We start from the raw sequence: 50,656 nt of genomic DNA, 5'->3' as shown, positions 1-50,656 counted from the left end.
TCATTTTCTTCTTTCCTTTTTCTTGGCATTGCTATTCTTCCACTAAAAATCGTTCTTTTCTTTTTCACTTTCTTTTTATTTTTCTCTACCTTTTTTTATTTTTACACAGTTTATATTATACTACCTATTTGAAATTATTAAGTTTAGAATTAAATATATTGAACTTATAGAGAATGATTTTATAAAAAATATATTTTAAAATCAAAAAATCAAAATGGCACTTGACAACATTTAAAAAATTTGATATAATATATTCGAAATTTAAAATCTTACTTTAAAAATTTTAAAAAACTAAAAGTATGAATAAAAATTTTTCGGGGGTGATCATATGAAATTTAAAAAAACAAAATCGTATTATGAAGGATTTAATGAAATGGTGAATTTAGAAAAAGTTTTACTTGAAATGAAAAGATATCAATTTTAGGAGGTGAAGTTATGTTTGAAAAGAGAGAATTGAAGAATAGAAAAAGAAGAATTAAATCGTATTATGAAGGATTTGAAGAAATGGAAAATCTAAAGGATATTTTAATTGAAATGAAAAGATATCAAATTTAGGGATGTGATTATTTATGAATAAAATACAAAAAAGAAATTTTTTACTTTATGTTATTGGAAGAATGGTATCCTTAGTTGGTAGTGGTATTCAAATGGTAGCAATGCCTTTATTTATATTGGATTTAACAGGTTCTGGAACTAAAATGGGATTATTTGCAATGATAAGCATGATACCAGCTTTAATAATTGCCCCATTTGCCGGAGTACTTGGCGATAGATATAACAGAAAAAATATTATGGTTTCAATGGATTATGTCAGGGGAATAATTATATTATTTCTTGCATATATGACATATATTGGAAAAATAAATTTAATTGTATTATTTATCACGCAGGTTTTAATATCTATTCTTGATAGTTTTTTTGGAGCGGCTACAAGCGCAATGCTTCCTGACCTTGTTTCTAAATCAGATTTAATGAAAGCTAATTCTGTAACAGAAAGTATTAGTAGTGCTTCAATGATAATGGGTCCTGTTTTAGGCGGGGTTATTTATGGTCTTTTTGGAATGCAATGGGTTTTTATTTTAAATGGGATTTCTTTTATATTATCAGCATTTAGTGAAATGTTTATAAAATATAGGAAAACAAGCACTTTAACTGCAGAAATAAATGCAAAAATAATATTTAATGATCTTAAAGAATCAATGAGCTATATTTTCAATAATTATGTTTTAAAAAATTTAATTCTTATGGCAATTTTTTTGAATTTATTGTTTAATCCAATGTTTGCAGTATTGTTCCCTTATACATTTAGAGAAGTGATAGGATTCTCACCCCAACAATATGGGCTTCTTGAAATGATGTGGACTCTGGGGATTTTAGTAGGTAATATATTACTGGCAGTATTTTTTTCAAAAAGAGAAAGCAAAAAATTATTTAGAAATGGAATTTATGGTATGGTATTTTTAAATTTACTAATAGCCGTTGTTTTGATTCCGCGTTTTTTAAGTAAATTTAATAGTATATGGAGTATATTTCTTGTGGTTGGTGCGTTGCTAATGTTAATGGGGATAACAAATGCTTTTATAAATACACCCATAAGCGTATATTTTCAACGAATTATACCTAATGAAAACAGATCAAAAATATTTTCAGCATTAGGGGTAATATTTCAAGCTGCAACGCCACTTGGAATGCTTGTAATTGGAATGATTGTAGATAGAGTTGAAGTGCATTGGATATTTTTAGCTATAAGTTTATTGATAATACTGGATGTTATAGTTTTTTCTAAAAAAATAGAGCAAATGGATTTTACTCCTTCCCTTGAAACAAAATAATTAATAAATTTTTTGTATTACCTTTAAATAATTTGTGTAATTTTATGCACGAACTAAAAAACTGCCAGATTCCTGGCAGTTTTAATTCTAGAATTACATTTGAGCTAATGCTTGTTCAGCAGCAACTGCAAGAGGATAAACAGTAGGAGCAGCTGTCAATAATGGGTGTGTCCCAATTTGCATTGTAAGAAGGTCTTTTACGTTTACTTCTTTTTGTATTGCTAAACTAATAATATTTATTATTTCTCCAACACTTTTTCCGCCAACAATTTGAGCACCTAATAGCAAACCGCATTCTTTTGAGAATATCAATTTCATTATAATTTTGGAAGCATCAGCAAACTTACCTGGGTGCCTATCAACAACCTCTGCTCTTCCTATAATGACATCAAAACCTTCTGCTTTAGCAACAGCTTCTGTTATGCCTGCGGCAGCAAAGGCTTTACTTCCAATCATTGTAGAATATGCATTTAATGATCCTTTATTTGTTCTTAATAATTTCAATTTATATAAATTAGAAGCAGCTATTCTTGCATCAAACACCGCTGCGGAAGCCAACATTAATCTTGAAGGTTTACCTGTAAAATAGTCCTTATGTTGAACACAATCACCAGCAGCATATACATCTTTTATAGAAGTTCTCATATAATCATCTGTCTCTATATAGCCCCATTCTGAAATTTTTATTCCTAATTTTTTTGCCAATTCAGTATTAGGTTTATAACCTGTTGCTAATATTACAACATCAGCAGGAATTTCTTCCCCGTTTTCTAAAATAGCTTTTTCAACCTTATTATCTCCAACAATTTCTTTAACTTTAGCACTTAGAAGCACTTTTACATTATCGCCTTCAATTTCTTGTTTAGCAATTTCTCCAAAGTCACTATCAAAGGAAGCTGGTAATAAGTAGTCCCTTGCTTCAATTAAGGTTACATTCTTTCCTGATTTTTTTATTTCATCAGCTACTTCAACACCTATAAAACCTCCACCAATAATAATTACATTTTTTGCATTTTTGATCTTTTCATGAACATTATCTAAATACTTATAATTTTTCGGAATAGTCATTACATTTTCCAGATTGTGTCCAGGAATTGGAATAATAAAAGGCGTTGAACCTGTTGCAATAATTAATTTATCATACTCAAATTCTTTTCCGCCCTTTGTTTTTATTATTTTTTCATCAGTATTACCATCAATAACTTCGTCGATTAATAAATCAATGTTGTTAGTTTTGAATTTTTCTTCTATTCCCATATAATCCTTTTCAACACTACCTAAAGTGTGAAAAATATAAGGAATACCACATGGAACTAATTCCTTTTCTAATTTTTTTATAACTAAAATACTTTTATCTTTGTATAGCTTCCTTGATGTCATAGCAGCAATTAAACCTGCGGCACTTCCACCAATTACAATAATATCATACTTCATATAATCACCTCCAAAAAAGTTATAATATTCACATATAATTAAAAATTTCTTCTTCTTTATTATATCATATAAACATTTATCTGTCAATTGAATATATATGTGATAAAAAAAGTCAAAAATTAATACCCTTTTATAACTTTTATAAAAGGGTATTATTATATTTCTAAGTATGCAATTCAATTTTAACCAAGAAATATAAGCTAATTATTATCATCGCGCTTACAAAAGGCATTACCAAATTAAAACCTAAATATTTAATTATTGTACCTATAATTAAAGGCAAGATAGCTGTGACTATATTTAACGCTCCAGAAATACCAACATATAAAGCTCTGTTTTCATGAGTACTAATTTCAATTAAAACGCCTTCAAAACTCATCTGTCTTGCACTCAATGTAAACCCTGATATCAAAAAAATCATAGAATATATATAAGGTGTTGTTTTACTTAAAAACAATGATAATATAGGAAGAACTATCCCCATAACCGAACAAAAAAACAATACGTGTTTATACCCTTTCTTATGCAGGATTTTTCCCCAGACAATACTTGCAAGAACTATTCCTATCATTTGCAATAATAAAAAATTTCCTATCATATTTTTTGCATCTGGAAATGAATTTTTTGCAAGCAAAATATAAAAAGGTATAATAATAAGGCCAAATCCAGTTAAATTACTAAAAATCACATAATTCAATAAATTTCTGTCCTTAGATAAAATTTCTGGTATATTTTTTACCACTTCTATAAAAGAAGGAAATTTCTTATTTGTATCAATTTCCTTTTCTTTTATCAACCAAAAACCTAAAGAAGCTATAAAAAGTGAAAATGATGCAATTAAAAACATATTCGAATAATTCTTAGGATAATTTAACGTGTTTAATATATATTTTGCCAGAAATGCACTTATTAAAGCAAAAAAGCTGCGGGATATCTGTCTATAACTCATAAATTTTCTTTGAATTTCTTTTGTTGGAATTGATTTTCCCAATAGATCAGTGTAACTCACTCCAGCAAAAACGCCACTAAATGAAAATATAGAAATAATTATAATTATTAATGCCAATAACATTTTATCAGGTATACTTGAAATTAAAATCAAACCTATTGCTAATAACGAAAATATCCTGAGATAAATACCTGTTAACAAATATGGCTTTTTTCTTTTTTTTGAAACTAAAAAACTAGCAAAAAACAGTTGTGCCAATAAAGGTACTCCAACTGTTATAGCAGTAACTATTCCAAGCAATATTTCACCGCCGCCAGCCTTTAATATTAAAGAAGGTATAACTGTATTTATTTCTATAAATGAGCTAGCAATAGCTAAAAAGATTGCATGCCAGATGAAAGCATAGAAATTTCTTTTCATACTTTCCATCTTTCCACCTCCGTTAGTTTGTTTTGCTAATTTTAAAATAATTATATCATAAAAGTGGACAAATAATTTTAAATGAGATATAATGATAATAGATAGTGGCAAAGGAGGGGGTAATTTATGTGGCTGGTGATTTCTGATACACATGATAATATGTATAAAATGAAAGAAATAGAAAAAATTATCGAAAGAGAGAACATTACAGCTGTTTTTCATTGTGGTGACTTTGTAGCTCCATTTGTTTTACCTTACATTTTAAAAGAAGGTATAGATTTTTATGGTGTTTTTGGTAATAATGATGGTGAAAAATTATTGCTAAGTGAAAGATCAAATGGAAAAATTTTAATTGGTCCAAGAAGTATTGAAATAGGAAATTATAAAGTTTTTATGATGCATGAGCCATATGCATTAAATGCCGCTGAAAAAAGTGGATTATATGATTTTATATTTTTTGGACATACACATGAAATTATTCATAGAAAAAACAGTAATGATACAGTTGTTGTTAATCCCGGTGAAGCTTCTGGATGGTTAACAAATAGAGCAACTATAGCTTTAATAGACCCGCATGATAAAGAAGTTAATATTATGGAGATATAAAAGATAATAAAATATGTTTCTTAAAAAAAGAAAAAAGGCTCCGTAATGGAGCCTTTGAGTGTTTTGGAGCGGAAAACGGGATTCGAACCCGCGACCCCCTGCTTGGCAAGCAGGTGCTCTACCACTGAGCTATTTCCGCAATAAACAACGTGTTGGTGCGCGAGGTGGGACTTGAACCCACACGGGTAAATCCCACTGGATTCTAAGTCCAGCGCGTCTGCCAATTCCGCCACTCGCGCCATGGCAGAGTATAAAAAACTGGTGACCCGCCTGGGACTCGAACCCAGGGCCCCTTGATTAAAAGTCAAGTGCTCTACCGCCTGAGCTAGCGGGTCACGCTCAATCCGAGTATTATTATATATTATTTTTTTTCATTTGTCAAGTTAAGAAAAGACTTTTTTATTTAAGAGAATAAAAACTTTCTTTTTCGATATATTTAATCTACATGTTTGAAAGTTTTTTTGTAATTAATTAGAGAGAATTATATCGGACAATATTTATTTATAAAAAAATATTTATGATTATAACTTTATAATAACTTAAATCTCTATATGTTAAATCAGATATTATTTGTTATAATTTACTTATCAATTAAAGGAGGTTGTTAAAATGAGGAAATCTTTTCTATTTATATCTTTTTTAATACTGTTTGGAATAACATATGCAAATTCTTTTAACTGGGAAGATCAAGTTATTTATTTTGTAATGATCGATAGATTTGCCAACGGAGATTTTAGTAACGATGTTTTAACTAAAAATGGAATAGAAGCTGGTTTTGAAAATTCTAAATATAATGGTGGGGATTTGAAAGGTATTATATCAAAACTGGACTATATAAAAAATCTTGGTGCTACTGCTATATGGATTACCCCACCAGTAGCAAATCAATGGTGGGATGGTTATGTAAATTATGGTGGATACCATGGATACTGGGCACGAGATTTTAAAAAAGTGGATGAACATTTCGGGGATATTGAAATATATAAAAAATTGGTAGATGAAGCCCATAAAAGAGGATTATACGTTATTCAGGATATCGTAACAAATCATGTGGGAAATTTTTTTATATATAAAGATGGAAAATATTTTTTAAATGATAAAAGCATTCCAACAAAAAAACCGATTCAATATCCATTTGATATGAATGATTATAATGATCCAGAACAAAGGAGAATGAACATATATCATTTTCCAACAGAAATTAAAAATCCTGATAAGCAAAATACTGAATTTGCTAATTTAGATGATTTAAATACAGAAAACCCGATAGTCATAGATGCATTAAAAGATTCGTATAATTTCTGGATAAAGAAAGTTGGAATAGATGGTTTCAGAATAGATACTGCTATATATGTCCCTCATGAATTCTGGAAAAAATTTTTAAATGATAAAGATGGAATATATTCTACAGCTAAAAAAGAAGGAAAAGATAATTTTATCGTGTTTGGAGAAGCCTGGATAACTCCTCCACCATTTGATAACACAGGAGAAAAAACGTTAAAAGAATATTTTGATGATGGTTATAATTCTATGTTAGATTTCCCCTTGCTAACTGGTATAAAACGTGTTTTTAAAGAAGGAAAACCTACTTCATATCTTGCTTTTAGATTAAAAGAAAGACAACAATATTATGATTCGAAAAGGTTGGTAACTTTTGTTGATAATCACGATATGGATAGATTTTTAAAAGGTGCGACTAAAAACGATTTAAAACAAGCTTTAACCTTAATTTTTACTATTCCAGGTATTCCAACAATTTATTATGGAACAGAACAAGGTTTTGAAGAAACTAGAGCAACTATGTTTAAAGGAGGATTTGCATCAAAAGGTGTAGATCATTTTGATATAGAGAATGATTTATATAAATTTATACAAACATTAACTAAATTAAGAAAAGAAAATACAGTTTTTAGATATGGAAAAGTTGATGTTGTATTTGCTGATGAAATAGGTCCTGGAGTATTAGCATATACAATAAGTAATAATAATGAAAAATATTTAGTTATGATAAATACAAATGCTAAAAGAAAATATGCAACTGGTATAGATCTTGGATTAAAAAAAGGTATTGTTTTAAAAAACATATTTGCTTTAAATATGTTAGGAAAAGATATTGTGTATAAAGGTACATTGAATACTCTGATGAATGGAAAAGCTGTTGCAATTTATAGAATAACAAATGAAATAAAATCAGTAAAAAAGAAAGATACCTATGTGAAAATAATAAATATAGAATCTGGATCAAGTTATAAAACAGATTTTGTTATTAAAGGTATAGCAAATAATGCTAAGAGTATAAAGTTAATAATTGATGGCGAAGAAAAGGAATATGTAACATTAAATTTAAATAAAAGAGAAAATGAAAAATGGCAAATTCCTGTAAAAATATCGGAATTTACACCTGGAAAACATAAAATCTTTGTAAAAGCCTATGGAAAAATACCTATTATTAATGCTTATTCTAAAACATATGAAATAAATATAGATATTCCTTCGAAAGATTTAGCATATGTAGAAGATAGACTGGAAGATGATTTCGGACCATTTGGAACATATAAGTATCCATTAGATACCACATTCAAAAATCAGGCTGATATTAAAGCTGTTAAAATACAACAAATAGGTACACAATTGAAAGTAGACTTGATAATGAAAGAAGTTACTGATAGTTGGTCTCCTGCAAATGGTTTTGATCATGTGACATTTCAAATTTTCTTTGATAATCCCGATAAAGAAGGTATTAAAGTTTTACCTCAGCAAAATGCTAAAATGCCTGATAATTTGGATTGGGATTATGAATTATATTTAACTGGTTGGATTGTCTCTGTTCATAGTTCTGAGGGTGCAAATAAAGATACTATGGGAAAACCAATTACGCCTGTTCCAACAATAAAGGTTAATAAACAATTAGCAACAATCAGTTTTACTATTCCTTTATCAGTTTTAGAAACAGATAATTTAAGTGGGTGGAAGATTTATATCACTACATATGATTATGATGGTATAGAATCAGTTTTAAGACCTTTAACTCCAGAAGGTGGTCAATGGGCATTTGGTGGAGGACAACCAACAGATCCGAAAATCATGGATGATATATTAATAAAAATAAACTAAACTATTATTACATAGATAGAACACAATATATAAAAGAGTTAGAATTATTAGATGAAACAATGAAAATCTTTATAATTATCTTTAATTAATAATTATTTTTTATAAAAAACAAAAACCAGGCATTGGCCTGGTTTTTGTTTTTTTTATATTTTTCAGCATAATATCAAAGTACATTCAAAGATTAAAAATGAAAAATCTTAACGTATTTGTAATACAAAAGGGTTATTATATGACTATAAGGTCATATGACTTTTAGGTCATAAGGAGGAGATTAAATGCCTAAAAAAACATTTTTTAATTTACCTGAAAAAAAACGTAAGAAAATTATAGATGTAGCGATAAAAGAATTTAGTATTTACTCTTTTTCAAAATCAAGTGTAAATAGAATAGTAAAAAATTCTAAAATTTCTAAAGGGAGCTTTTATCAATATTTTGAAAATAAAAAAGATTTATATAAATATATTATCGATTTAATTGCAGAGACAAAATTAAAATACTTAAATGATATTGTCAATAAAAATATTGACAAAATGGATATTTTTTCTTTAATGAAAAATATGGCTGATGTTTCGTTAAAATTTATAAAAGATTTTCCAGAATTTGCCCAAATTGGCTATTTATTTTTAAATGAAGATGAGCAATTTATAGAGGAAATCACTGGAAACTTAAATAATAAAGGAGAAAAAATGATTTTTTCTTTATTAAAACAAGCACAAGAAAGAGGAGAAATTTATGAAAATATTGATCTTAAGTTTACATCATTTCTTATATTAAATTTAAATAATTCTATATTAGAGTATGTAAAAAAACATAAAACAGATCTATCCTGGGATGAAATGGCTGATTTATCCAATCAAATAATATTTATTTTTGAAAACGGAATTAAAAAAAAGGAGGGGAATTATGATAAAAATAAGTAATTTGAAAAAATATTATGGCAAACACAAAGGTATCGAAAATGTTTCTTTTGAAATCAAAGAAGGGGAAATATTTGGATTGATTGGTCCAAACGGAGCTGGAAAAACAACAACAATTAGAGTTTTAACAGGATTTTTAAAGCCAGATGAGGGAGAAGCTTTAATTGAAGACAAAAGAATGCCATATGAAATTGATTTTATAAAAGAAGATATAGGATATATTCCTGGAGAGGTTAATTTCTATGGTGATATGAAAATTAAAGAATTTTTAGCTTTTAATCGCTCATTTTATAAAAATATTGATTTAGAATATGAGAAAGAAATTATTGAATTATTGGATATAGAGATTAATAAAAAGTTTAAAGCCTTATCACTTGGAAATAAGAAAAAAATAGCAATTTTACAGGCTTTAGTACACAAACCAAAGTACTTAATTTTAGATGAACCTACAAACGGGTTAGACCCATTGGTTCAACAAAAATTTTATAAATTAATAAAAAAACATAAAGAAAATGGGGCTGTTATTTTATTTTCTTCACATGTTTTATCTGAAGTTGAAAAATTATGTGATAGTTTTGCAATGATAAAAGATGGAAATATTGTAAAATCTGGAACAATAGAAGGACTGAAAGATATTTCAAAGAAAATTGCTGTAATATACGATTTGAAATTAACAGATGAATTGAAAAAATATAAGTATAAAAATAATGAAAATGGAATATATACTTTTGAAGTAAAATCCTTTGAACTTAAAAACTTTTTGAATGATTTAGTAAAGACTAATTTTAGGGATATAGAAATTAAAAATCCGGCATTAGAAGATATTTTCTTAGAATTATATAAATAGGAAGTGAGATTATGACATTAATAAAGAAAGAATTCAAGTTTAATTTTAAAAATTTATTTATATGGATTATAGTTATTACATTGTTTAATATGTTATATGCAGGTTTAACAGATTTTATGATAAAAGAATTGGAGTTTTTTGTAAAATTCCTTGAGAGAATGCCAAAACAATTTTTAAGTGCATTTAATATGGATGTTCAAATATTATCAAAACCTGAAGGGCTTATTGGCTCGGAAGGTATGACTTTTATGTTTATATTTTTCGGATTGTATGCATCTATGTTATCAAGTAAAATATTTGCAGGAGAATTTGATAATAAAACTATTGAGTATTTATTAATAAAACCATATTCCAGGTCAAAAATTTATATTAATAAGATATTTGTTATTTTTATAGATATTGTATTATTGGCATTAGTTTTTTTTGGTTCAATTGCCATGTTTTTTTTAATCTATGTTGATCAGGATTATAGTAATTTAGTATTGTTTGGTTTCTTCCTATACTTATTAACAACAGAGATTTTTTTTGCATCTATTAGTGTGTTGATTTCGTTATTTTTTCAAAAAAGAAAATTAACAAATTCAATAACACTTGGACTGCTATTTTTTATGTATTTTGGGGTTACTGTAACTGAGGGCGTAAAAAATACAGAATTTTTAAGAAGGATAAGCATATTTTATTATATGCCGATTAGGGATATAGTTCTTAATCAAAAAATATATTATTTTAATATTTTTATGATAATTATTTTGTCATTATTAATTGTCTCTATTGCTCGAAAGATCTTTGAGAAAAAAGATATTATTATTTAGGGAGATGAAAAAATGTTATTAAAAAAGGAGCTAAAATTTAATTATAAAAGCTTTTTAATATGGTCAATGATTTTATTGATGTTTTCCTGGTTAGTAGCGCCATTTATTGATAGTATTATGAAAGATGCGGATATGTTAACAGATTTTATTAATTCAATGCCAAAGTTTATTCTTAAAGTTTTTAATATAGATGAGTCATTTATTACACCAGAAGGTTTTTTTAGTGCAAAGGTTATGATTATGGCTGAAATATTTGCAGCAATATTTGCAATTTTATTGGCATCAAATATTTTTGTAAATGAATATGAGACTAAAACAATAGAATATATTTTAACTAAACCAATAACAAGGAATCAAATTTTTCTGAAAAAAGCTTTTGCTGTGTTTATTTATTATACAATATTTGCAGTAATTTTTGGTGTAAGTATTTTATTGCTTTTTAATATTTATGTTAATTATGAATATAATGCAACGATTTTAGCCGGATTTGCGCTTTATTTATTTGTAATTGAAATATTTTTTGGAGCATTAACCATTTTATTATCTGTTATTTTTCAAAACTCTTTTAATACAATTTCTATCTCAATGGGTGTATTTTTAATTATGTACGTAGGTGATATGTTTGGTACAGTAGTTGAAAAGTGGGAATGGATTAGATATATTACTATATTTAAATATATTCCGCTTGGAGATACAGTAAAATATTCTAAAGTTTATGTAATGAATTCTATAATAATTATTTTACTAGGATTTTTAATAACTTATATCGCAAGTCAGATATTTAAAAATGAGGATGTTTTGATTTAAAATATTGGATTTTTTATGGTATAATAATAACGTATTAAAATTATTTTAAAACCAGAAGGAGGGGGAATATGAAAAAAATAATAATAGGTATAATAGTTATAATGAGTATAATTTCCTTTGCAATAAAATCCGACATTGTTCCGCAACACGATAAAGGCTTATTTGTTAATTTTGAAAGTATTGGATATTCAGTTTCAAATTTAGAAATATCCACAGCACCATTACTCGATATACTTGGTGTATATAACCTCGGATTAAGATATTATTTAACAGATCTCATGGTTTTAAATATCAATGGCGGTATTATAGATCCTTTTGTGTTTCCTTCTTATTTTGGACAACCACGACCTGATAATGGATATCTCTATATATATTATTTAAATGGATATAACCATAATAATTTTAATTTTGGCAAATTTTCTTTAAAAACACACGCACAGGCATCTATGTATGGTATAACAATGAAGTTTGAAGATCCAGATTTACAATTTAACCTTGGACTTAATTCAATAATTGCAAAGGGATTTTCACAGCTTGGATATTATATAACAGATTCTTTAGAAATTTTTGGAGGAATTGAAGGCGGATATTTATTAGCAGTAAATGTTAACCCTGATCCAAATGATCCAGATTTTGACGCTTTTATAAAAAAAGCAAAAGAAGATTCTTTATATTCTATTTCAAGAGCAGGAGTTCGATTTTATTCTGGAGATGTCTTCGGCCTGGAACTTGGTTATAGACTAACTCTTATACAGGGTGCTTTGCAATTTTTGCAAGGATATAACCCTACAGATTATCTTTATAATTCCGTCAGCATGGTTTCAATATATACACAAATTCTTGATCAAGAAGACCCTCTAAAAGATATTAATATTCCTTTTATTACCACTGATTATTATTTATCTTTTACTGTACGATTTTAAATATTATAAATTGAAAACAAAAAATCGCAGATTGACAATCTGCGATTTTTTTATAGTTTAAGTTTAATCCAAAGCTCTCATGGCTTCATTTGGAGAAAGCTTTGACGCTGATTTTGATGGTAAATATATAAATAAAACTGAAATTATATAAAAGGATATCGACGTTATAAATAATTTTAAATAAGGAATTTGAAAAGTTATACCTACATCTTCAAATAACTTTTGAAAAATCAAATAACTTGTAAAAATACCTGCTGAATTTCCAATAATAAGCCCAAGGATTATAATAATAGATGATTCTATAAAAAAAGATAAAAATACCATATTTTTTGTAAAGCCTATTGCCTTTAACATTCCTATAACTCTCCTTCTTTCATTGACAGCTTTCATCATTGTAATTGCAATTCCAATAATTCCTATCATAAGTCCAAAATATAAAAATGAATTGAATATACTGACCATTCCTTGAGATGCTTTTAATCCTAAATTAAGTAAATCGTCTACAAAAATGTAAAACTGATTTTTCTTTTTAAGATATTCCTCTACCTGCAATTTATATTCAGGATAAATTGAAAAAAAGAAACCATGAACTGCATTTTTTTTATACTTTTCCAACTCGGGGTTTTTTAAACTTATTACAGGTCCCATTGCAAGTGTTTCACTTATTTTTGAAGTTATTGCTACTATTTTATAGGTTATAGTGCTTTCTGATGAATTTGATGTTTCACTTTTATTAGGACCAAATGTTTGAGCTGGTATATATGCGGTATAAGTCTTACCAAGTTCAAAATTGTAACCATATTTTGGATCAGTTAATCTCTCAGGCATTATAGCATAACCTGGATTATTATAAATTTCCAGCCATATTTCATCTTCTGAAAGTCCTTCAAATATACTTTTTTTTATTTTTATCTTATTTTTTGTAAAAAATTCTTTTGAACCAAATACTATTCCATAATCATTATTGTTTTCATGTGCTACTATAAAGTAAAATTCTCCAACATCTTTAATACCTTTTACACTTTTTAAATCTTTTTTTGATATTTTAATAGGCAAAAGTGTTGTAGGCATTTCAACAACCACTCCATCAAATCCTGCAAACAAAGAATCTCTGGATCTTTTTAAATGTTTTTGTTGGATGTATGGAAGTATCGTTAAAACCACTATTATAAATATAACCATACTATATAAAGTAATAATTGCTCCTGTTCTTTTTCTATTCCTCATAGGATATGAAAAAGCTATTTTCAATATGGGCACAAATTTTCCTTTCAATTTTATCAATTTCAATAAAAATATTTCTATAAATTTTAAGTTAAATGTGACAATCATAATCGCAGAAAGAAGTATTAAAAAACTTTTTATTCCCAACATAATAAAGCTATCTATTTTTAATATTAAGGAAATTAAAAATATTAAAATAGATAATATATTTTCAATAACTATCTTATATTTCCCAAATTTACCTTTTTTCTTTTCTTCCTCTAAATCTTTAATAGCATTTACAATATTCAATTTACCTATCGAATATGAATACCAGAATGTTATTGTCAAAGGAAGAAATACTCCCACTACAACTCCAATTAATATAGAGTTTAAAGATATATAGTATGCATCAATTAAAGGAATTTCTCCTATTATATTTTCAAAAGATGATAATTCCTTAAATAACGAGGTTACTTTTGAAAAAGTTAATCTGGAAATCAACAATCCAGTCGCTATACCTAATGGTATAGAAAATAATGTATAAAATATACTTTCATAGAATATTACATTTCGTATATCTCTTCTTTTAAATCCTATCGCTCTTAATACTCCTAACTCTCTTTTTCTTTCACTTATAAGCATTGAATACATATTTGTTATCAATACTCCACCAGAAATTATTGAAAATAGACTTAAAGCCAGAAAGATATAAGATACCCCTCCACGATCAACAGCTTTTATTTGATTTGACTTTACCGGTATAAATTCAGCTTTTATATTCATTTGTTCATATATTTTTTTTACTTTATCTGTTAATTTATTTCCTTCAATAAAGTCGCCTTTATTTGAAATTAAAATCTGAAAATAATGATTTTCCGGAACCCTTGAAATTTTTCTCCCTGCATTTAACGTAACAAATACCGTACCTATACCATTATTCGCATCCAACCCCCTATAATTTAATATACTCTTTAAATCTATAATTTTTACAACTTTAAAACTCCTGGGAAATAATAGATTTATCGGTGATGCTCCTGTAATTATTTCTATATATTCTCCTTCTGAAACTTTAAGTCTTTCAGCTAACCTTCTGGTTATAATGGCTTCATTATCTCGTAATTTTAAAAATTCTGATGGTATTTTTATTTCTTTTTCACCAAAATTTTCAATTAAGGTATAATCCATCCCAACTATACTTGCCTGAGATAATTCAGAAATTTTTAACCCTCTAATATTTCCTTTTTTTGTTACAGGAAACAACTTAAAATAAATAGGAATAACACCATCTATCAAATCTTCTTTTTCTAATTTTTCTATAAAGGGTTTAATATCTTCATAATTTATACTAACCTTTGAATTTATAACTTCATCAATTTCACCAAAATACAAATCAACGCTTTTATATATATAATTTTTAAAGGAATCATTCATACCTAATGATCCTATAATGAATGCAGCACCTATCATTGACCCTAAAATCATTAAAAATGATTCTCTTTTTATTCTAAATATATTTCTAAAGGATATTTTCAAAATATGTGGACTGAAAGATGCTTTTACAAAAAAGAATACTAAAATTACTACTATTATTAATAACAATATAATAACCATGAGATCACCTCATTTCATTCAGATAACCATCCACTATCCATTTTCAGAATTCTTTGAGTATATTCTGTAATTCTGGGATCATGGGTAACAATAACAAATGTTTGTTTATTTTTTTCATTTAATTCTTTTATTAAATTCATAATTGTTATTCCTGTTTTTGTATCAAGAGCTCCTGTTGGCTCATCAGCCCATATAATCTTTGGTTCCGCAACAAGAGCCCGGGCAATTGCTACCCTTTGTGCTTCTCCACCACTTAACATATTGGGAAAATTTTTCATCCTATCTTTTAATCCAACTTCTATTAACATTTGTTCTGATCTCTCTCTGGCCTCTTTTTCATTATAACCAAGTATTAATAAAGGTAATTCCACATTTTCAACAGCATTTAATACTGGGATTAAATTGAAAAATTGAAAAATAAATCCCATATTTTTTGCCCTAAAAGTTGTTAATTCATCATCCTTCAAAGAGGTTATATTAACATCGTTTATAATAACCTTTCCTTCTGTTGGCTTATCTATTCCAGATAAACAATTTAAAAGTGTAGATTTACCAGAACCAGATGGCCCTAAGATAGAAACCATCTCACCATCTTTAATTTCCAGATTTATTCCTTTCAAAGCATGAACTTCAACACCTTCATTTTTATAAATTTTTTTTAAATTAATTGTTTTTATCATAATTTTTACCTCCTGCTATAAGTGCACATCTGCGGTGTTACACGCTACCACGGATATTTGATGATATGTAATCAAACTGCCTGAGTGAATTTGACTTTTTAGATATTCTAATCACATATATGGTGTCCAATTAGTAAAGCAAGCGAAAACTCGCAGATTGTCCATACACGCTACCGCGGGTATTGGTTTAAATATTTTTGATTTTATAAAAAACTTTTGAGCTATCGCTCACCTTTTCCCTTAGATTTTTTATAAAAAATCTAAGGGTAAAATTGAGTGAAGCCGAACATGGATGTGAGTCTGATACGACCGGCGATAATGAGCTATTTTTGAGGATTAACAATCAAGGTTTGAGCGACTTTATTTTTTGGACATCGTAATCACATATTCTCTAATATAATTATAACACTTTTATAATAAAAATATAATAAAAAATTTGACATAACAAAAAACGAGAAGACAAAAGCCTTCTCGTTTTTTTATATTATATTTTTAATTCATCCAATCCTTTTTCGATTATTTCCTTTGTATCTCTGGCTATCATTAATTCCTCATTTGTCGGCACTACCATAACTGTTACCTTTGAATCTTTTGTGGAAATAATCTTTTCTTCACCTCTTACTTTATTTGCTTCTTTATCAACTTCTATTCCTAAATATCCAAGATAGTTTTCAATTATTTCTTCTCTCATTATAGGTGAATTTTCACCAACACCAGCAGTAAATACTATTGCATCAACACCGTTCATTGCAGCAACATATGCTCCAATATACTTTGCAATTCTATATTCATATATATCAAATGCCAATCTACATACTGGATCACCTTCAATTGCATTATCTTCAATATCTCTCATATCACTACTAAATCCTTTAGTTAATCCCAAAACCCCACTCTTTTTATTTAAAATATTAACAACTTCTTTTGCGGATAACCCTTCTTCTTTTTCCAAAAATTCAACAATTGCAGGATCAATATCACCACTTCTTGTACCCATTACCAATCCTTCAAGTGGAGTGAACCCCATTGATGTATCTACAGAAACTCCATTTTTAACAGCAGCAACAGAAGCTCCATTACCAACATGTACAGTTATAATTTTCAATTCATCATATGGTTTTCCTAAAATATCTGAAGCTCTCTTAGCTACATATCTATGACTTGTTCCGTGAAAACCATATCTTCTAATTTTGTATTTTTCATAATATTCATAAGGTATTGCATATAAATATGCTTTTGATGGCATTTTTTGATGAAATGCTGTATCGAAAACTCCAACCTGTGGTACGCCTGGTAATAATTTCATTGCAGATTTAATTCCCATTATATTTGCAGGATTATGCAAAGGAGCAAGGAAAGATAGTGCTTCTATGGTTTTTAATACTTCATCAGTAATTTTAACTGAAGATGCAAATCGTTCCCCTCCATGAACAACCCTATGACCTACTGCATCTATTTCTTTTAAATCTTTCAATACACCATATTTTTCATCTGTTAATAAGTCTAAAACAAGTTTCAAACCAACTTCATGATTTGGAATTTCATGTTCTAAAATATGTTTTTCGCCATTTACTTTATGAACAATTCTTGATCCATTTATACCTATTCTTTCAACTAAACCTTTCGATAAAGCTTTTTCTGTTGTCATGTCTAATAATTGATATTTTATAGAAGAGCTACCAGAGTTGATAACGAGTACTTTCATTTTTCTTCCTCCTTTTGGAATTTTTATCACATTCATTATATCAAATAAATTTTTAAAATACAAAACAAGTTATTTTTGTTTAGATTAACTCATAAGTAAATGAAAAGCATTAGAGTAAAAAATTAAATATTAAGTTAATAAAAACACCAATTATCAATAAGAAATTTTTTTCGTGAAAAATTTTTCATATTATATAATCTAAAGAGATTTTTATACCTAATCTAAAATAAATACGCATATATGGCTGGAAATCACTCATATACGGCTTGTTTTATTTGGTAAAAAATTTTAAAATTAAAATGAAGTTATTTTATCTGAGGAGGGTGCTGGCATGAGCTTATTTGAAAATGCATTGAAACAGTTTGATAAAGCATGTAAAGTAATGGATTTAGACCCAAATTTACAAGCAGTACTTTCAAAACCAAAAAGAGAACTAACAGTTAATTTCCCTGTAAAAATGGATGATGGTTCAATAAGGGTATTCACCGGACACAGAGTTCAACACAATATTGCTAGAGGACCTGCTAAAGGTGGAATTAGATATCATCAGGATGTAACTTTAGACGAAGTTAGAGCTTTAGCTTTCTGGATGACCTGGAAATCTGCAGTTGTAGATATCCCATATGGTGGAGGTAAAGGTGGAGTTACAGTAAATCCAAAAGAATTATCTGACGGAGAATTGGAAAGACTATCAAGAAGATTTTTCTCAGAAATACAGGTAATTATAGGTGAAGATAGGGATATTCCTGCACCAGATGTAAATACCAACCCACAGGTAATGGCATGGTATATGGATACTTATTCAATGAATGTTGGACATTCTGTACTCGGTATTGTTACAGGTAAACCTTTAGATATAGGTGGTTCTAAAGGAAGAACTGAAGCTACAGGTAGAGGCGTTAGAGTATGTGTTGAAGAAGCGACTAATTACTTAAGAGACAAAGGTGTATTTACAAAATCAAATGAGCAATTAACAGTTGCTGTCCATGGTTTCGGTAACGTTGGTACTTATGCTGCATTATTGACAGCAGAAGAATTAGGTATGAAGGTTGTAGCATTCAGTGATAGTTCAACAGGCGTTTATAAAGAAGATGGATTCACACCAGACGAAATAAGAGATATTATGGATTATATCTCTGCAAGAAAAACCAGATTAAACGATTATGATGGAGAAGTTAATTTCAAAAAAATTACAAATGATGAATTATTAACTTTAGATGTTGATATTTTAATTCCAGCTGCTATTGAAAACGTCATAACAGAAAAGAATGCTAAGGATGTTAGAGCTAAATTAATAGTTGAAGGTGCTAATGGCCCTATTACTCCTGAAGCTGATGAAATATTAAATGAAAAAGGTGTTTTAATTGTTCCTGATTTCCTTGCAAACTCAGGCGGAGTTACTGTATCTTATTTTGAATGGGTACAAGGCTTACAATATTACTTCTGGGAATTAGAAGATGTTAGAAATGCATTACACAGAAAAATGAAAGATGCTTTCTGGTCAACTATTAAAACTATGGAAAAATATAAAACAGATATGAGATCTGCAGCATATGTTATTGCAATTGAAAGAGTTGCAACTGCTACAAGATTAAGAGGAATATATCCATGATTAAATGCCCCAAAAGGGGCATTTTTTTTATTATGATATAATATATAATAAAAATATTATTTTCTGGAGGAATATCATGGATATAAACGATATTAAAATTTTATTTAGGGGAGAAAATGCGCACTTCACAGAGGATTTGAAAATTTTTTCTGTAATGGTTCCATTGCTTAAAATAAATAATAAACTGCATATTCTATTTGAAATAAGATCAAATAAATTAAGTCAGCCCGGAGAAGTTAGTTTACCTGGTGGAGCAGTTGAAAAAAATGAAGCTCTCTATAGTGCAGGAATTAGAGAATTAGAAGAAGAGGTTGGAATCACACATGAAAAAGTTGAAAAAGTCGCCCAGTTAAATTATTTTTCAACGCCATTTAATTTTATCATTTATCCATTTTTAGTATATATTAAAGATTTTAAAAACTCCGATCTAAAACTTAATTATGATGAAGTTTCTGAAATTTTCTTTGTCCCATTAGATTTTTTTATAAATTATTCTCCTTTAAAATATAAAGTTGATGTAAAAATGGTTCCTCCTGAAAATTATCCCTATCATTTAATTCCGAATGGAAAAAATTATAATTGGAGAAAGGGTTTTTATAAAACCTATTTTTATATATATAAAGATAAAATTATATGGGGATTAACAGCAAAAATTATTTATAATTTCATAAAAAAGCTCCCTTAACGGGAGCTTTTTATATACCAGTTATATACCAGCTGCTACATTTAATTCAAAAGATAAATTATTAAAATCAAAAACATCTCCAAAATCTGCTGTGTTACTTTTAACAGAAACATTTAAATCCAATATATGCAAGTTAATTCCAAAACCGGTATTTAGTGACCAATAATCTATATTATTACTAATATCAAACCAGAATGGTATAAACAATAAATTTCCATCTATATTAATACCCCATGCCAGCCCTTTTTCAAAAAAATATTGCAAATGTGGTGTTATATCAAAAAGAAAATTAAATGTATAAAAAGCAGAAATATTCATCGGTAAATCTAAAGAAATTTCCGGATATTCTTTGTCTAATGTTTCTGATATTTTTTCTATTATTGGTGTAGCATTATCTGAAATTACTTTTAAATCCGCTACATTTAGATTACCGGTAGCTTCTAATGTATATTCATACTTAACTTTAGCTTTATTTAAAACTATATCATTTAATGACACTCCCCATCTATCTTTTTTTGAAATATAACCAATACTTATCTTTGTTCCAGAGTACTTCATAATATCATTATAACCCAAATCCATATTTCCATTATCAATTAATTTATCCAAAATTCCAAACGAACTATAAACCTTTCCTGATAATGAATAATCTATATTTAATGTTGCATTTTCTATATCCGGCGTTTGTTTAAACGTTATATTTCCTCTCAAAACTGCAACGGGAGCAAAATTCGATATATTTATTCCAATTATAGAATTTTTACCAATCCAGGAAAAGTAATTATTATCTTCTAATAAAATATCTGTATTAATAATACCTTCTCCACTCAAATCTACTAAATCACCATTTTCAACATTACCATATGATATTAGTTTAATTAAATCATTTGGCAGAGATAATTTTGTATTTGAATATAAATTAAATGATTTAGCATAAGAAAACATCCATAAATGGAGTTTTCCATACATTAAAGCATTTGCCTCTAAATTAATATCAAGATTTTCCCCTTTTAAATTATCATATATTTCATTAAAGTCTATTATCATTTCTTCTTTAAAAAAATCTCCAAAATTAATAAATGGCTGTTCAAAATCTACAGTTAAATTCCCTCCAATATCTATAAGATTCCTTGTTCCATAATCAAATAAGGCAGGGTTGAATGAATAATTCCATGGTTTATTTATTGTTGGATTTGAAAAAGTCAGAATACCTATAATAAATATAAATAATATAATACTAGTTTTTTTCATATTATTCACCACCTTTTAATAAATCAGCATTTATATCCGTTACCACTTCTATCCAGGCATTTAATTTTAATTCTCCACCAGACCTAAATTCCTGAGTTTTATCTGGCGGTATATAGCCTATAAAATCAATATAATACGGGTTGTTATTTATAATTTTATCTATATCATCCTTTGTAAATTTAATTATAAGTTCATTTACACCATTTTCAAGCTCAATATCTTTCTCATATAAAAATGTACCGTTTTTATTTTTCCCTGTTATTTTTAGTCCTGGAGTTAATCCCGTTGTATTATCATATTTCAAATGAAGGACCAATTCCCCTTGATTTCCTATGACAACATCAAGTGGTAAGTCTGATTCGTCATCTCCTTCTTTTCTTCCTAAAATATCATCTTTTCCTTCAATTTTAATTATTTCCAGATTTTCGTTTTTTAGGAGTTTAAAGCTCAATGGTATGGTTAAATCTATTTTAAAATCAAATACAAAATTACTTAAATCCTCTAAAGATACATTAAGATCACTTGATTTTATTGCCATATATACATTTTCGCCTTTAAGCACAGTTTTTAAAAATTCTGTAATATCTTTGTTTATTGAGGTCTCATCAAATACTACATCTGTTGTTGTGGTTTCTACAGTATTATTAACAGTATAGGTTGCAATTAATGTAATATAATTATTTTCATTCACTAAACTATCTGGTATAGTTCCTATAATTTTTGCATTAAATCCTTCAATATCAATATCATTTAAGGTTAATGTTGTATCTTCTGAAATAGGTATTTCAAAGTTCAAAGGGTCAGATTCCGGGATAATATCTTTATTTATAGGTTTCACAGATGCATCAAGTTTGTAATCGAGATTAATAGTTGCTGATAATGTGTACGTATTTCCTGGTGTTAAATAATTTGAAGGGTTTGATATATTTATAGTAATAATATTATTTGTTTCATCGTAATTTGCAGGTGATGCTTCAAACTCAAAGTTTAAAGGGTTGTCTAAATCTATTGTTTTATCGGTTAATGAAACTTCGTGAGTATTGCTATTTTCCATTACAAAAGTATCATCAATACCAAATTCCGGTATTTTTATAGATACATTTATACCAACAGGCAATTCATTATTCCAATCAATATTAATAGCGGAAGTTCCTGTAAAAGTTATGGAATTCAATAAATCTTTTGCCTCAGCAGGGAATTCGATTTTTTGAATATTACTTATGTTTAGATTCTCATCTGTTGAAACTTCAGCATATTTGATTTTTGGATTATTTAAACTAATATTTGCTGTTATCTGAGAACCGAGTTCTAATCCCTGTATGGATTTTATACTTACTCTGTCAATTGTAATATTTGCAGGACTTCCTAACTCTAAATCAGTTAGATCAATTAAAGCTGTTCCTTCAGAAGAAACGCTCATAGAAGTTTTATTTGTATCATATGTTAGCGTTCCGCTTATGCTCATAAATTCCGCATTATTAAGTGTAATTTCTATGTTTCCAGAGCCAAATATTACTTTTTTTATTTCTGAAGGTAAATTTATATCCTGTAAGATATTTGTTGTTAATGTAGCTTCTGATATAGATAAATTGTCAAGTGTTGGCGAAACAGATAAAATGTTTCCAAAATCTAACGGATTTGATGAAAAATCTATAGTCATTTGAGTGATATTTAATGTAGCATCATCTGTTCCAGTTAATAGTTTATTGCTTAAATCTACGGCTATTTTTCCTGCAGATGTTAAAAGATTAATATCCTCATTTTTAGTTTCTAAAACACCTGTAATACTTGTAAAGCTCCCTGTATTCAGCGCAGCGTTAAGAGCTCCTGTTTTGAATTTAACGTTTTCAATATCGTTAGGTAAATCTATTCTTTGTTTTATGGATTTATTTAAGGTCACACTTATTATAGCAGGTTTTTCTATAGAAATATTAGCTGTTAATGAACTGGTATTTAATCCAGCATTACCAAAATCTAGATCCAGCTTTTCAACAATTATTGTTGCATCATTTGTTTCTTTTCCGGTAAGAACTAAATTATCCATATTTAATATAGCGCCATCATTATTTAATTCAAATTGTTTTTCATTATCTGATGTACCATCATTGTATACCATTTTTGCAACAATTGAACTAACAACTGTATCTGTTATATTTAAAGATATATTTCCTCCAGAAAGAGAAACGCTTTCTATATCATCAGGTAAATTGATATTTTGTGTGTTGTTAACAACTACCCCTTCTATTTTTTTTACAGTAATTTCTGGAGTGATGGTAATAGTAGGAGATTTTGTGAAATCAATATTTGATTTTTCGTTATCAGTGTTTGTAAATGTAGAATCAATAGTGAATTCAAATGATCCATTTGGCGGGAGAGACTTTGATTGGAATGCTAATTGTGAATTTGAATTGAATATTCTATGTGTTAACTCAATGCTTTTTGTTATATCATATTTATATAATACAGTAGCTTCAAATTCTGTTTTTACATTTTGCCATTCAGCAGGTAATTCTATATTAATATTAAAAGTTCCATCAATTGTAATTGTAGAGAATGAGGTTGTTCCCATATTTGGATCAATAGTTTGAGAAATATTTTTTGTTGCAGAGAACTCAATATCTTCTGCTGCTTTTATTTTTGTACCAGCAGAAAAGCTTAAATTATCAGCTATAAGGGTTCCGTTATTTCCACTGCCTGAGGTTATAGTAGCTCTTAGCGTAATAGTTGCACCATCTGAAATAAACTTATCTGAAAGGTCAAAGATTAAATTTCCAGGGCTATTAGTAGATAATGATAATATATTACTTGTTATTACTGAGTTATCAGGATTTGTTATAATTCCATCAACCTCAACACTTGCAGAATCATCATTATTTGTTACATCTAAAGTTAAACTTCCTGTTGAAAAGACAAGTTTTGAAAATGAACCGTTAGAATTTATTTTATCTGAAGTAGAAGAGCCATTCCCAGCAGTGCCTGCAACCGGAATAGATAATTCAATTGTAGGTAGTTCAATACCAGCATTGTTCACATCAATTTCTCCAACGGTTATATCCGGATTGGAAGGTTCTGGATTTAAATCAGGAACATTAACATTTATATTTTGTGGGGTAAAATCAAAATCTGGAACGCTAACATTAATTTCATTTAAGGATTTAATTGATGGAATGTCAATTGCTATAGGATCAATTGAATCAATATCTGGAATTGATATGCTCTGATTAATTGAAGTACTAAATGCATCTATTTTTTCAAAAGACTGACTCATATCAACATTTAATCCCGTTGCATATTTTATAGTCTGCACTCCACCTACAGACTCCACTGTGGCACCGGTTAAAATATCTTTAATACTTTCTTCAATGTTTATATAATTATCCAGTGATATTGTCGTAGCAGCCACAGGAACGCCTATTCTGGGCTTGGTTTTTACTTTTATCGATTTTACACATGATGCTAAGGATAAAATTAATATAATTATCAATCCTATAATAATACCTTTTTTCATAAAATCACCTCTAATTTTATTATTTTTTTAGATATTCTAACAATCTAATATCCAAAAAGTTCAACAAAACTATATTGTCTAAAAAGTCTAAAATGAAACGAAGGCTCGAAGATTGCCCTTAACGCACCTACGGTGGGTTAGCCGTCAAAAAAACAGGATGTTTTTTTGAGTGAAGCTTTTTCATGGATGAAAAATCTGAGCGACGGCTGAGAATGAATAATTTTAAGGATAATCAATAGAGCTGCCTGAGTGAATTTGACTTTTTGGACATCGTATCTATTTATTTTAAATTTAATATTGATTTAAATTTAATATTAATATAATTATACCACAAATAATTGTAAAATATACAAAAATCCCTGCATTTTTTATGCAAGGATTAATCTTTATTAAAATGAAATAGCAAACTTTGCATATGCATTGATTTTTCCTTCCTGATCAGTATATGAATCTGGCAATTGCAATTGTGCTCCAATCTGGAAAGATGTAATACTTACATTAAAATTCATTTTCATATCTATTTTGTTAGTATCGGAATAAATATCTTCTGGATTATTCTTATCTGTTTTTTTAATATTGGTATAAGCTCCCTGTATTAACTTTGTCTTTAACCCTATTCCCATCTCTGTCGTAATAGTATCTTCCTCCTGTTTTTGTTTATAGGAACCATTTATCCCTATAGCCCACAAGGTTATATTCGTTTTTGCCCCATAAGTTAAAAGAATACTCTGGCTATTGTTTATTGTGTCATTAACATCTTTTAATCCAGCATCAAAAGATAATTTTATTGAAAAATTATCTGTTTTAAATCCCATATTTTTTAATGATGCAGAATATCCGACTATTGTCTTATCCTTTTTATCATTATCACTCACTTCTGTAGCGCCATTTGTAATTAAAAATTCTGCATTATTTGTTTGATGTTCAAATGAATATTCTCCACCTAATGTACCCAAAAATCCTAATTTCAAACTTGCTCCAAATTTATATTTTTCTGTTATATTTCTTAAATCATCCTTTGTTGGTGAAGTTATTTTTTCATCTCCAAATATATCATTTAACGGATTAATTTTATTGATTAATTCATTTGTATCCATTGTTCCCAGAGCAATTCCTGAAACCTCATCTAATCCTACTAATGTTGTATTGTCCTTTTTTAATTCATACTCTCCTTTTAAGTTTAAAACCCATATTTTCTTTTTAAATTTAGCTCCATATTTCATTACATTTGATGGCGCTGAAACTCCCAATGATTTATAATTTTTATCTGCTTTTAAGTAATATAAATCAAGGCCAAGGAAAGGAACTTCACTTTCCAGAGAAATAACTGTTCCTAATAAATATTTATCTGTAACTGCTGATATTATACCATTTGATATTGGGAAATAATCAAATGTTTTTGGGAAAACATCTTCTATTTGTTTTACATAACCTTCTACTGTATCTTTTATTGATGGATCGCCAGCTATAACTGCAACCTGTGATGCCATATCCGTTACACTTATAATATTTGAAGAATCATCAACGTATATATCCGCGCCAATATTGGATTTTAAATTAATTAATCCTAAATTGATTTCTGTATTCAACCCTAATAAAATATTTTGTTTTGGAGTTACTGTATCAGGAATTTTAAACAATGATTTTATATACCTATCGTCCTGAGCCCCCTGATAATCAGAAATTACAGAAACATCTACATCCGTTTTTAATATTTCAAAAAGGTTTATCCCTGTTTTTATACCAGCAAAATATCTTGGATAAGAGGTCTCAAATACTCCAACATCACTATTTCCAGCTGCAAATTCTGCCTTCGCCAGATAAAAATCCACCTTTGCATAATGACCTCTTACATTATAATTATTTACAGTTAAAGGATTAAAATTAATTTGATTATCAAAAAATTGATATTTTAAAAAAGCTAAATCCATATAAACGCTCAAAGAATTCGTTACATCGATGTTCCTTGGTAATTCATAAATAGTATAATCATCCATAGTCAAGGGGTTTATTAACCTTAATGCGTCTTTCAAATCATAATTTAATTGATTTGAAAAGTCTTTAAATAACTGAACAATGTCTGTACTTTCCTGAGAAAATGTTGTTCTGAACCCTAAATTAAATACCCATAATCTCAGGTTTGACCCTAAATTAATATCCTGAGAAAATTTCATCTGTAATGAGTCGATAATATTTTTTTCTACCAATTCATTTGTGGTTGATATTTTACTTTCAAATTTAAATTCAGAAGCTAATTCATAACTTTTATTAAATGCAAATTCAACTAATGGTGGTCCTTTCTCCTTCATTATAACTTTTATTTCATCTGGATTAGATACATTACCTTTCTTATCTGCAACTTGAATATATATATTATATTCGCCAAAAGGAGCATTAGTAAGTTTATATGTTAATAAATTTCCTTCTAAATTATAATTTTCTATTTTTTTATCATTAATTTTAAAAGAAATGCTTTTCGGATCTATTCCTGTTTCATTTTCATCCAGTAAAATAGCGATCGGTATTAATTCATTATCAAAAAATTTTTGTCCCGCTAGTGGTGAAATGAATTTGATTTGAGGTTTTAATGTATCTGGCAATACTTCAAACTGATAATATTTACCAAATCCTTCTGGAAATCTCTGAACTATTCCTTTATCATCAACTAATTGAATATAAAAATTGTATTTTGTAGCTGTAAGCAGAGCTGCCGGTATGACAGCTTCCGCAGAACTTTGAAAAACTCTTAATTTTAATATATTAAATTTTCTTTCATCATATGCTCTAAAAAACAGCTTAGCTTCATTAAAAGTTTGACCTGATTTAAAATTAACGCTTATCTTTACATTTTGCCCTTCATATACTTCTTTATCATATATAACTTCCTGAGAAAAAGCAATTGCTGAAATCATTAATATTAATATTAATATTAATATTCCTAAATTTCTTTTCATAATATCCCCCCCTAAACTTATTCATTAAAAGAAATTTCTCTTCTATTTGCAAATTTGACGCCTTCATTTGTGTTTATAGTATATATTTTTTGAATTCCAGTAGTAAATACAATTTTTATTTCTGAATCATTATAAATCACAAGCGTATCACCTGCATAAAGGGGGTCCATTAATTTCAAATCATTTATTTGATCTTTATATTTTATTGAAGCATTCCCTTTTAATGCAACTACCACACCAAGAACCTTTCTTTTTTCTTCATAAGGTATTACTTTTACTTTAACGGATTTCGATACTTCACCTGCAGTAGCTATTATTTCATGTTCTCCAGGTACAGTTAGTACAGCTTCTATAGTATCTCCAACACCAAGCTCCCCTTCTATATCAGAAGACCATATAATATCATCATCAATTCCCATTTTATAAGCACTTAGTTCTATCGGTTGTCCCTGAACAATTAATAATCCCTCTTCTATATTTATTACAAGATCTCGTTCTATTTTCACTTCTTCCAGTACCTGAATAGAAATCTTTTTGGTAATTGAACCATTATATTTGCTCATAGCACTTAACGTTATTTCATGTTCTCCTTTACTTAATTTTTTATTTATTTCCGAACCTCTACCAATTTGACCATCTATATTAGAAATCCAGATAATGTTTTCAGAAGGTATTTTTGTTCCATCTGCATCAATTACTATAGCCTTAAATGGAATTTCAACTGCTCCTGTAAAAACATCTCCATTGGATGGACTATCTATGGATATTGTCATTTCACCTAAACTCAATATATTTATTGTATCTTTATCTACAAATCCTTTTGAATTTTTAGCTACAGCAGTTATTATATGTTTTCCAGGTATTAATTTCACTTTTATATTTTTCCCTGTTCCCAAATCACCCTGCAAATTTGAACTCCAATTAATATTATTTATATCTCCATCTATTGGATCTAATGCAAACCCTTTTAATTCAATTTCTTCACTTGATTTTACTATATTATAAGTCGACAATATTTTCATCTTTAATTTATCCCTTATAGCTATATTTACTATGTCTGAATCTTCATCTTTTTGTGCTTTAGCAATTACCTTTAATACATAATTACCACTTTCAAAAGTATTTGTATCAATTGATAATACCAAACCATTACCAACTTTTTGATCGTTAATAAACCATTCAATTTCTGGATTTTTTCCTTCTGCATTAAATATTTGAGCCACAGCATTTATTTTTTCCTGCCCCTTTACAAACACCTGACCTGTAATAGGCTTTACTATTTTAATTTTTATCTTTTCAAAAATAGTAATTTGCTTTGTTTCGGTATAAATATTACCAAGACTATCTTTTACATCAACTGAAACAAGAGCATTCCCATATTCTAATTCATAAGCGTTTATTTTTAAATTATTTCCATCTAACTTTTTGTCTTCAACATTTGGTTGTTTTATAGTCCATAATATATCATATGGTTCCAATCCTCCTGAAATATTTATATTTAAATTAATTACATCCGTTTGTGAAAAACCAACTTTTTTATCTTCAGGAGATATTATATTAGCTGTTAAAGGTGATACTACTTTTATAGATATAGCTTTTTCTCCTGTTAACCCATTATTATCTGTTACTTTAGCTATTATCCTATAATCGCCCGGTTTCAACGTACCCGCATTAAATGAAATCCCGGTCCCTTTTTGCTCACCATTGATAAACCATACAACATTTTCAGGTCTTACATTATCTTCGGAATCTGTTATTATAGATTCAAAAATTATTAAGTCCTTTGTACTCAACACACTTCCATCCATAGGCTTTACTATATCTATAGCTGGTGGTGTGTTTAACTTTATCCTGACTGTATCCGATACGTTTTCGACCTCAGCAGTAATTGCATGCTCACCAGAGGATAAAATATTTGTATTTAACTCAATTCTTTTTCCATTCCCTAAAATACTTCCATCTAACTTCCATGATACTTTTTCATCTTCATAAGGTAAATTTGGTCCTTTAAATGCTTCAGCCTGTAATATGAGTTTATCTCCAACATTTACTATCGAATCATTAATTGGTTGAATTATTCTTATATTAGGTTTTTCAACTATCTGTATATTTGATGAAAGTTGAACGCTTTCCCCCATTGAATCTTCAACATATAAATCAACAAAATGTTCTCCTGTAGTTAAAATACCTGTATATTCAACTTTCAAACCTCTTCCAACTTCTTCACCATCAATCATCCAGATTATTTTATCTTCATTAATGGAATCATCATCCTGAACAATAGCTTCAAGTATAAGAGACATACCTGCAGTTATTTCCTGATTATTTTGAGGAGATATGATTGTTGGATTTGGTTTTTGATTAATAATTATATTTCTTGATTCGACGGCTTCTGTGTTGAGTTTATCCTTTACCAGTACTTTCAAATTATGAGTACCCGGTTTTAAAGTACCTGCAAATAATGAATCAACATTTTCTCCAATATTTACACCATCGACAAACAATTCGTATGGTAATAGACCGTCTTCTTTATCTTCTGCTTTTACATTTATTGAAATATTTGCTGTTGTTACAAACTTTTCTTCATTTTCTGGAGAATCCCATACTATTATCGGTTTTGAGTTAGGTAATAACGTAATTGAATCTTCACTTTTAAATTCACCAAACACCGCTTTTAAAGTTAATTCTGCCTGTGTAGATATGTTTTGTGTATTTAAAGTTAAAACTGAACCTTTTCCAATTTCATTCCCGTTTAAATACCAGGTTAATTCACCATCTCCTTCTCCTTTTATTAATAAATCTTCTCCAGGATTAAATATAAACTCCTGTGATTCAAGAATTTTAGTCTTTAACGGCTCGAGAACTTCAATCTTAATTTCTGATACCAAATCACCATATTCTGCTTGTATTGTATGAACGCCTGTTTCCAGTCCATCAAGGAATATAACTCCTCCATTTCCAACTTCTGTTCCATCTAAATACCATAGTATATCATCTGTATTTAAATTAGTTTTACCTTCTAATGTTGTTTGATATACATTTCCCACAACTTTTATCTCTTCTCCATATTTAAATGTCGAATTATTTATAGGTTCCAGTATGTCAAGTATTGGTTTATCTGAAATATTTATATTTATTTCTTTTGTGTAAACTTCATCGAGAATATCTATTAATTCAACCTTAACTACAATATCTCCCTCACCAACATTTGAGACAAGCGCATCGCGCCCACTAACTATTTTGTTACCATTAAAATACCAGTTTATTTCTTTTATTTGATCCCATTTTCCATTTAATAGCTCGATTTTCAATCTTATTGAATCATTCAGATTAAAATGACTTCCTTCTTCAGGCGAAACAATTTTAAATTCAATTCTATCCAAAACCGTAAATTCTACAACATTTTCAATAGAATTATTCATATTATCCATAACTTTAAATATTAATACATGTTTTCCTACACTCATATTTGATAATGTTATCTCTTTTGATTTAGAGATTAGTTCTCCGTCAAGAAGCCACTTTTGTTCTTTTATACCAATGTCTTCATCAAATTCATATACTGCATTTACGTCAATTGTTTCGTCTTTAAAGAAAATAGAATTATTATTAATGCCTTCTATTGATAAATTGGACACAGGTTTATATACATATATTTGAACCACTTTTTCTATATCATCTGCAACTGACTTAATTTCATAAGTTCCTGATTCTTCTGGTATAAATCCAAGATCCTTTCCTTCACCTATATATTCATCATTTATATACCATTCTATTGTTGTTTCATATTTTGTTTCAGCTTTCAAATTAATTGTATCTCCAAACTTAAATATATCCCCATCTTCTGGTGATATAATTTTTAATGTCTGCGATTCCAATATTTTTATTCTTATAGTCCTTTCTTTTGTAGGACTTTTGGCTTTTATTTCATATTCTCCCGGTCTATTAAATGTATAATTTAAGACTTCACCACTTCCTATTAATGTGTCATTTGCAAACCACTGAACATCACCACGTAAATTCTCCACATCAACTTCAAATGTAATTTCTTCACCAATATAAAATTCTTCATTGTTTAGAGGTGAAACTATATTTAAAACTTCCTGCGGTAATATCTCTATTGCAATTGAGCTTTCCAGTTCGCCACTAACGACCTTTATTTCATAAGTACCAGATTCATCAAATGAATATGATATTCTTTCTCCTGTTCCGATTTCGTTATTATTTACAAACCATCGAAGTTCTTCTTTTAGATTTTTAGAATCAGCTACAAATTCTATTTTTTGACCAATTTCAAATTTTGCTCCATCGATAGGGGTTTTTATTATCAGATATTTTTCACCTACCACCTTTACTACAATCTCATCAGAAAAATCTCCTGATTTTGCTTTTACATTATATTCTCCACTATCTTCAAAGGTATATTCAAAAGTATCTCCACTATTAACAAATTCATTATTTATAAACCATTGAATCTCTTCATTTATATTTTTCTTTTCCGCTTTAAATGTAAATGTCTGATTTATATCCAGTACTATCAATCGTTCCTCTGGAACGACAATTTTAACATATCTATCTACATATATTTCTATAGAAATTTCATAAGAAGCCACACCAGATTCTATTGATAGGGAATGTACCCCTTCATCTTCTATAGAAAATGTATAATTTATTTCCTTACCTTTTCCTATTTCTTCTTCATCTAAATACCATATAATTTCTTCTTCTACATTTTCCCCCTCTGCTCTTAATAATACCTCTTCGCCAGCCATTAACCTGGCATTATTAAGTGGGGAAACTATTCGAATTTCTGGAATAGCTTTTACATATATATTAAACGTAACTGATAATTCTTTGTATCTGGCAATAACTATGTAATTGCCAGGCTCTTTAAATGTATATTCCAGATCAGAACCGTTGCCTATAACCCTATTGTTTAGTATCCAATTGATCTCACCAGGATCCAAATTTGCATAATCAACATTTAAAGTAACAGGATCATTTACATACACCTCAAATTCAGTTTCTTCACTTTGCAATAATGGTACAAGTTCAATTTGAATAATAACAGAATCTGAAAGTTCTCCAGATTTAACCTCTATTTCATGCTCCCCTGATTCATCAAAAGTATAAGTAATTGATTCACCGCTTCCAATTTCATTTCCATTATCATACCATACTAAATCTTCTTCTAAATCCTGTACAAATGCTTCAAATTCAACCTCTTCACCAGCTGAAAATACCATCCCATTTTGAGGTTTTATTATTTTTAATTTTGGCTGTTTTACAAAAACATTTATTTCAGATTGAGAAATATTATTATAATTATCCTTTGCATAAAATTTAATATTCAAAGGACTATCCATATATCTTCTTTTTGGAGTATAATCTATTGCATTTCCTTCAAATCTTTTACCCTCAATTTCCCACCATGTTTCTGAAATACCATCTTGTGGATCATTATCAATCGCTTCTCCTTCAAAAGTATATGTTTTACCATATACAAGAAATTCCCCATCAGAAGGATTTATTATTTGAATTTCTGGTGGATTATTCATAGGGGTATTAAATTCTACCCATTCTATTTCATCGGGATTTATAAACGGGGTGTTATTTTCATAGTATGGAATAACTTTCCATTTATACGTTTTTCCCCACTCCAACGATTTTTCTAATTCATAAGATTGAGAACCATAAACCTTAAAATTGCCTATATTCTCTATTTGTAAAAGGTAATAGGAAACTTCATTGTCATATTCAAATGACCATTCAAATGTCGGATTAACATTATCAATTTCTCCAGCTGGATATATTAATTCCGGATATGTTATATCAAATGTAACCTTTTCATCAAGTGTTTTTGCTATTTCATTGTTTCCAGAATCTTTCATAATAACTCTAAGTGTATAGGTTTTACCTCTTTTGAAGACAGGATCATCATCTGCTCCGGTTATATTATAAGTAAAAATACCATCTTCAATATTATCTCCTGTTGGATAGCCTTTTATATCCAGATCCAGATTATTTGAATCTGGTTTGTTATGGTTAAATGCATGACTATAAATTAATTTCCCATTTTCCTCAATTTCCAACACACTTTTTGTTGTCGAATACCATGGAACCCTGCTCAATGACCATTTTATTATCGGCAATAATGTATCACCTTCAGGAAGGACTATAAATTCTATCGGATCTGGTTTTATTATTGCAATATCTGCTGTTTTATCTCCTCTATCAACTTCTTCGTCATTAACCACTTCTATAATCTTTATATTCAGTGAATACTTTCCTTCTGCCAATTCTAAATTCAAAAAATCTGATGTATCCTGTAAATTTGAAACATGTGTCATATTATTTTCTTTCAAAGCAACTTTATCCAGATAATCCAATATTTCAGTATTTTTTAAAACAAATATTTCATTTGGCGATAGCTCTATTGGACCAAATCTAACAATTAAATAATCTCCTGCCCAATCACCACTTAATACATCCAATCTAATGTCCGCATAAATAGTAGCAGGATTTGTATCATTCTTTACTGTAGCACTAAATAAATTACCATTTAATATTACTCCTGGTGTAATTATGGCATAATCTTGAGACACATTAAATTCCCATGTATCTATATTTTTTGTTCGTATACTCACGCTTTTTACAGCTGAAAATGAAATGATAAATAACATTAAAATCATCAAAAACAAAAAAATCCGTTTAAAACTTTTCATACACACACCCCCTATTTTTTATGAAAAGATAATATTTTGACTTTTATAAATTCTTCCTGGTTCAATGGTTAATAATAATTTAATTGTTGTATTCAATTTAATTATACCATAATATCGTTTAAAAAGTTATATTATGCTTATAAAAAATACCATTTAATAGCTCTTATAATATTCCTAAAAATATGATATAATTTTTTCGAGGTGATACAATGAAAAAATTATTGTTTTCTATTTTTTTTATTTTTGCAATTACTATTACTTTTTCTTATATTAAGCTGTATAATGGTTGGGAATATAAATGGGAAGATGAAAGCGCGTGGCATGAATATAAAACTCCAGGTGTTCCAATAGAAAATAAAAATAAAATGCTCTATTTAAGATATAAACTACCAGATATAAAACTGGATACACCTGCAGTATATTTAACAGGTATATTTGATAATTCCAGTATGAAAGTGGGAGATACACTTATATATAACACATTTGCAAAAAGTTTTTTTAGCCCAAAAAGTATTTTTAAAATACCAGAAGATTTTCAGAATAAATATTTAATCATAAAAGTGTCTTCAAAAAGAAGAGATGTTGGGTTTTTTGGAGAATTTTTACTTGGAAATGAAATAGAATTATTAAGACATCAGATTTTTGTGGAATTAGATAAAATTCTATTGGTTGTTTTTAGTTTTTTTATTTTGATAATTTCATTTATTTTATATCTATATTTTCTTATTTTTCAAAGATCTTCAGAAATAAGAAAAGCCCTAATTTATCTAGGAATTTTTTCTGCGGGTATAGGAATATTTATTTCTGGTCAAACTCAGACATTCAAATACTTTTTTTCAAATTACATATTCTGGGCATACATGATGGATGTTGGAAAATATCTTTCTCCAATAGGTTTAATGGGTTTTTTTTATAATATATTTGACTATTCTACAAAAAAAATTATAAAAATTTTATTATATTTTCATATAATTTATTTTTCTACTATCAGCATAATACAAATTGCAAACGGCTTTGAGTATAATTATTATGTTGATTTTTCAACTATATTATATTTTGCAATGTTATTGGATATTATTATAATGATATACAATATATATATCGGTTATAAACTTAAAGATTTTAAAGCTTACATTTTTTCTGGAGCTATAATATTGGTTTCTTTTTTTGCTATATACGAAATAATGGGTGATCTAAGAATAATTAAGTGGCAAAGGCCTCTTATTCAATGGTCAATATTTTTCTTGATAAATTCAATGATTTTACTCATTTTAAAAAACATAAAAGAGTTAAATTTAGAATTGTCTGTAAAAAATAAAATATTAGAAAGTTGGAACAAAGATCTCGAAGAGATCATATCAAAAAGAACAAAAGATATAAAAATTTTACTTGATAATTCAGGAGAAGGTTTTTTCAGTTTTGACAAAAACTTCATTGTAAAAAATGAATATAGCAAAGAGTGTATCAGAATTTTTGCAAGAAATATTGAAGGTATAAATGCTATAGATTTATTATTTGACACAAAAGATAAAGATTTTGTAAAAAGAGTATTTGACGATGTTTTTAATGAAAAAGATAAATTTAAGAAAGAGGTTTATCTATCTTTTTTACCTTCAGAATTAAAAATAAATAATGGATATTATGAAGTTTTCTTCAAATTCATAGATCATGAAGAAATAATCATGGTAAAGCTCAAAGATATCACAACTGAAAAGAATTTACAATTAAAAATCAATGAGGAAAAAGAAAATCTGGCTAAAATAGTAGAAATAATTAAAAATTATGATACTTTCGTATTAAATATAACTGGAATTAAAAAATTAATCAAATCACTATTAAACATGGATATAAAACACTATAAAACTTTTTTTGGTGAAATTCACAATTATAAAGGTATTTTCTCTCAATTTTACTTAAAAAATATCGCCCATCAACTTCATGAAATTGAAAGTAAAATTTTAAATAATACTTTGAAAAAAGATGCTATTAAAAAGCTGGAAAAACTATTAAATACAGAAATTTCAAATATTCAAAAAGAATTAGGACATAAAATTGATGAAGATATTTTAAAAATACCTAAAATAAAAATACTTGAAATTGAAAAAGAGTTAAAACAACATTTTGATAAAAATCATCACATTATAAAAGAAATCGAAGAATTGAGATATAAAAATTTATCTCAATTGATCAAACCGTATCTCCTATACACAAAAGAACTGGCTAAAAAAGAAGGAAAAACTATTAATGAACCAAAATTAATTGAAAGGGATATAATACTGGTTGATCCAGAAAAATATTTTTCTTTGATAAAATCCTTGATTAATATTTTTAGAAATATCATATCTCATGGAATCGAAACTCCTGAAATGCGTATTGAAGAAGGAAAAGATGATTTTGGCAATATTGAAATACATTTATATAAAGAAAATAATAATATAAATATAATTATAAAAGATGACGGAGCAGGTATAGATTTAGATAAATTAAAAGTTATTGCAAAATCCAAAAATATTAAATATAACAATAAAGAAGATCTATTGAATCTTATTTTTATGGAATTTTTAACTACTTCAGAAAAAACAACAGAGATTTCTGGCAGAGGTATGGGTTTATCGATTGTAAAAAAAGAGGTAGAAAAACTCGGAGGGAAAATTTATGTTAAAACCGAATGCAATAAAGGTACTTCATTCCATATTATAATTCCGGAAGTGATATAATGGTTAAAATTTTGATAGTTGACGATGCTCCATTTATTAGAAATCAGCTTAAATTAATATTAAAACCATTGAATTTTAATATTATTGAAGCTTCTGATGGGAAAGAAGCTATTTTTGTATATAAAAAACATAAACCAGATATTGTAACTATGGATATTTCAATGCCTGTAATGGATGGAATCAAAGCTTTATCTGAAATAATAAAATATGATCCCAATGCTAAAATTATAATGGTTACAGCTTTAGGACATAAAATGCGAGTTCTTGAAGCTATTGAAAAAGGTGCTTCATATTATATAGTAAAACCTTTTGATAAGGAGAAAGTTATTGAGTCCATACTAAAAGTATTAAATAAATAAAGCTCATATTTACCTGTATTATTTAATGCTTTATAAAAAAACAAGCAGGATATTGCCTGCTTGTTTTTAATATTTATCTATTTCTTCTATAATTTCATACAATTCATTTACAACCGAATATACCAGACCTTCATCTTTCCCTTCTGCCATTATTCTAACTTTATGTTCTGTCCCTGATGGCCTTACGACTAATCTAAAATCAGGAAGAGATGTATATTCTTTAATTTTCTCCTTTAATTTTTTACTTTCCATAACAGACTTTTTATCTTTCACAGAAATATTTTTTAATAACTGAGGATACTGCGGAATTTCATTTATCAATTCATTTATATTTTTACCAAAAAAGGTTAATGTTTCCAACGTTTCCAAGGCTGTTATAATACCATCTCCAGTTGTTGCTTTATCAAGAAATATAATATGCCCTGATTGTTCTCCACCCAATTTCGCATCTGATTCCAGCATTTTCTCTAATACATATTTATCTCCCACTGCAGTTCTAACAAGATTAATATTATGCTTTTCCAAAAATTTTTCCAGCCCGAGATTACTCATAATAGTTACAATAACAAGATTATTATTTAATCTATTTTGTTCTTTTAATTTCAATGCATTAATAGCCATTAATTTATCCCCATCAATCAAATTTCCGTTTTTATCTATAAACAAGCATCTATCTCCATCTCCATCAAAAAGTATCCCTAAATCATAACCATCATTTTTAATTATATTCGATAAAACTTCTGGATGTGTAGACCCGCATTTTTCATTTATGTTTAACCCATCAGGGCTATTAAAATACACATCATAATTTAAATCAAAAGCCCCGAAAATTTTATCAATTAATGCTCCTGTAGCGCCATTTCCTACATCTATTGCTATTTTATACGGAACATTATCCATATCGTAAGAGGATAGTATATATCCTATATATTTATCCTTTAAATGAGAAGAATTCATTTTGCCAATTTCCCCATATGGAACATATTCAGGTTGTTTTTCTAAAATTAAATTTTCTATATCTATTTCATCATCATCTGAAATTTTAAATCCTTCTGCTAAAACTTTTATTCCATTATAATTAGCTGGATTATGTGAAGCCGATATCATAACTCCAAGAGTTTTTTCGCTTTTAGTTAAATAGGCTAACGCTGGTGTTGTTATTATTCCACAAAATTCAACATCAAGTCCTGCAGATAATGCCCCAGCAGATAATGCTGCTTCAATCATTTCGCCAGAATTCCTTGTATCTCTTGCTATTAACAGCTTTTCATATTTTCCTGCATACATTCTTCCTAAAGCATTACCTATTTTATATACCAAATCAACAGTTAATTCTTCATTCACAAGTCCTCTAATACCATCGGTACCAAAAAGCCTTTTCAACTTTAACACCTCCATGTTTTTCTTTAATAATAGGGTGTTCAATTAGTAAAGTAAGCGAAAACTCGAAAATTGCCTGAAAAAACAGCATATGAAGCCGGTCAATTTTGCACGGATGCAAAATTGAGTGAAGCCGAACATGGATGTGAGTCTGATACGACCGGCGAAAATATGCTATTTTTGAAGATTAGCAATTAAGGTTTGAGCAACTTTACTTTTTGGACACACCCTTTTTAATACTATTATAACTCAAATTGACATAAATTAAAAGTTGTAGTATTATTATAACATAGAGAGGTGAGAAATATGGTAACAATAAAAGATATTGCGAAAATTGCTGGTGTTAATCCATCAACAGTCTCAAGAAGTTTAAACGATTATCCTAATATATCAAAAAAAACAAAAGAAAAGATTAAGAAAATAGCCGAAGAATTAGGTTTTGAATTTAATGAAGCTGCTCGAAGCTTAAATAAAAAAAAGACAAATACAATAGGAGTAATTATACCTCAATTTTTTGATGACATGAGAGGCGAAATATTTTTTGCTAATTTTTTAGGAAAGTTAATCAAAGAGGCCCAACTAAAAGGATATCATGTTAGAATTGAATATGAAATTGAAAAAAATTATATAAAGAAAATGATTCAAAGTAGGAGTGTTGATGGATTATTGCTTATGAATCCTGATATATCTAAAGAAGATGTTGAATTTATACTTGAAAAAAATATACCTTATATCTTTTTACATTATCTTTCAGAAAATTACATTAACAAAGATATTAACTTTGTTAGAACAGATCAACAAAAAGGTGGTTATATTGCAACAAAGTATTTAATAGAAAAGGGATATAAAAATATTTTAACCTTATCCGGATTAAGTATAAATCACGAATTTATCGAAAGAACTAATGGTTATAAAAAAGCTTTAAAAGATTTTAATATAAAAAATGAATATATTCTGGATATTGATGTAACCTTTGAAGCTGCAAAAAAAACTATCAAAAAAAATAAACCACTATTAAAAAAGGTAGATGCAATTTTTGCACAAACTGATTTAATGGCTTTGGGTGTCATAGAAGCACTCAATGAGTTGCATATTAATGTACCAAAAGATCTTGCAGTTATTGGGTTTGATAATATTCAAATTGGTACATATTTTAAACCGAGATTAACAACAATAGAACAGCCTATAGATAAATTGGCAAAGATAGGAATTAAAAAATTAATAGAATTGATGGAAAAAAGTTTTAAGGTTAGAAAATTTATTGATCCAAAACTTATTATAAGGCAATCAGCTTAACTTTTAAAATTCTAAAATAAGGGGGAATTGTTATGTCAATTGAAAAATTAAAAGACAGATATCTACTTATATCAAAATATAACACCGCAGCAGCATTATTACAGTGGGATTTTGAAACTCATATGCCCAAAAAAGCTGCAGATAAAAGAGCCGACGTAATAGGTGAAATTTCAACAAAAGCTTTTGAATTATCTGTTTCTGATGAAATTGGAGAATTAATTAAAGAAGCTGAAAAAGAAAATTTGAATGAAATTGAAAAAGCTATTATAAAAGTTGGAAAAAAAGAATACGAAAAATTTAAAAAAATACCGCCTGAACTATTTAAAGAGTTTAATATAGAAACAGCTAAAGCGCAATCTTCATGGGAAGAAGCTAAAAACAAAAATGATTTTAACATATTCAAACCTCATCTTGAAAAAGTTGTAGAATTAACCAAAAAAATGACTGATTATTTAAGCTATAAAGAAAATAGATATGATGCCTTACTTGATTTATATGAACCAGGATTAACAACAGCCGAATTAAAAAAAATTATTAATCCATTAAAAAAATTTTTGGTTGACTATTTAAAAAAATTGGATAATGGAAAAAAACCTATATCTATTATGAAAGGATATTTTCCTGTAGAAAAACAAAAAGAATTGTCATTAAAAGCTTTAAAACTTATGAAATATGATTTTGACGCTGGAAGAATGGATATTTCAATGCATCCGTTTACAACAACTATAGGTTTTAACGATGTAAGAATTACAACTCGATACAATGAAAATGATTTAAATGATTCATTATATAGCACTATACATGAAGGTGGGCACGCATTATACGAACAGGGAATACCTGAAGAATTTTATGGTCTTCCAATTGGCGATGGTGCTTCAATGGCTATTCATGAAAGCCAATCCAGATTCTGGGAAAACATTATAGGAAGAAGCCTTGAATTTTGGAAATATTTTTATAATGATTTAATAGAAATCTTTCCGGAATTTAAGGAATATACTCCTGAAGATATATTTAAAGCAGTAAACTTAGTAGAAAGGTCTTTTATTAGAACAGAAGCAGATGAAGTAACTTATAATCTGCATATAATGCTGAGATTTGAAATTGAAGAGGCTTTGATTAATGATAATATAGAAGTTAAAGATTTACCTGAAATCTGGAACAAAAAAATGAAAGAATATTTTGGTATTATTCCAGAAAACGATAGTGAAGGCGTATTACAGGATGTTCATTGGGCTCATGGATCATTTGGATATTTCCCATCTTATATGCTGGGAAATCTGTATTCTGCACAATTTTATTATAAAATGAAAAAAGATATTCCAGATCTCAATACCAAAATATCACATGGCAATTTACATCCTGCATTAATATGGTTAAGAGAAAATATACATTCAAAAGGAAAAATATATGAACCTGTCGAATTAGTTAAAATAGTAACTGATGAAACACTTAATCCGGAATATTTTATAAATTATATTGAAAATAAATATAATATGGTGTATGAATTATAAGATTTATTTATAAGAACAGAAACATAAGGGCTGTTCAGCCCTTATGTTTTATATTGGTTCTACATATAATGTCTTAAAATTATTGTATAATACCATTCCTGGTTTTGAACCTTTAGGTTTCCAGACATATTTTTTCATAGTATAATCAATAGATACCTTTGATGAATACCTGCCTTTAGAATATTTCGCAGCCAATTTTGCCCCAAATAATAAAACTTCCATAGGCACTTCCTTTTTATTTGTTTTTATTATCACATGAGCTCCGGGAATCCCCTGAGCATGCATCCATATATCTTCCCTATCCGCTTCTCTCGTTATTTTATCATTTTGAATATTATTTTTTCCAACAAAAATTTTAAATCCATTAAATTCAAATTCATATGGTTTTGAATTCGATCTTTTCCTTCTTTTATTTTTAGTTTTATCCTGTAAAATTTTTTCCTGAATCATTTCTTCTTTTATTTCCATCAAAGTCTCTATATCTTCTACAAAGTCAATGCTCTGCCATAATTGATATAAATAATCTATCATCTTTTTTGTTATCTTTATCCTTTCTTTAAGATGTATTTCCTTTGACTTTAATTTATGGACCTTTTTAAAAATCACCTGTAAATTTTCATTCGGTGTTTTTAAAGGATTTAAGTTTATCTTTATTTTTTCACCTGTTTCCCAATCTTCAACCACTACAAAATCCGTCTTTTCTTTAAATTGATAAAGATATGCTTGAAGAAGTCTCCCCTTTTTTTCTAAATCTGGAATTTCTCTTATCTCTTTCTCCTCGTTTTTTAATTTTTTATATAATCTTTCATATTTTTCTATCTCTTTTATAACTGTTTTTTCAAGACGCTTTTTTAATTCTAAAAAACGAGAATTCATACTTTGCAATTCAAAAAAATTCAATAATCCTTCTGATGGATTTTGGAATTCATCATATTTGAAATTTACCGGTTTAAATGCTAGTATTTCTTTTTTACCGTTGTATTCAAAAGTGTAAACATTTAAATTATCAAGAAATTCTGAAACAAATGAAATATAATCATATTTTTCAATATACTCATAAAATAAATTTTTACTTATTTTTGAAAATCCCATAAATGGTTGATTTAAATCATAAAGATTTTCATTTTCCAATATATTAATATATTCTCTTTTATAAAAAGGAATATATTTTGCCCCTGGCATAATACTTCTTTTTGGAGATACTCCTTTCTTTAATGCATCCATAATCTTATTTTCCTCATCAATAAGCAGTATATTTGAATTTCTACCCATAAGTTCAAAATACAGCTTATAGTTTCTCAATTCAAATGTTTCATCAATAACAGATAATTCAATATAACCAATTCTATCAAGTCCCAATTGCTCTATTTTTATAATTTTTGCATTTTTTATTTTCTTTCTTAAAAACATAGAAAAATTTTGCGGAGTATCTGGCATATTTGGTTTTGATTCCAATTTAATTAAGTATGATGGATTTTTTAATACAAATAACAAAAATCCACTTTGAAGTTGTAGTAATACTTCATCATTAACTGGCTGATATATATTTCTAATCTTTTCTCCTTCAAAAATTTGTGCTTCTCTTATTAATTTATTTAACAACAAACCATCTATCGGCATATAATAACCTCCATTAATTGATTATCTAAATTATTATACCATATAAGGATTTTTATCTTCTAATATTGAAAAATAAAATAGACTGATATGTGTGGTGATTAAATGAAAAAAATATTGTTTTTAATATTTATAACTGTTAATATATACATATTTTCAAATGTCACAATTCCGGCAACAATTACATCATATGATAGGGTTTTTTCTTTAAAAGACATTTTCCCGGATTTAAAATTTGATAGAACATTGGCCTTTTTCTCAGGCAACTCCATCACTTATGAAGCATCAAAACTTAAAAATTTATTATTGTCCACAACAAACTTTACAAATATTACATTTGAATCATCAATAATTACAATAAAATATTCTCCCGAAGTTAAAAATTTCAACTCATCAAATACTGAATTATATTTAAAAACATATTTCGAAGAATTATTTTTAACAAATACTCCTAAAGCTACAATAAATAATTTTGAAATTAGCAAATATATGAAAGATACAAAAATATCTACTGTTCTGGATACAACATATCGTCGTTCATTAAATAACATATATGGTAACTTTTTAATACTGGATGATTTAAATCTAAAAAAATACATATCATTTAAAGCTAATGTTTCAAATTATGATTATGTATATGTAGCTAAAGAAAATATTCCATATAAAACTCCACTAAACTTAAATTTATTGAAAAAAAAAATCATGGATATATATTCATTATCCATGTCACCATTAAAAACTAATGAAAACAACTTAACAAAATTTATGGCAAATAGGAATTTAAGAAAAGGTGAAATAATCTATGAAAATGCGGTAAAAAAAATTCCAGATGTTAAAGCAGGACAGGTTATACCAATAGAAGTATATTTTGACGGGGTGAAAATTCTATCATGGGTAAAAGTTTTAAACGACGCTATAATCGGCGAAATTGTACTGGCAAGAAATGAAAAAACAAATGTATTAATAAATGGAAAATTATATTATGGACCAAAAATAATAATCAATATAGGAGGCTCTAAAAAATGAAAAGGATTTCGTTTTTGATAGTTATAATGCTGATTTTTACAATTAATTTTAGTGATTCATTGTGGAAAAAGTCTAAAATCAGCAATTTAATTTCAAAACCAGAAAAAAGTTATGAAACTGGTGATATTATAACCGTGGCTGTTTCTGAAAGTCCATCTTTGAGTCTATCTGATAATAATCCAGATCCATTTTCAGGTGTAATGGGGACAGTTGGTGCCATTTTTAATACAATTGGAAATATAGATCTGATGAAATTTTTTCCTTTAGGTGCAAATAAACCAGAAAATATTAAAGTTTCAAATAAAAAATCCTCGTCTCAAAGCAAAGCCACTGTAAATTTATACATATCAGCAAAGGTTATTGAGGTTCTTGATAATAATATTATAAAAATACGAGGAAAAAAGGAATTTAAGGTTGATTCACAGAAAAAAATAATGATAATAGAAGGTTATGCCAATACATCTTCCATAAAAGATGGAATAATTGATTCGAAAAATTTATCCGAAGCAAAAATATGGTATCAGGGAGATACTGATTTGCAAAAAGATCCAAATAACAAAACATGGCTTGCCTGGTTACTTTCAGGAATATCAAATCTGTTTTTCTAATATTTATATATCTAAATATAATAAAGGAGTGGAAATATGAAAAAAACGGTACTAATATTATTACTAATTATATTTTCCCTATCTGCATTTTCTGCAATAAGACTTAAAGATATCGCATATTTCAGAGGAGCCAGAGATAATCAGTTATTTGGAATAGGTGTTGTTACCGGATTAAACGGCACTGGCGATTCAGGAAAAGTTACTTCAGAATTGCTTACAAACATGATGAAAAATTTAAATATAAATCTGCAAAATGCTTTTACTACAAAGAATTCTGCTGTTGTATTCGTTTTCGCTGATATACCTGCTTTCTATAAAGAAGGTATGAAATTAGATATTGTAGTAACAGCTGCTGGCGATTCAAAAAGTCTGGAAGGTGGTTATTTGATTCAAACTCCATTGTATGGTGCTGACGGACAGGTATATGCTGTAGCTCAGGGAAGTGTTTTAACCGGCGGAGTAGAAGTTAGTACAACAGCAAATTTACAAAAAAGAAATAAAGTAGTTGGTTTTATTCCTCATGGCGCTATTGTAGAAAATGAAATACCAGCTTCTATAGTTTCAGACAATACCGTTACCGTTCTGCTTAGAAATCCTGATATTACTACAGCGGCAAGAACTGCATTATCTATCAATGCACAATTTGGACAAAAATTAGCAAAAGCTGTTGATCCTTCTTCTGTTAAAGTTAAAATCCCGGATGTTTTTTCTGATGATTTAATTTCATTCCTCGCTTTAATTGAAGAGGTTGAAATTGATCCTGATTCAAAAGCCAAGATTGTAATAAATGAAAAAACCGGAACTATAGTTTTCGGTGGAAAGGTTAAAGTTGCTGATTTTACCATAAATTATGGAAATTTCGTTATTTCTGTTGATAATGGCAAAGTAGGGGATAATGATGCCACTATATATAATCTTGTCAACGCTTTAAAAGCTGCTGGAGCGACTCCACAAGATATTATCGCAATTATACAAAATCTTTCGGCTGCTGGCTATCTATATGCTGAATTGGTGGTGATGTAATGGTTTCATCTGTAACCTTTTCAAGACCAACTAATTATAACAACATAAAAAAAGAAGATGTTGCTGCAGAACTGGTTGGATCTGTTTTCTCAAAAGTATTTAAAGATATGTATAATTCTGAAATATTTAAAAGTGATTTGCTTCCAAAATCGAATACTGAAAAATGGTTCAAAGAAATGCTGATAGACCAATATTCTATTTCTATAGCAAAAAATAATATGAAACCTCTAATAAATGAAATTTTAAAAGCTTATCAAAAACCTTAAGCTCCTATTTTGGAGCTTTTATTTTATATGGTATAATTAAACATGAATAAGAAATCTATGGAGGTGGATTATGAAGAAAATTTTATTATTTTTAATTATGATATTATCATTAACCGTTTTTTCCAACATTTACGAAGTTATTCCTCAAGATTCAAAAGCAGTTATCGTATTAAATAATGCAAAAACCGTATACGACGATTTAAAAACCGTTCCTATATTTGGAAAGATACTGGATGATCCAACTTATGCTGAAACGCTGATAACGGGAATGATAGATGCATATATCCAATCCCTTGATTTAAATAGTGATGAAGTCTATTCGGGATTTGAAAAAAACGTTGGAATATTTGTTATTGAACCACAGAACAATAATTATGAATTTGGAATTGTATTGGGACCTTTAGACGATGGAAAAAAATATATAGAAGTTTTCAGCAAAGTCATAGATGCTTTAATGCCCGAAGATACTGGTATAAATTTTTATTATATTGTAAAACAAAGTGAATTACAGGATTATTTAATAATAACCACAAATAAAAATGCTTACGAAAACTCAAAATTAAACTTTATACCAAAAAAAAGATATAATGAAACAGGTATTTATGAAGAAATTAATACTTCTACACTTAATGGATATGGTTTTTCATATATAAAAGATAATTACCTATATAGTAAATTTAACCTATTAACTGATTCACAAATCACACCAAAAAATGTTAACATTGACAGCTCAGAATTTTTTGGTTTATATTATTCAAAAACAACATACATACCTGATGGATCATCTTTGAATTTAAATAAATTTGGCATAAATCTTCCAGAAGACTTAATCAACTCGATTTTATCGAAATCAGATTGGGCTGAGCAAACAGGAACTATAAATTTATCAATGAATGATGAAACAGGAGATATTGAATCAAATTTTGCTATGAAAATTAAGGTTAAAACCAATAGTTCTTTTGATGAAATTGAAAAAATAATACCTGAAGATATTACAAAAGAAAAATTAGATAAAGATTATATAAAGATAAGTAAAACTGTAAATGAAAAAAGCATGATTATGTATATATGGAAAAAGGATGACTTTTTATACATATCAAATTTAAACAAAATTGAATTAAAAAAATATGAAAATTCTTCTCAAAAATTATCCAGTAATATATTGTATAAAGAATTAAAGTCCAAAATACCAGAGGCTAATATTGGAGCATTTTTTCTTGATTTAAAACCTTTAATTTCATTTTTAAAAGATTTTTTTGGTGTTGAAGGCCTTGATGGTGAATTTGGAGGATTAGGAAGCGCTATTGCTTCAAAAACACCTGATGGAAAAAATATAATTGAGTTCAATTTTATAATGAAATAACAAAAACAGGTCTCTCTTTGAGACCTGTTTTTTTATCCACCAGCACTTATATATTTTTCTAATGTTTTTTTTAAAAATATATTTGATATAAAAAGTAACAAAATACCAAATATAAGATATTCTATTATATATTTCTTTTCTAAAAGACTTTCTACAGGAATATTTGCAAAAAGGCTTACAGGAATTATGATAAAAATATATTTCCAAAAAGATGTATAAATATTTCGAGGCAAATATGAATAAGAAAAAAGGTTATTAATAGTATCTTCAAGCAACTTTACATTAATAAAGATAAAATTAAAAGAAGAAATTATTAATTGAAAAGAATACCTTATTAGCACCATAATAAAAACATTAATAATATATCTAAAAAAGTCTTCAATATTCCAGTTATAAGAAACTAATATTAGATACAAATTCGGCAATAATGTAATTAAATATAAGGAATCTATATTTATTATTGATAATATCCAGCTGATATTCCGAGGTAGTAAAATATAATTATCTAATTTTCCTTCCACAACAAGGTTTGATAAATTAAGAAGAGAAGAACCAAAAAATGCATAATAGATAGTTTCTACAATAAACGCCGTTCCGATTAGCAAAAACATTTTTTCATCAGAAATTTCCATTTTGAAATTGATTTTTATTACTGAAAAAAATATAATTGTCATTAATAATTCAAAAATTCCCCAAAAAATCATTAAAATTGTATCTTTTAAAAACAATATTCTAACTTTTATACCATTTAAAAAACTCTGTATGAACATATTAACCACCTGCAGTTTCGTATTTAGATATTGCAAATTTATAAAACAATTGAGAAATTAAAAATATTATAAAAATCCAGAACACTAATTTTAAAAACTCCTGAATATCAAGTGTGCCCTTAGCAAACGATTCTCCAGGAAAATTTATTATATAATTAAACGGCAAAAATTCAAAAATTGCTCGGATTTTTTGAGGGAAATATTTAAGCGGAATTAATCCACCAGAAATAATTTTAAATAAACTATATGACCAAAACGAAAGTGAATCTCCTTTTTTTAACCAAAAAGCGCTTAAACTAAATAATATTGAAATTAGAGAAGATAACAACAATGCAAAAGGAAAAATAATTATCAAAATAATTAAATTAGTAAAACGAATATTGAAGATAAATGAAAAAACAAAAATGATTGGTAAAGTTAAAAAAATATTATACAAAGGATATACAATTTCTACAACAGAAAAATACAAAATTTTATTTATAGGTAATAGTATCAAATTATCTAATTCTCCGTTTCTTACTAAATTAAAAAAACCCGGTTTTATTACAGGAATGATATGAGATAGAAAAAAAGAAAGTGCAAAATAATAATGTATTATTTCATTTTTTTCTCCTATACCTAATTGTAAAAAAAGGTATAAAAAGAAAAAATTAATAGTATTTTGAAAAATATACAAGTACCAATTTATTTTATAAATTTTTAATCTTTTTAATAAAAATTTGCTGTATTCTAAATATTCCATTATATTAACTCCTTCAATATATCTTCAATTGTAATATCATTTATTTGAATTGAGTTAATATTTTTTAGAGAAATATGCTGAATTTTTGATTCATGTATGATTTCACTTTTTGTCGAACCGTCAGAAAATACATAAATAATTTTTTTTAATTTCTTGAATTTTTCGATTTCTTTTTCATCAATTTTTCTTAACACTCTTCCTTTATCCAATATTATTAGTTCATCAACAATTTCAGATAGAATGTTAATTTCATGTGTGACAATAAAAATAGTGCGATCTTCTTTTTTTTGAATTTTTAAAAACTCAATTAATTTTTTTTTCGTATCAATATCTAATCCTATAAATGGTTCATCCAAAAAAATTAGTTTTGGAGAATGTAATAATTTAGCTAAAATTTCACACTTTACTCTTTCACCAAAAGATAATAACCTAACAGGTTGATAAATCTTTTTTTCTATATCTAATATCTTTCCAAGATAATTAATTTTATTTTCAAATTCTTCCTTATTTATTTTGTAAACTTTGGATAAAAATTTATAAAAGTCAATAGCAGGTAACGAATAATCAAGAAACCCTTTTTGAGGATTAACAAAAGAAATTTTTTTCAAAAAATCTTTGCTTCTTTTATACGGAACATAGTTCAGGACACTAATCTTACCATTCGTGGGTTTTATAATTCCAGCCATTATTTTTAAAAGTGTACTTTTGCCAGAACCATTTTTCCCTACTACGCCAATTGTTTTTTTATCAGGAAAGGATAAATTTATGTCTTCTAAAATAATTTTATTTTTAATTTTCAAATTAATTTCAGAAAGTTCAATCAAAATTACCCACCTCTATAGACTTAAATTTTTCTATTAAAGTTTTGCAGCTTATATTAAATTTTTCTTTGTCATCAATAAAATCATTAAATAGCGAAAGTAATTCATTTATTGTATATCCATCTAATAAAAGTTTTCCAATGTCTGCCCAGTCATTTTTTAATAATAATATATTATTATTAATATCAATAAACAAATAACTTTCACCGTAATTATTGCTATAATATTTTATCATAATTTCACTCCTCGATATAACTCGATATAACTAACATTATTCCTCTTTATTTTAATAAATTAAAAACATCTTCTATATATTTTGGTATTTTTGAAAAATTCCTGTTTTCAGAATAATTTATCGCTGGACAAAATAAAACGTTATCTTTTACTTCTTTCTGTGAATTTATAATTTTTCTTTAAACAAAAAAGCAGCCGTTGAAGGCTGCTTTAAAAATATCATATGGAAAAAGATAGTTTCGGACTAAGCCATAAAGCTTGGAGTTTCCATATGATTACAGTTGGCATAGATATCTCCTCATATCTATTATATCACTTTTATTAA

General features: G+C 27.7%; 34 protein-coding genes and 3 tRNA genes. 19 read left to right on the top strand and 18 right to left on the bottom strand.

What is annotated here, in order from left to right:
* Positions 1 to 569: 569 nt before the first annotated feature.
* A complete protein-coding gene (locus X274_RS11050; protein ID WP_047266892.1) occupies positions 570 to 1,832 on the top strand; it encodes an MFS transporter in 1,263 nt (420 codons plus the stop codon).
* A gap of 93 nt (positions 1,833 to 1,925) precedes the next feature.
* On the opposite strand, the gene X274_RS11045 is transcribed toward X274_RS11050, so the two are convergent.
* Positions 1,926 to 3,266, bottom strand: coding sequence for an FAD-dependent oxidoreductase (locus tag X274_RS11045; RefSeq protein ID WP_047266891.1), 1,341 nt, complete (start codon positions 3,264 to 3,266; stop codon positions 1,926 to 1,928).
* A gap of 163 nt (positions 3,267 to 3,429) precedes the next feature.
* The gene (locus tag X274_RS11040; protein ID WP_047266890.1) at positions 3,430 to 4,644 is read right to left on the bottom strand and encodes an MFS transporter; all 1,215 of its coding nucleotides are present in this window, start codon (positions 4,642 to 4,644) and stop codon (positions 3,430 to 3,432) included.
* A 117-nt stretch (positions 4,645 to 4,761) separates the two neighbouring features.
* On the opposite strand from X274_RS11040, the gene X274_RS11035 reads away from it, so the two are divergent.
* Positions 4,762 to 5,241: a metallophosphoesterase gene (locus X274_RS11035; RefSeq protein ID WP_047266889.1), complete on the top strand. Its 480-nt coding sequence runs from the start codon at positions 4,762 to 4,764 to the stop codon at positions 5,239 to 5,241.
* 64 nt (positions 5,242 to 5,305) lie between these two features.
* Here the strand turns inward: X274_RS11035 and X274_RS11030 are convergent.
* From X274_RS11030 to X274_RS11020, 3 genes are all read right to left on the bottom strand, one after another.
* A tRNA-Gly gene (locus tag X274_RS11030) sits at positions 5,306 to 5,380 on the bottom strand.
* A gap of 14 nt (positions 5,381 to 5,394) precedes the next feature.
* A tRNA-Leu gene (locus tag X274_RS11025) sits at positions 5,395 to 5,480 on the bottom strand.
* A 20-nt stretch (positions 5,481 to 5,500) separates the two neighbouring features.
* Positions 5,501 to 5,576, bottom strand: a tRNA-Lys gene (locus tag X274_RS11020).
* A gap of 274 nt (positions 5,577 to 5,850) precedes the next feature.
* Between X274_RS11020 and X274_RS11015 the strand changes: the two genes are divergently transcribed.
* The 6 genes from X274_RS11015 (at position 5,851) to X274_RS10990 (ending at position 12,661) form a co-directional block, all read left to right on the top strand.
* Positions 5,851 to 8,355, top strand: coding sequence for an alpha-amylase family glycosyl hydrolase (locus X274_RS11015; protein ID WP_047266888.1), 2,505 nt, complete (start codon positions 5,851 to 5,853; stop codon positions 8,353 to 8,355).
* A 275-nt stretch (positions 8,356 to 8,630) separates the two neighbouring features.
* Positions 8,631 to 9,275: a TetR/AcrR family transcriptional regulator gene (locus X274_RS11010; protein ID WP_047266887.1), complete on the top strand. Its 645-nt coding sequence runs from the start codon at positions 8,631 to 8,633 to the stop codon at positions 9,273 to 9,275.
* Entirely contained in the window at positions 9,259 to 10,119 is an 861-nt protein-coding gene (locus tag X274_RS11005) for an ABC transporter ATP-binding protein (RefSeq protein ID WP_047266886.1), read from the top strand. Before X274_RS11010 ends, X274_RS11005 begins: the two co-directional genes overlap by 17 nt.
* Before the next feature lie 11 nt (positions 10,120 to 10,130).
* Positions 10,131 to 10,931, top strand: a complete 801-nt coding sequence (locus X274_RS11000; protein ID WP_047266885.1) for an ABC transporter permease subunit — start codon at positions 10,131 to 10,133, stop codon at positions 10,929 to 10,931.
* A gap of 12 nt (positions 10,932 to 10,943) precedes the next feature.
* Positions 10,944 to 11,738: an ABC transporter permease gene (locus tag X274_RS10995; protein ID WP_047266884.1), complete on the top strand. Its 795-nt coding sequence runs from the start codon at positions 10,944 to 10,946 to the stop codon at positions 11,736 to 11,738.
* 68 nt (positions 11,739 to 11,806) lie between these two features.
* Positions 11,807 to 12,661: a hypothetical protein gene (locus tag X274_RS10990; protein WP_047266883.1), complete on the top strand. Its 855-nt coding sequence runs from the start codon at positions 11,807 to 11,809 to the stop codon at positions 12,659 to 12,661.
* Positions 12,662 to 12,724: 63 nt separating this feature from the next.
* Here the strand turns inward: X274_RS10990 and X274_RS10985 are convergent, their stop codons facing one another.
* The 3 genes from X274_RS10985 to ackA form a co-directional block, all read right to left on the bottom strand.
* Positions 12,725 to 15,478: an ABC transporter permease gene (locus X274_RS10985; protein WP_047266882.1), complete on the bottom strand. Its 2,754-nt coding sequence runs from the start codon at positions 15,476 to 15,478 to the stop codon at positions 12,725 to 12,727.
* 14 nt (positions 15,479 to 15,492) lie between these two features.
* Positions 15,493 to 16,158, bottom strand: coding sequence for an ABC transporter ATP-binding protein (locus X274_RS10980; RefSeq protein ID WP_047266881.1), 666 nt, complete (start codon positions 16,156 to 16,158; stop codon positions 15,493 to 15,495).
* A gap of 484 nt (positions 16,159 to 16,642) precedes the next feature.
* Positions 16,643 to 17,863, bottom strand: coding sequence for an acetate kinase (gene ackA, locus X274_RS10975; RefSeq protein WP_047266880.1), 1,221 nt, complete (start codon positions 17,861 to 17,863; stop codon positions 16,643 to 16,645).
* A 331-nt stretch (positions 17,864 to 18,194) separates the two neighbouring features.
* Between ackA and X274_RS10970 the strand changes: the two genes are divergently transcribed.
* Positions 18,195 to 19,475, top strand: coding sequence for a Glu/Leu/Phe/Val family dehydrogenase (locus X274_RS10970; RefSeq protein ID WP_047266879.1), 1,281 nt, complete (start codon positions 18,195 to 18,197; stop codon positions 19,473 to 19,475).
* A 76-nt stretch (positions 19,476 to 19,551) separates the two neighbouring features.
* Positions 19,552 to 20,160, top strand: a complete 609-nt coding sequence (locus X274_RS10965) for an NUDIX hydrolase (RefSeq protein ID WP_047266878.1) — start codon at positions 19,552 to 19,554, stop codon at positions 20,158 to 20,160.
* Positions 20,161 to 20,181: 21 nt separating this feature from the next.
* On the opposite strand, the gene X274_RS10960 is transcribed toward X274_RS10965, so the two are convergent.
* From X274_RS10960 to X274_RS10945, 4 genes are all read right to left on the bottom strand, one after another.
* The gene (locus X274_RS10960; RefSeq protein ID WP_047266877.1) at positions 20,182 to 21,411 is read right to left on the bottom strand and encodes a hypothetical protein; all 1,230 of its coding nucleotides are present in this window, start codon (positions 21,409 to 21,411) and stop codon (positions 20,182 to 20,184) included.
* Between the two features lies 1 nt (position 21,412).
* Complete coding sequence (locus X274_RS10955; RefSeq protein WP_047266876.1) at positions 21,413 to 24,919, bottom strand: hypothetical protein; 3,507 nt, start codon at positions 24,917 to 24,919, stop codon at positions 21,413 to 21,415.
* 389 nt (positions 24,920 to 25,308) lie between these two features.
* Positions 25,309 to 27,873 carry a hypothetical protein gene (locus X274_RS10950; protein WP_047266875.1) on the bottom strand — a complete coding sequence of 855 codons (2,565 nt, stop codon included), beginning with the start codon at positions 27,871 to 27,873 and terminating at the stop codon, positions 25,309 to 25,311.
* A 17-nt stretch (positions 27,874 to 27,890) separates the two neighbouring features.
* Positions 27,891 to 34,598 (bottom strand): hypothetical protein, encoded by a 6,708-nt coding sequence (locus X274_RS10945; protein WP_047266874.1) that lies wholly within the window; start codon positions 34,596 to 34,598, stop codon positions 27,891 to 27,893.
* 209 nt (positions 34,599 to 34,807) lie between these two features.
* On the opposite strand from X274_RS10945, the gene X274_RS10940 reads away from it, so the two are divergent.
* Together X274_RS10940 and X274_RS10935 are read left to right on the top strand one after the other, a co-directional pair.
* Complete coding sequence (locus X274_RS10940) at positions 34,808 to 37,315, top strand: ATP-binding protein (RefSeq protein ID WP_047266873.1); 2,508 nt, start codon at positions 34,808 to 34,810, stop codon at positions 37,313 to 37,315.
* On the top strand, positions 37,315 to 37,674 hold the full coding sequence (locus tag X274_RS10935; RefSeq protein ID WP_047266872.1) for a response regulator: 360 nt from the start codon (positions 37,315 to 37,317) through the stop codon (positions 37,672 to 37,674). The genes X274_RS10940 and X274_RS10935 overlap by 1 nt, the downstream gene beginning before the upstream one ends.
* 66 nt (positions 37,675 to 37,740) lie before the next feature.
* On the opposite strand, the gene glmM is transcribed toward X274_RS10935, so the two are convergent.
* Entirely contained in the window at positions 37,741 to 39,066 is a 1,326-nt protein-coding gene (gene glmM, locus X274_RS10930; RefSeq protein WP_231580414.1) for a phosphoglucosamine mutase, read from the bottom strand.
* Between the two features lie 294 nt (positions 39,067 to 39,360).
* Here glmM and X274_RS10925 point away from each other — a divergent pair, with 294 nt between their 5' ends.
* Positions 39,361 to 40,350: a LacI family DNA-binding transcriptional regulator gene (locus X274_RS10925; protein WP_047266870.1), complete on the top strand. Its 990-nt coding sequence runs from the start codon at positions 39,361 to 39,363 to the stop codon at positions 40,348 to 40,350.
* 32 nt (positions 40,351 to 40,382) lie between these two features.
* The gene (locus X274_RS10920) at positions 40,383 to 41,861 is read left to right on the top strand and encodes a carboxypeptidase M32 (protein WP_197073371.1); all 1,479 of its coding nucleotides are present in this window, start codon (positions 40,383 to 40,385) and stop codon (positions 41,859 to 41,861) included.
* Positions 41,862 to 41,909: 48 nt separating this feature from the next.
* Here the strand turns inward: X274_RS10920 and X274_RS11730 are convergent, their stop codons facing one another.
* Positions 41,910 to 43,481 carry an Rqc2 family fibronectin-binding protein gene (locus X274_RS11730; protein WP_052913313.1) on the bottom strand — a complete coding sequence of 524 codons (1,572 nt, stop codon included), beginning with the start codon at positions 43,479 to 43,481 and terminating at the stop codon, positions 41,910 to 41,912.
* A 102-nt stretch (positions 43,482 to 43,583) separates the two neighbouring features.
* Between X274_RS11730 and flgA the strand changes: the two genes are divergently transcribed.
* The 5 genes from flgA (at position 43,584) to X274_RS10890 (ending at position 47,764) form a co-directional block, all read left to right on the top strand.
* Complete coding sequence (gene flgA / locus X274_RS10910) at positions 43,584 to 44,504, top strand: flagellar basal body P-ring formation chaperone FlgA (protein WP_047266869.1); 921 nt, start codon at positions 43,584 to 43,586, stop codon at positions 44,502 to 44,504.
* Complete coding sequence (locus X274_RS10905) at positions 44,501 to 45,112, top strand: flagellar basal body L-ring protein FlgH (protein ID WP_047266868.1); 612 nt, start codon at positions 44,501 to 44,503, stop codon at positions 45,110 to 45,112. The genes flgA and X274_RS10905 overlap by 4 nt, the downstream gene beginning before the upstream one ends.
* A 36-nt stretch (positions 45,113 to 45,148) precedes the next feature.
* A complete protein-coding gene (locus X274_RS10900; protein WP_047266867.1) occupies positions 45,149 to 46,135 on the top strand; it encodes a flagellar basal body P-ring protein FlgI in 987 nt (328 codons plus the stop codon).
* A complete protein-coding gene (locus tag X274_RS10895; protein WP_047266866.1) occupies positions 46,135 to 46,401 on the top strand; it encodes a rod-binding protein in 267 nt (88 codons plus the stop codon). The genes X274_RS10900 and X274_RS10895 overlap by 1 nt, the downstream gene beginning before the upstream one ends.
* Before the next feature lie 70 nt (positions 46,402 to 46,471).
* Positions 46,472 to 47,764 (top strand): hypothetical protein, encoded by a 1,293-nt coding sequence (locus tag X274_RS10890; RefSeq protein WP_047266865.1) that lies wholly within the window; start codon positions 46,472 to 46,474, stop codon positions 47,762 to 47,764.
* Between the two features lie 32 nt (positions 47,765 to 47,796).
* Here X274_RS10890 and X274_RS10885 read toward each other — a convergent pair whose 3' ends face one another.
* From X274_RS10885 to X274_RS10870, 4 genes are read right to left on the bottom strand one after another with little or no spacing between them, the layout of a single operon-like run.
* Positions 47,797 to 48,534, bottom strand: a complete 738-nt coding sequence (locus tag X274_RS10885; RefSeq protein ID WP_047266864.1) for an ABC-2 family transporter protein — start codon at positions 48,532 to 48,534, stop codon at positions 47,797 to 47,799.
* 1 nt (position 48,535) lies between these two features.
* Positions 48,536 to 49,276 (bottom strand): ABC-2 family transporter protein, encoded by a 741-nt coding sequence (locus tag X274_RS10880; protein ID WP_047266863.1) that lies wholly within the window; start codon positions 49,274 to 49,276, stop codon positions 48,536 to 48,538.
* A complete protein-coding gene (locus X274_RS10875; RefSeq protein WP_047266862.1) occupies positions 49,276 to 50,100 on the bottom strand; it encodes an ATP-binding cassette domain-containing protein in 825 nt (274 codons plus the stop codon). Before X274_RS10875 ends, X274_RS10880 begins: the two co-directional genes overlap by 1 nt.
* Complete coding sequence (locus X274_RS10870) at positions 50,093 to 50,332, bottom strand: hypothetical protein (RefSeq protein ID WP_047266861.1); 240 nt, start codon at positions 50,330 to 50,332, stop codon at positions 50,093 to 50,095. Before X274_RS10870 ends, X274_RS10875 begins: the two co-directional genes overlap by 8 nt.
* Between the last annotated feature and the right edge of the window lie 324 nt (positions 50,333 to 50,656).

The organism is Marinitoga sp. 1155 (assembly GCF_001021175.1).
Classification (GTDB): Bacteria; Thermotogota; Thermotogae; order Petrotogales; family Petrotogaceae; genus Marinitoga.
Note: the sequence above shows the minus strand (reverse complement) of the source record. Positions and strands in the feature narration are given on the sequence as shown.

Excerpts from the sequence above, each read along its gene's own strand:
- X274_RS11050 (WP_047266892.1), top strand. The coding sequence starts at position 570 with ATGAATAAAATACAAAAAAGAAATTTTTTACTTTATGTTATTGGAAGA.
- X274_RS11045 (WP_047266891.1), bottom strand. The coding sequence starts at position 3,266 with ATGAAGTATGATATTATTGTAATTGGTGGAAGTGCCGCAGGTTTAATT.
- X274_RS11040 (WP_047266890.1), bottom strand. The coding sequence starts at position 4,644 with ATGGAAAGTATGAAAAGAAATTTCTATGCTTTCATCTGGCATGCAATC.
- X274_RS11035 (WP_047266889.1), top strand. The coding sequence starts at position 4,762 with ATGTGGCTGGTGATTTCTGATACACATGATAATATGTATAAAATGAAA.
- X274_RS11015 (WP_047266888.1), top strand. The coding sequence starts at position 5,851 with ATGAGGAAATCTTTTCTATTTATATCTTTTTTAATACTGTTTGGAATA.
- X274_RS11010 (WP_047266887.1), top strand. The coding sequence starts at position 8,631 with ATGCCTAAAAAAACATTTTTTAATTTACCTGAAAAAAAACGTAAGAAA.
- X274_RS11005 (WP_047266886.1), top strand. The coding sequence starts at position 9,259 with ATGATAAAAATAAGTAATTTGAAAAAATATTATGGCAAACACAAAGGT.
- X274_RS11000 (WP_047266885.1), top strand. The coding sequence starts at position 10,131 with ATGACATTAATAAAGAAAGAATTCAAGTTTAATTTTAAAAATTTATTT.
- X274_RS10995 (WP_047266884.1), top strand. The coding sequence starts at position 10,944 with ATGTTATTAAAAAAGGAGCTAAAATTTAATTATAAAAGCTTTTTAATA.
- X274_RS10990 (WP_047266883.1), top strand. The coding sequence starts at position 11,807 with ATGAAAAAAATAATAATAGGTATAATAGTTATAATGAGTATAATTTCC.
- X274_RS10985 (WP_047266882.1), bottom strand. The coding sequence starts at position 15,478 with ATGGTTATTATATTGTTATTAATAATAGTAGTAATTTTAGTATTCTTT.
- X274_RS10980 (WP_047266881.1), bottom strand. The coding sequence starts at position 16,158 with ATGATAAAAACAATTAATTTAAAAAAAATTTATAAAAATGAAGGTGTT.
- ackA (WP_047266880.1), bottom strand. The coding sequence starts at position 17,863 with ATGAAAGTACTCGTTATCAACTCTGGTAGCTCTTCTATAAAATATCAA.
- X274_RS10970 (WP_047266879.1), top strand. The coding sequence starts at position 18,195 with ATGAGCTTATTTGAAAATGCATTGAAACAGTTTGATAAAGCATGTAAA.
- X274_RS10965 (WP_047266878.1), top strand. The coding sequence starts at position 19,552 with ATGGATATAAACGATATTAAAATTTTATTTAGGGGAGAAAATGCGCAC.
- X274_RS10960 (WP_047266877.1), bottom strand. The coding sequence starts at position 21,411 with ATGAAAAAAACTAGTATTATATTATTTATATTTATTATAGGTATTCTG.
- X274_RS10955 (WP_047266876.1), bottom strand. The coding sequence starts at position 24,919 with ATGAAAAAAGGTATTATTATAGGATTGATAATTATATTAATTTTATCC.
- X274_RS10950 (WP_047266875.1), bottom strand. The coding sequence starts at position 27,873 with ATGAAAAGAAATTTAGGAATATTAATATTAATATTAATATTAATGATT.
- X274_RS10945 (WP_047266874.1), bottom strand. The coding sequence starts at position 34,598 with ATGAAAAGTTTTAAACGGATTTTTTTGTTTTTGATGATTTTAATGTTA.
- X274_RS10940 (WP_047266873.1), top strand. The coding sequence starts at position 34,808 with ATGAAAAAATTATTGTTTTCTATTTTTTTTATTTTTGCAATTACTATT.
- X274_RS10935 (WP_047266872.1), top strand. The coding sequence starts at position 37,315 with ATGGTTAAAATTTTGATAGTTGACGATGCTCCATTTATTAGAAATCAG.
- X274_RS10925 (WP_047266870.1), top strand. The coding sequence starts at position 39,361 with ATGGTAACAATAAAAGATATTGCGAAAATTGCTGGTGTTAATCCATCA.
- X274_RS10920 (WP_197073371.1), top strand. The coding sequence starts at position 40,383 with ATGTCAATTGAAAAATTAAAAGACAGATATCTACTTATATCAAAATAT.
- X274_RS11730 (WP_052913313.1), bottom strand. The coding sequence starts at position 43,481 with ATGCCGATAGATGGTTTGTTGTTAAATAAATTAATAAGAGAAGCACAA.
- flgA (WP_047266869.1), top strand. The coding sequence starts at position 43,584 with ATGAAAAAAATATTGTTTTTAATATTTATAACTGTTAATATATACATA.
- X274_RS10905 (WP_047266868.1), top strand. The coding sequence starts at position 44,501 with ATGAAAAGGATTTCGTTTTTGATAGTTATAATGCTGATTTTTACAATT.
- X274_RS10900 (WP_047266867.1), top strand. The coding sequence starts at position 45,149 with ATGAAAAAAACGGTACTAATATTATTACTAATTATATTTTCCCTATCT.
- X274_RS10895 (WP_047266866.1), top strand. The coding sequence starts at position 46,135 with ATGGTTTCATCTGTAACCTTTTCAAGACCAACTAATTATAACAACATA.
- X274_RS10890 (WP_047266865.1), top strand. The coding sequence starts at position 46,472 with ATGAAGAAAATTTTATTATTTTTAATTATGATATTATCATTAACCGTT.
- X274_RS10885 (WP_047266864.1), bottom strand. The coding sequence starts at position 48,534 with ATGTTCATACAGAGTTTTTTAAATGGTATAAAAGTTAGAATATTGTTT.
- X274_RS10880 (WP_047266863.1), bottom strand. The coding sequence starts at position 49,276 with ATGGAATATTTAGAATACAGCAAATTTTTATTAAAAAGATTAAAAATT.
- X274_RS10870 (WP_047266861.1), bottom strand. The coding sequence starts at position 50,332 with ATGATAAAATATTATAGCAATAATTACGGTGAAAGTTATTTGTTTATT.